At 35.2% G+C, this 57,671-nt stretch carries 63 protein-coding genes, 3 other RNA genes and 3 riboswitches (1 of these 69 running past the window's edge); of the genes, 15 read left to right on the top strand and 51 right to left on the bottom strand.

The annotated features are described in order from the left end of the window. Positions 1 to 443 carry the 3' portion of a flagellar motor switch protein FliG gene (locus PLX19_RS14210; RefSeq protein ID WP_272189304.1) on the top strand. It extends 55 nt beyond the left edge of the window, so the window shows 443 of its 498 coding nt (coding positions 56–498); the start codon falls outside the window, past its left edge; it ends in the stop codon at positions 441 to 443. Positions 444 to 616: 173 nt separating this feature from the next. Then, a complete protein-coding gene (locus tag PLX19_RS14205) occupies positions 617 to 1,402 on the top strand; it encodes a CheR family methyltransferase (protein ID WP_272189464.1) in 786 nt (261 codons plus the stop codon). Positions 1,403 to 1,490: 88 nt separating this feature from the next. On the opposite strand, the gene PLX19_RS14200 is transcribed toward PLX19_RS14205, so the two are convergent. The 5 genes from PLX19_RS14200 to PLX19_RS14180 form a co-directional block, all read right to left on the bottom strand. After that, positions 1,491 to 2,198 carry a hypothetical protein gene (locus PLX19_RS14200; RefSeq protein ID WP_272189303.1) on the bottom strand — a complete coding sequence of 236 codons (708 nt, stop codon included), beginning with the start codon at positions 2,196 to 2,198 and terminating at the stop codon, positions 1,491 to 1,493. A 98-nt stretch (positions 2,199 to 2,296) separates the two neighbouring features. Beyond that, a complete protein-coding gene (locus PLX19_RS14195; RefSeq protein ID WP_272189302.1) occupies positions 2,297 to 3,427 on the bottom strand; it encodes a hypothetical protein in 1,131 nt (376 codons plus the stop codon). Between the two features lie 84 nt (positions 3,428 to 3,511). Further along, positions 3,512 to 5,134, bottom strand: a complete 1,623-nt coding sequence (locus tag PLX19_RS14190) for a flagellar motor switch protein (RefSeq protein ID WP_272189301.1) — start codon at positions 5,132 to 5,134, stop codon at positions 3,512 to 3,514. 343 nt (positions 5,135 to 5,477) lie between these two features. Further along, on the bottom strand, positions 5,478 to 7,412 hold the full coding sequence (locus PLX19_RS14185) for a chemotaxis protein CheA (protein WP_272189300.1): 1,935 nt from the start codon (positions 7,410 to 7,412) through the stop codon (positions 5,478 to 5,480). A 156-nt stretch (positions 7,413 to 7,568) separates the two neighbouring features. Further along, entirely contained in the window at positions 7,569 to 7,937 is a 369-nt protein-coding gene (locus PLX19_RS14180; protein WP_272189299.1) for a response regulator, read from the bottom strand. A 436-nt stretch (positions 7,938 to 8,373) separates the two neighbouring features. Between PLX19_RS14180 and PLX19_RS14175 the strand changes: the two genes are divergently transcribed. Continuing rightward, positions 8,374 to 8,976, top strand: a complete 603-nt coding sequence (locus PLX19_RS14175) for an HD domain-containing protein (RefSeq protein WP_272189298.1) — start codon at positions 8,374 to 8,376, stop codon at positions 8,974 to 8,976. Between the two features lie 430 nt (positions 8,977 to 9,406). On the opposite strand, the gene plsY is transcribed toward PLX19_RS14175, so the two are convergent. From plsY to PLX19_RS14095, 16 genes are all read right to left on the bottom strand, one after another. Next, the gene (gene plsY, locus PLX19_RS14170) at positions 9,407 to 10,039 is read right to left on the bottom strand and encodes a glycerol-3-phosphate 1-O-acyltransferase PlsY (RefSeq protein ID WP_272189297.1); all 633 of its coding nucleotides are present in this window, start codon (positions 10,037 to 10,039) and stop codon (positions 9,407 to 9,409) included. Between the two features lie 432 nt (positions 10,040 to 10,471). Continuing rightward, the gene (locus tag PLX19_RS14165; RefSeq protein ID WP_272189296.1) at positions 10,472 to 10,912 is read right to left on the bottom strand and encodes an NUDIX hydrolase; all 441 of its coding nucleotides are present in this window, start codon (positions 10,910 to 10,912) and stop codon (positions 10,472 to 10,474) included. Positions 10,913 to 10,927: 15 nt separating this feature from the next. Beyond that, positions 10,928 to 11,731, bottom strand: coding sequence for an ABC transporter permease (locus tag PLX19_RS14160; protein WP_272189295.1), 804 nt, complete (start codon positions 11,729 to 11,731; stop codon positions 10,928 to 10,930). Then, positions 11,728 to 12,711 (bottom strand): ABC transporter ATP-binding protein, encoded by a 984-nt coding sequence (locus PLX19_RS14155; protein WP_272189294.1) that lies wholly within the window; start codon positions 12,709 to 12,711, stop codon positions 11,728 to 11,730. The genes PLX19_RS14160 and PLX19_RS14155 overlap by 4 nt, the downstream gene beginning before the upstream one ends. A gap of 11 nt (positions 12,712 to 12,722) precedes the next feature. After that, positions 12,723 to 13,532, bottom strand: coding sequence for an ABC transporter permease (locus PLX19_RS14150; RefSeq protein ID WP_272189293.1), 810 nt, complete (start codon positions 13,530 to 13,532; stop codon positions 12,723 to 12,725). Continuing rightward, the gene (locus PLX19_RS14145; protein ID WP_272189292.1) at positions 13,523 to 14,494 is read right to left on the bottom strand and encodes an ArsR/SmtB family transcription factor; all 972 of its coding nucleotides are present in this window, start codon (positions 14,492 to 14,494) and stop codon (positions 13,523 to 13,525) included. The genes PLX19_RS14150 and PLX19_RS14145 overlap by 10 nt, the downstream gene beginning before the upstream one ends. Positions 14,495 to 14,660: 166 nt before the next feature. Continuing rightward, on the bottom strand, positions 14,661 to 15,395 hold the full coding sequence (gene nfsA / locus PLX19_RS14140; protein ID WP_272189291.1) for an oxygen-insensitive NADPH nitroreductase: 735 nt from the start codon (positions 15,393 to 15,395) through the stop codon (positions 14,661 to 14,663). A 130-nt stretch (positions 15,396 to 15,525) separates the two neighbouring features. Next, positions 15,526 to 15,843: a DUF4870 domain-containing protein gene (locus PLX19_RS14135; protein WP_272189290.1), complete on the bottom strand. Its 318-nt coding sequence runs from the start codon at positions 15,841 to 15,843 to the stop codon at positions 15,526 to 15,528. A gap of 103 nt (positions 15,844 to 15,946) precedes the next feature. Next, positions 15,947 to 16,528: a YdcF family protein gene (locus PLX19_RS14130; RefSeq protein ID WP_272189289.1), complete on the bottom strand. Its 582-nt coding sequence runs from the start codon at positions 16,526 to 16,528 to the stop codon at positions 15,947 to 15,949. 162 nt (positions 16,529 to 16,690) lie between these two features. After that, complete coding sequence (locus PLX19_RS14125) at positions 16,691 to 18,043, bottom strand: MATE family efflux transporter (RefSeq protein WP_272189288.1); 1,353 nt, start codon at positions 18,041 to 18,043, stop codon at positions 16,691 to 16,693. Between the two features lie 102 nt (positions 18,044 to 18,145). After that, a complete protein-coding gene (locus PLX19_RS14120; protein WP_272189287.1) occupies positions 18,146 to 18,979 on the bottom strand; it encodes a MerR family transcriptional regulator in 834 nt (277 codons plus the stop codon). A gap of 332 nt (positions 18,980 to 19,311) precedes the next feature. Then, positions 19,312 to 19,788: a hypothetical protein gene (locus tag PLX19_RS14115; protein WP_272189286.1), complete on the bottom strand. Its 477-nt coding sequence runs from the start codon at positions 19,786 to 19,788 to the stop codon at positions 19,312 to 19,314. 185 nt (positions 19,789 to 19,973) lie between these two features. Further along, a complete protein-coding gene (locus tag PLX19_RS14110; RefSeq protein WP_272189285.1) occupies positions 19,974 to 21,524 on the bottom strand; it encodes a solute symporter family protein in 1,551 nt (516 codons plus the stop codon). Between the two features lie 3 nt (positions 21,525 to 21,527). Beyond that, positions 21,528 to 21,866 (bottom strand): DUF485 domain-containing protein, encoded by a 339-nt coding sequence (locus PLX19_RS14105; RefSeq protein ID WP_272189284.1) that lies wholly within the window; start codon positions 21,864 to 21,866, stop codon positions 21,528 to 21,530. A 196-nt stretch (positions 21,867 to 22,062) separates the two neighbouring features. Beyond that, positions 22,063 to 22,683: a sterol desaturase family protein gene (locus PLX19_RS14100; protein WP_272189283.1), complete on the bottom strand. Its 621-nt coding sequence runs from the start codon at positions 22,681 to 22,683 to the stop codon at positions 22,063 to 22,065. Between the two features lie 63 nt (positions 22,684 to 22,746). Beyond that, positions 22,747 to 23,055 (bottom strand): cytoplasmic protein, encoded by a 309-nt coding sequence (locus PLX19_RS14095; protein WP_272189282.1) that lies wholly within the window; start codon positions 23,053 to 23,055, stop codon positions 22,747 to 22,749. Positions 23,056 to 23,502: 447 nt separating this feature from the next. Here PLX19_RS14095 and cspD point away from each other — a divergent pair, with 447 nt between their 5' ends. Continuing rightward, complete coding sequence (gene cspD / locus PLX19_RS14090; RefSeq protein WP_272189281.1) at positions 23,503 to 23,700, top strand: cold-shock protein CspD; 198 nt, start codon at positions 23,503 to 23,505, stop codon at positions 23,698 to 23,700. A 113-nt stretch (positions 23,701 to 23,813) separates the two neighbouring features. Beyond that, positions 23,814 to 24,062 (top strand): DUF2564 family protein, encoded by a 249-nt coding sequence (locus tag PLX19_RS14085; protein ID WP_272189280.1) that lies wholly within the window; start codon positions 23,814 to 23,816, stop codon positions 24,060 to 24,062. Positions 24,063 to 24,161: 99 nt separating this feature from the next. Here PLX19_RS14085 and PLX19_RS14080 read toward each other — a convergent pair whose 3' ends face one another. The 3 genes from PLX19_RS14080 to PLX19_RS14070 all read right to left on the bottom strand — a co-directional run bounded on the left by PLX19_RS14080 (position 24,162) and on the right by PLX19_RS14070 (position 25,755). Beyond that, on the bottom strand, positions 24,162 to 24,338 hold the full coding sequence (locus tag PLX19_RS14080) for a zinc-finger domain-containing protein (protein ID WP_272189279.1): 177 nt from the start codon (positions 24,336 to 24,338) through the stop codon (positions 24,162 to 24,164). Between the two features lie 13 nt (positions 24,339 to 24,351). After that, the gene (locus PLX19_RS14075) at positions 24,352 to 25,011 is read right to left on the bottom strand and encodes a ribonuclease H family protein (RefSeq protein WP_272189278.1); all 660 of its coding nucleotides are present in this window, start codon (positions 25,009 to 25,011) and stop codon (positions 24,352 to 24,354) included. A 258-nt stretch (positions 25,012 to 25,269) separates the two neighbouring features. Further along, on the bottom strand, positions 25,270 to 25,755 hold the full coding sequence (locus tag PLX19_RS14070; RefSeq protein WP_272189276.1) for a QueT transporter family protein: 486 nt from the start codon (positions 25,753 to 25,755) through the stop codon (positions 25,270 to 25,272). A gap of 6 nt (positions 25,756 to 25,761) precedes the next feature. Then, a riboswitch (PreQ1 riboswitch) is annotated at positions 25,762 to 25,806 on the bottom strand. A 151-nt stretch (positions 25,807 to 25,957) separates the two neighbouring features. On the opposite strand from PLX19_RS14070, the gene PLX19_RS14065 reads away from it, so the two are divergent. From PLX19_RS14065 to PLX19_RS14055, 3 genes are read left to right on the top strand one after another with little or no spacing between them, the layout of a single operon-like run. Then, the gene (locus PLX19_RS14065) at positions 25,958 to 26,830 is read left to right on the top strand and encodes an aldose 1-epimerase family protein (protein WP_272189275.1); all 873 of its coding nucleotides are present in this window, start codon (positions 25,958 to 25,960) and stop codon (positions 26,828 to 26,830) included. Positions 26,831 to 26,845: 15 nt separating this feature from the next. Then, on the top strand, positions 26,846 to 27,241 hold the full coding sequence (locus PLX19_RS14060) for a reverse transcriptase-like protein (protein ID WP_272189274.1): 396 nt from the start codon (positions 26,846 to 26,848) through the stop codon (positions 27,239 to 27,241). A gap of 4 nt (positions 27,242 to 27,245) precedes the next feature. Then, complete coding sequence (locus PLX19_RS14055) at positions 27,246 to 28,151, top strand: DMT family transporter (protein WP_272189273.1); 906 nt, start codon at positions 27,246 to 27,248, stop codon at positions 28,149 to 28,151. A gap of 2 nt (positions 28,152 to 28,153) precedes the next feature. On the opposite strand, the gene PLX19_RS14050 is transcribed toward PLX19_RS14055, so the two are convergent. The 7 genes from PLX19_RS14050 to PLX19_RS14020 all read right to left on the bottom strand — a co-directional run bounded on the left by PLX19_RS14050 (position 28,154) and on the right by PLX19_RS14020 (position 33,513). After that, positions 28,154 to 28,414, bottom strand: a complete 261-nt coding sequence (locus tag PLX19_RS14050; RefSeq protein WP_272189272.1) for a DUF6123 family protein — start codon at positions 28,412 to 28,414, stop codon at positions 28,154 to 28,156. A 161-nt stretch (positions 28,415 to 28,575) separates the two neighbouring features. Then, the gene (locus tag PLX19_RS14045) at positions 28,576 to 28,704 is read right to left on the bottom strand and encodes an FbpB family small basic protein (RefSeq protein ID WP_272189462.1); all 129 of its coding nucleotides are present in this window, start codon (positions 28,702 to 28,704) and stop codon (positions 28,576 to 28,578) included. Between the two features lie 552 nt (positions 28,705 to 29,256). Next, positions 29,257 to 30,123: a 5'-3' exonuclease gene (locus tag PLX19_RS14040; RefSeq protein ID WP_272189270.1), complete on the bottom strand. Its 867-nt coding sequence runs from the start codon at positions 30,121 to 30,123 to the stop codon at positions 29,257 to 29,259. Between the two features lie 117 nt (positions 30,124 to 30,240). After that, the gene (locus PLX19_RS14035) at positions 30,241 to 30,963 is read right to left on the bottom strand and encodes a P-type ATPase (RefSeq protein WP_272189268.1); all 723 of its coding nucleotides are present in this window, start codon (positions 30,961 to 30,963) and stop codon (positions 30,241 to 30,243) included. A 310-nt stretch (positions 30,964 to 31,273) separates the two neighbouring features. Continuing rightward, positions 31,274 to 31,439: riboswitch (M-box (ykoK) riboswitch) on the bottom strand. A gap of 142 nt (positions 31,440 to 31,581) precedes the next feature. Beyond that, positions 31,582 to 31,968: a DUF350 domain-containing protein gene (locus tag PLX19_RS14030; protein ID WP_272189266.1), complete on the bottom strand. Its 387-nt coding sequence runs from the start codon at positions 31,966 to 31,968 to the stop codon at positions 31,582 to 31,584. After that, positions 31,969 to 33,198, bottom strand: coding sequence for a glutathionylspermidine synthase family protein (locus PLX19_RS14025; RefSeq protein ID WP_272189264.1), 1,230 nt, complete (start codon positions 33,196 to 33,198; stop codon positions 31,969 to 31,971). It lies immediately after the preceding gene. A 3-nt stretch (positions 33,199 to 33,201) separates the two neighbouring features. Beyond that, positions 33,202 to 33,513 carry a hypothetical protein gene (locus PLX19_RS14020; protein WP_272189263.1) on the bottom strand — a complete coding sequence of 104 codons (312 nt, stop codon included), beginning with the start codon at positions 33,511 to 33,513 and terminating at the stop codon, positions 33,202 to 33,204. Positions 33,514 to 33,595: 82 nt separating this feature from the next. On the opposite strand from PLX19_RS14020, the gene PLX19_RS14015 reads away from it, so the two are divergent. Continuing rightward, a complete protein-coding gene (locus tag PLX19_RS14015; RefSeq protein WP_272189262.1) occupies positions 33,596 to 34,045 on the top strand; it encodes a hypothetical protein in 450 nt (149 codons plus the stop codon). Between the two features lie 66 nt (positions 34,046 to 34,111). On the opposite strand, the gene ssrS (PLX19_RS14010) is transcribed toward PLX19_RS14015, so the two are convergent. From ssrS (PLX19_RS14010) to PLX19_RS13990, 5 genes are all read right to left on the bottom strand, one after another. Further along, positions 34,112 to 34,296, bottom strand: a non-coding RNA gene (gene ssrS / locus PLX19_RS14010) — 6S RNA. A 21-nt stretch (positions 34,297 to 34,317) separates the two neighbouring features. Then, positions 34,318 to 34,502, bottom strand: a non-coding RNA gene (gene ssrS, locus PLX19_RS14005) — 6S RNA. Positions 34,503 to 34,617: 115 nt separating this feature from the next. Further along, positions 34,618 to 35,451, bottom strand: a complete 834-nt coding sequence (locus PLX19_RS14000; protein WP_272189261.1) for a sulfurtransferase — start codon at positions 35,449 to 35,451, stop codon at positions 34,618 to 34,620. 2 nt (positions 35,452 to 35,453) lie between these two features. After that, a complete protein-coding gene (locus tag PLX19_RS13995; protein WP_272189259.1) occupies positions 35,454 to 35,726 on the bottom strand; it encodes a YpbS family protein in 273 nt (90 codons plus the stop codon). A 12-nt stretch (positions 35,727 to 35,738) separates the two neighbouring features. Beyond that, positions 35,739 to 36,200, bottom strand: a complete 462-nt coding sequence (locus PLX19_RS13990) for a GNAT family N-acetyltransferase (protein WP_272189258.1) — start codon at positions 36,198 to 36,200, stop codon at positions 35,739 to 35,741. A gap of 70 nt (positions 36,201 to 36,270) precedes the next feature. On the opposite strand from PLX19_RS13990, the gene PLX19_RS13985 reads away from it, so the two are divergent. Next, on the top strand, positions 36,271 to 36,525 hold the full coding sequence (locus PLX19_RS13985; RefSeq protein WP_272189257.1) for a DUF3931 domain-containing protein: 255 nt from the start codon (positions 36,271 to 36,273) through the stop codon (positions 36,523 to 36,525). Here the strand turns inward: PLX19_RS13985 and PLX19_RS13980 are convergent. Next, positions 36,522 to 40,184, bottom strand: coding sequence for a dynamin family protein (locus tag PLX19_RS13980; protein ID WP_272189256.1), 3,663 nt, complete (start codon positions 40,182 to 40,184; stop codon positions 36,522 to 36,524). The genes PLX19_RS13985 and PLX19_RS13980 overlap by 4 nt on opposite strands. A 488-nt stretch (positions 40,185 to 40,672) precedes the next feature. Here PLX19_RS13980 and PLX19_RS13975 point away from each other — a divergent pair, with 488 nt between their 5' ends. Continuing rightward, a complete protein-coding gene (locus PLX19_RS13975; protein ID WP_272189255.1) occupies positions 40,673 to 41,839 on the top strand; it encodes a DUF418 domain-containing protein in 1,167 nt (388 codons plus the stop codon). Positions 41,840 to 41,853: 14 nt separating this feature from the next. Here PLX19_RS13975 and pbuX read toward each other — a convergent pair whose 3' ends face one another. Both pbuX and PLX19_RS13965 read right to left on the bottom strand, forming a co-directional pair. Beyond that, the gene (pbuX, locus tag PLX19_RS13970) at positions 41,854 to 43,176 is read right to left on the bottom strand and encodes a xanthine permease PbuX (protein ID WP_272189254.1); all 1,323 of its coding nucleotides are present in this window, start codon (positions 43,174 to 43,176) and stop codon (positions 41,854 to 41,856) included. Further along, positions 43,176 to 43,769 carry a xanthine phosphoribosyltransferase gene (locus tag PLX19_RS13965; RefSeq protein ID WP_272189252.1) on the bottom strand — a complete coding sequence of 198 codons (594 nt, stop codon included), beginning with the start codon at positions 43,767 to 43,769 and terminating at the stop codon, positions 43,176 to 43,178. Before PLX19_RS13965 ends, pbuX begins: the two co-directional genes overlap by 1 nt. Positions 43,770 to 43,875: 106 nt before the next feature. Further along, a riboswitch (purine riboswitch) is annotated at positions 43,876 to 43,977 on the bottom strand. A gap of 367 nt (positions 43,978 to 44,344) precedes the next feature. Here PLX19_RS13965 and PLX19_RS13960 point away from each other — a divergent pair. Genes PLX19_RS13960 through PLX19_RS13950 form a run of 3 tightly spaced genes read left to right on the top strand, consistent with a single transcriptional unit; the run spans position 44,345 to position 46,641 of the window. After that, complete coding sequence (locus PLX19_RS13960) at positions 44,345 to 44,491, top strand: cytochrome c oxidase subunit 2A (RefSeq protein ID WP_272189250.1); 147 nt, start codon at positions 44,345 to 44,347, stop codon at positions 44,489 to 44,491. Between the two features lie 30 nt (positions 44,492 to 44,521). Then, complete coding sequence (locus PLX19_RS13955; protein ID WP_272189247.1) at positions 44,522 to 44,995, top strand: cytochrome c oxidase subunit II; 474 nt, start codon at positions 44,522 to 44,524, stop codon at positions 44,993 to 44,995. Further along, positions 44,992 to 46,641 carry a b(o/a)3-type cytochrome-c oxidase subunit 1 gene (locus PLX19_RS13950; RefSeq protein ID WP_272189246.1) on the top strand — a complete coding sequence of 550 codons (1,650 nt, stop codon included), beginning with the start codon at positions 44,992 to 44,994 and terminating at the stop codon, positions 46,639 to 46,641. Before PLX19_RS13955 ends, PLX19_RS13950 begins: the two co-directional genes overlap by 4 nt. Before the next feature lie 200 nt (positions 46,642 to 46,841). Here PLX19_RS13950 and PLX19_RS13945 read toward each other — a convergent pair whose 3' ends face one another. The 11 genes from PLX19_RS13945 to PLX19_RS13895 form a co-directional block, all read right to left on the bottom strand. Then, entirely contained in the window at positions 46,842 to 47,675 is an 834-nt protein-coding gene (locus tag PLX19_RS13945) for a DUF2262 domain-containing protein (RefSeq protein ID WP_272189461.1), read from the bottom strand. A gap of 146 nt (positions 47,676 to 47,821) precedes the next feature. Next, a complete protein-coding gene (locus PLX19_RS13940) occupies positions 47,822 to 48,301 on the bottom strand; it encodes a GNAT family N-acetyltransferase (protein ID WP_272189244.1) in 480 nt (159 codons plus the stop codon). A gap of 326 nt (positions 48,302 to 48,627) precedes the next feature. Beyond that, the gene (locus PLX19_RS13935; protein ID WP_272189242.1) at positions 48,628 to 50,145 is read right to left on the bottom strand and encodes a carboxypeptidase M32; all 1,518 of its coding nucleotides are present in this window, start codon (positions 50,143 to 50,145) and stop codon (positions 48,628 to 48,630) included. Positions 50,146 to 50,270: 125 nt separating this feature from the next. Then, positions 50,271 to 52,208, bottom strand: coding sequence for an ATP-dependent DNA helicase (locus PLX19_RS13930; RefSeq protein ID WP_272189241.1), 1,938 nt, complete (start codon positions 52,206 to 52,208; stop codon positions 50,271 to 50,273). A 132-nt stretch (positions 52,209 to 52,340) separates the two neighbouring features. After that, positions 52,341 to 52,526, bottom strand: a complete 186-nt coding sequence (locus tag PLX19_RS13925; RefSeq protein WP_272189240.1) for a DUF3921 family protein — start codon at positions 52,524 to 52,526, stop codon at positions 52,341 to 52,343. 63 nt (positions 52,527 to 52,589) lie between these two features. Continuing rightward, positions 52,590 to 53,726, bottom strand: coding sequence for a THUMP domain-containing class I SAM-dependent RNA methyltransferase (locus PLX19_RS13920; protein ID WP_272189238.1), 1,137 nt, complete (start codon positions 53,724 to 53,726; stop codon positions 52,590 to 52,592). 213 nt (positions 53,727 to 53,939) lie between these two features. Further along, an RNA gene (gene rnpB / locus PLX19_RS13915) (RNase P RNA component class B) lies at positions 53,940 to 54,329 on the bottom strand. Positions 54,330 to 54,416: 87 nt separating this feature from the next. After that, the gene (gpsB, locus tag PLX19_RS13910) at positions 54,417 to 54,758 is read right to left on the bottom strand and encodes a cell division regulator GpsB (protein WP_272189237.1); all 342 of its coding nucleotides are present in this window, start codon (positions 54,756 to 54,758) and stop codon (positions 54,417 to 54,419) included. 70 nt (positions 54,759 to 54,828) lie between these two features. Then, on the bottom strand, positions 54,829 to 55,383 hold the full coding sequence (locus tag PLX19_RS13905; RefSeq protein WP_272189236.1) for a DUF1273 domain-containing protein: 555 nt from the start codon (positions 55,381 to 55,383) through the stop codon (positions 54,829 to 54,831). A gap of 63 nt (positions 55,384 to 55,446) precedes the next feature. Then, positions 55,447 to 55,947 (bottom strand): CotD family spore coat protein, encoded by a 501-nt coding sequence (locus PLX19_RS13900; RefSeq protein WP_272189235.1) that lies wholly within the window; start codon positions 55,945 to 55,947, stop codon positions 55,447 to 55,449. A gap of 441 nt (positions 55,948 to 56,388) precedes the next feature. Further along, on the bottom strand, positions 56,389 to 56,823 hold the full coding sequence (locus PLX19_RS13895) for a YppG family protein (protein WP_272189234.1): 435 nt from the start codon (positions 56,821 to 56,823) through the stop codon (positions 56,389 to 56,391). A 328-nt stretch (positions 56,824 to 57,151) separates the two neighbouring features. On the opposite strand from PLX19_RS13895, the gene PLX19_RS13890 reads away from it, so the two are divergent. Next, a complete protein-coding gene (locus PLX19_RS13890; protein ID WP_098915248.1) occupies positions 57,152 to 57,361 on the top strand; it encodes a YppF family protein in 210 nt (69 codons plus the stop codon). Between the two features lie 23 nt (positions 57,362 to 57,384). On the opposite strand, the gene PLX19_RS13885 is transcribed toward PLX19_RS13890, so the two are convergent. Further along, positions 57,385 to 57,671: transposase (locus tag PLX19_RS13885; RefSeq protein WP_272186985.1), on the bottom strand; the 287-nt coding region annotated here is incomplete at its 5' end.

Below are 57,671 nucleotides of genomic sequence, written 5' to 3'. Positions count from 1 at the left end.
TAAAAAACTTCTTATCTGAATATGCTTATAAACATCAGATCTATGTACTATGCTATAAATCTATTGAAAATGAAGTACTTCGATTTTTTGTTGAAAACGAGCGTCTTGCTCCTAATTTATCGCTATACACATTACAACCATTACATTTGTTATCAGATGAATTCCAAGACATTGTGGCGTATTTGAAAGTACAAGGAGCGCGATTTTCTTCTTTTAATCATCCAAGGGAATCAATTTATCGTTCGGAGTATAAGTTTTTCGTAAAGCAAATCATTGAAGAAACAGATTTAGTACTTTGTTTCTATAATGGCGATAAACATACGTCAGTCATTCCAGTGGATGTTGCAAAAGAAGCCGGAACAAATGCTGTTATTTTTGATTTACCCGGTCTCGAAAATGAGCAATCCAGAAAAAATTTCGAACAAAAAATGCGCATGATGTAATTCTAGTGCTCAAAAATGAAATACTGGAGCTAACCATCTTTAACGTTTATAAATTCTTTTTAAATAAACCTTCTATCAGAAGAATTGATAGAAGGTTTTACTAAACACACTTTATGTTACCTTTGAATATCAAAAAAAGGAGGGTGCACAATAGAAAAGATTGTGCTTATACCATGACTCTACTAGAACAGGACTATACCTATTTTATTACACAATTTAAACAACATTTCAATATCGATATTTCATTATATAAACAAGATAGGATGAAAAGAAGAATCGATTCTTTCATTTTGCGAAGAGGTCACGAAAACTACTCTCAATTCATTCGTGAACTACAAAATAATCCCCACCTATTCGCTGTGTTTATTGATCATTTAACAATTAACGTTTCTGAATTTTACCGAAATCGTGAAAGATGGGATGCTCTTGCGACAAAAGTATTGCCAAAACTCATTCAGCAAAATAACGGGAAATTAAAAATGTGGAGTGCCGCCTGTGCAGCCGGTGAAGAACCCTATACGTTATCTATTATTCTTTCACAAATTTTATCAAAATATCGCTTTGAAATTCTGGCTACCGATCTCGATCCAAACATTTTAGAAAAAGCAAAATGCGGCACATATTATGATCGTTCTTTAAAAGAAGTACCTAGCGATATAAAACAAGCATACTTTACAAAAAAAGACGAAGTATATCACATTCAACCAGATATTAAACAACCAATTTCATTTAAGCAGCATGACTTATTGTTACAATCATTCGAGACAAACTTCGACTTAATTATTTGCCGAAACGTTATGATTTATTTTACAGAGGAAGCACGCACACAAATTTATGAGAAATTCAGTCGTTCCTTAAAGAAAGGCGGCGTATTATTTGTTGGTAGTACAGAACAAATTTTAACTCCTGAACGCTATCACTTACAGCGCTTTGATACCTTTTTCTATGAAAAAATATAAAGTGAAACTGCCCACAATTAGCATAAGAAAAACCAATAGAAAAGGTCGCTATTCATGATGAAAGCGACCTTTTCTATTGGTTCCAATTTTACCTCTGTACTACATATATACAAATCACACAAATGAGTAGAAAAAAGATCGCAATCGGCCATTTATGTTCCTTCACTAATTGTTTCATCTGTTGCGATAACTGCGTCATACTCATTTCAGCTAATGCCCGCAACGTACCAACATCACGTTCCTGCGTAACTGCATGTGATACACTATCATTCGAGACTTTTGCCATATAAGTTGTTATCGTGTGAATAACCATCTCTATTTTAGAAAAATCTTGCCTTAGCATATGGGTAAGCGCAACCACATCTAGTAAAGGTATCATCATTTGTTTTCCGTGCTGCAGAAAAGAGACTGGCAGTTCAATAAAATCGTAGGTTCCATCTAATAAAGGAATTTGCCGAACATGTATATTTTTCACAAGCTCCTGCACGTTTTTTAATATTTCTTGATACATTTGCTCATTTTGTCCATTTTTCTCCTCTAATAAGTTTGGGAGTTGCTGCAACAATTGTAAGACTGACTTTAATTCATTTAAAATCGTATGCACAACAACTTCTCCATCATGAACATTTGATAATATAATTCCAATCTGTTCTCCTTTTGTAACAATATGATGATCAATAGCAAAAGAAATTGCATTTTTTTGTTTTTCTATAGTTATTTCCTTTTTATCGAAATTGGAAGGCTGTTGTAATGGTTCAAGCGTTTTTTTTCCTATTGTAACTCGATTGATTTCCATACACACGCCTCCTTTTTATAGCATTCCAGCTTTTTTTTACATTTCATGAAAACGAACATCAGTAAAAACTAAAAAATCTTACTGATGTTCGTTTCATGTTATGAACCCCACTCTTTATTACCTTTTAATATAAAAAACAATAAAAATCCTCCAGATATAATAGCAAATAAATCCGACGGATGTACTCCATTCGTTGAATTCTTTTCTTCTTTTTTTCCCTTAACATGTTCTTTCTTTTTCTCGGCTGCTTCTTTATTATGCGCCACTTTTGATTTCTCTTTCGCCTCTACCACTTGATCAAAATTAATATCCTGCGGCTTTTGCTTTGAAGGTTCTGTTATTGTAATAGCTGCCTCTCGCGAAAAGGTTTCTTCTTGCTGCTTTTGCTCTTTCGGTTCTTCTTCTTGTTTCATAGTTTCTTCTTGTTTCGCAGTTTCTTCTTGTTTCGCAGTTTCTGCTACCGCTGAAACTACATACTTACTTTCTGTCACGCTTTTATTTCCAGCTGCATCAACTAGTTCAATCATAATTTTGTACGTACCAGTCGGTATCGTCTCAGTAAATTCATACTTTCCTATCCAACTGTCTTCTTTTTTCTCATATTGAAGTGGAAAAGTAAAATTAGCATCTTCTCCCTCTATTCGAACTACAGTTTGTTTAACTGAGGATTCCACATCTTTTGCCTTAACACGAATGATTAGCGGTTCACCATTCTTCATTTCAATTGTGCCCTCTGCATGATCCAAAACGATAATGTCCTCCACCTTTGATCCTTCTTTATCAGGGAGAGGTTCTTTATTTTCAATCTGCATAAGATCTATTTTTTGTTCTATAGGTTCACCATCACTACTCATTAGGACATCAAGTTGCCAAGTTCCTTCTAAATCATACGGAGTAACTGTATAATCCGCATCCCACTTTTTCATCTCTGCATCATATGAAAAAGATAACTGTCGTTCTTGTTCGTATTGTTGTTCTGTTTTGGACAACCGAAGCCACCCTAATAATTTTGAGTTACTTAATTCTTTATTTTGATCATTTACTTCCTTCTTTTGGTCACTTAATTCTTTCTGATTGATAGTGATATGCACAGTTTGTCCAACAACAACTTTTGTTGTATTTACAGTAACACGTCCTACCTCTGTGTTCACGCTATATTCTTCTACTTTTTCATCTTTTTCTTGTTTCGCAGCAGAAGAACTCTCAGTTGTTTCTGCTCTGTTATGCACAGGAAAGAATATAAGTAGCTGTAAAACGATCCAGACGCTGAGAAAACACCTTATATTTTTCATTTCAAACTCCTACATGATGAATTACAGCTCTTTGATTACCTTCACTCCAAAGAAACCGTCCACATTTACAAGTTCTCCGTAAGCTATTAACACATCATTTACATAAATTTGGATTGGCTCCTCAATATTTTCATCTAGTAGCACCGTTTCATTTTCTTGTAGATTTAAAATCTCTTCAATCGTTTTCATCGTATTACCAAATATAAACTTCATATTCACTTCTACATTTTGTAATATATTCGATTCTATATGTGTGTTAGCTTGAACATTTGTATTAGTAGAAACTTCTTGCAGCTGTACAGACTGTACCTTAGGCTCTTCTTTTATTAAAGACACCTCTTCTTGCTTCACTTCGATTACTTCCTCTTCTACTGGCGGAAGTAATCGTTTTACCATTTCCTTTGCTTCAGGTATTGACAAAATTTGATACAATTTCGAATGTACTAAATTGCCAATTTCAAGTTGAAACGTAATTTGGACGATTTCATCCATTTTACTTGCTGTACCCCTATTCTCCATTTCTTCGTGAAGAGTAACAAATTTAACTGTTGGCGGTGAAATATCCATTTTCTCTGTGAACATTTCGGACATCGCTGTCGCTGCATGCCCCATCATTTGGTTCATAATTTCTTTCACACCGCTTAATTCCAATTCAGTTAATTCTTGCTCTGAATCAATTTCACCAGTTCCCATCATCATTAAATCTACCATCGTTAAAGCAACCTCTTTTGAAAATACAAATATATTTTCATGTTGTAATCCTTCAACGAAGTCTACATTTAAAATAACAAACGGAACTGGTACATCTTCATACTGGCGAATATTAATCATTTCCACATTTGGTGTACTAATATTTACAGGTTGATTCAGCAAGGTCGATAAAACAGTAGAAGCTGAACCTATTGATATATTAGCAATTTCCCCAAGCACATCTTTCTCTTCTTGTGTTAATACTTCTGCTGCCGGAGCCTCTTTTTCTTCTTCATTTCCCGATAATTGCATAAGCTTGTCTATCATTTTCTTTGCACTGTCTATCGAGACAATCTGTACAAGCTTCGAATTTACTAAATCAGCAATTTTTAAATCAAATGATACTTTGATAATCGCACCGCTATTATTATCATCTATAGAATTCATTTTCTCCATTTCTTCTATAAGTGTAACAAGTTGAATTGTCGGTGGAGACATATCTACAACATCTTGGAAAAATTCCGACATCGAAGTTGCTGCAAACCCCATCATTTGATTCATCGCTTCTTTAACAGCACTTAATTCTAATTCAGACAGTTCTTTTCCATCTTCAACTTCGCCCGTACCCATCATCATTAAATCAGCAATTGCTAACGCAACGTCTTGCTTAATAACAAGTAAATTTTCCATTTCAAGCCCTTTTGTAAAATGGATATTTAATACGACATGCGGAACTTCAACCTCGCTTGTATCATACAAATCTACTACTTCTATGCGTGGAGTCGTAATACTAACTTGGCGATTTAATAACGTCGACAATATTGTAGAAGCTGAGCCAAATGATATGTTTGCAATTTCTCCGAGAATATCACATTCTTGTTGTGTTAATAATTGCGAATTATTTTTCTCGTGTACAAGTGTATCACCGTCTCCTTGTCTATGTTGTTCAGACATTGGTTATCCCCCTTATATCAATCTTTCTCTATATCATCATTTCATTTTTTTATTTCAATATTTTAATGTTTATATAAAAATTAAATACAAAATTACAAAAGAAAACAACTATACTTCATACATTTTAACAGATTTATTATAAAAATAACTATTAATTATCACGTAACATTTTCATTAACGGGAGGGGGCATCATCCCCGCTAATATTTAATCCAATCTATTTGAACTTTATCGTCTATAGTTCACCATCTATATTCTCTACTAATATTACTGTAAAGAACTCTCTGTCCTCTATCTGATAATCTAAAACTCCTCAACCATATATATTGAGGAGTTTGTTCGTGTTATAAACCTTCTGGATTTAAAATGAGGACTACTCGTCCATCACCGAGAATCGTTGCACCAGAAAAATATGTTACACTATCAGCGAAAAAGTCCCCGAGTGATTTTAATACAATTTCCCTTTGACCAATAATCGTATTTACAATTAACCCGTAACTACGATGCGAATTACGAACAATTAAAACTGGCACCATTTGTCCCTCTGTAGCCAATGCATCTTCCAACGTCTTCTCACCGAAAATAACACTTAAATGCTTTACTTCTATAATTTGATTACGATAATTTAAAACATCTTTTTCTTTCAATGTTTGAATATCTTCTTTTCTAATCCGGATTGCTTCAACAATGTTACCAAGTGGTAGAGCATAGCGCGTTTCATTTGTCTGAACAAGCATGGATTGAATAATAGAAAGCGTTAACGGAAGCTCGATGCGGAACTTACTTCCTTTCCCTTCTTCTGATTCAATAATTACATGTCCACCTAAACTATTAATTGTATGTTTCACAACATCTAATCCTACCCCGCGGCCAGATAGATCAGAAATTACTTCTGCTGTACTAAATCCAGGTGCAAGAATAAGTTCATATATTTCACGATCTGTTAACTTATTTGCTTCCGCTTCTGTAATAACACCATTTTGAATCGCTTTTTTCAGTACTCTTCCTTTATTAATACCATTACCATCATCAGTGATTTGAATGACAACATGATTGCCGCTATGAAACGCCTCTAATTTAATTGTGCCTGTTTCGCTTTTCCCGGCATTACGTCTTACATCAACAGTTTCAATGCCATGATCGATTGCATTACGGATGATATGTACAAGCGGATCTCCAATTTCATCAATAACAATTTTATCTACTTCTGTATCTTCCCCCGTAATCTGTAAATCAATTTTCTTCCCAAGCTCTTTTGCAACCATACGTACCATACGTGGAAAACGATTAAAGACCGTTTCAATTGGAACCATTCGCATATTTAACAAAACATTTTGAATATCTTTTGAAATATCCCCTAATCGGTTTAAATGCTCGATTAACTCTTTATTTTGAATCGCTTCCGCTAATTCATCGATTCTTCCTCGTTCAATAACACTTTCTTCGAACATATTCATTAACCGTTCAATTTTTTCAAGTTGTACACGAATTGAACGATTTTCAACCTTCGTACTCTTATTTTTGGCTTGTGGCTTAGAAGGTTCCTTTACTGATACTTGTTGTGAAACTTCCACCTTATGCTCAACTGCTTGATTGTTCTTTATTTTCTTTACTTCTACTTTTTCAACTTCAGATACATGAAGTACAGCTTGCTTAATTTCTTCTTCACTGCAATCTGTTTCTATATGGACATGAAATTCAAAATCAAATGAGTCTGCTTCAATGTCTTCTACCGCTGGAACTGTTTTTGTAACTTCTCCAATGTTATTTAATGCTTCAATACACATGATTGCGCGTACGGCCTTTAGCATTGCCTGTTCCTGAATAGAAATATGTACAACGTAAAGTACCTCATTATCAAATTGTTGCTCTAGGTCGTTATCCGTTAATTCTGCAGATTGTTCAGCATGAAGCAGCGCTTCTAATTTTTGTTTTGTACTCGCAACATCTATATTCCCCATGCCACCTTGTTGCACATCTGCGACCATTTTCTCTAAATTGTCAATACATTCAAAAATCACATCGATAATATCTGCATTTACAGCGATATTACCATGGCGAATTTCATCTAATACATTTTCCATTTTATGTGTTAAATCCGCCATCTCTGTAAATCCCATACTAGCAGACATCCCTTTAAATGTATGCGCAGATCGAAAAATCTCTCCAACAACTTCCGTGTCTTCTGGGCTTTGTTCTAATGTGAGTACATTTTCATTTAATGCTTGCAAATGTTCTTCTGACTCTTCGAAAAAAATACTTAATAAGTCTGTTTGCATATCAATCCCCTACCTGTCCGTCCTGAAAACCTATAATTCAAGTATGTTAATTTGATGTTTCATAAACTAATAGAAAGGATACAAAAAGGAGACACCCTTTTTTATTACATATACAATCCCTTATGTTCTAGTTGGTGCCTCCAGTTATTATTTATGTTAATTTGTTGCTACTTTTGTTAATGCTTCTATTACACGATCTGCTTGGAAAGGTTTTACAATAAAATCTTTTGCTCCATTTTTAATCGCGTCTAACACCATACCTTGCTGTCCCATTGCGGAACAGATGACAACTTTTGCACTCGCATCAATTTTTATAATTTCCTGTAATGCTTCCAATCCATCCATTTCTGGCATTGTAATATCGAGTGTTACAATGTCTGGTTGCAACTCTTTAAACTTTTGAATTGCTTCAATTCCATTTTCAGCTTCGCCAATCACTTCAAAATCCGCGCTGCTTTTTAATAAATTCTTAATCATTGTTCTCATAAACATTGCATCATCTACAACTAAAATCTTATGTGCCATCGTTCTAATTCTCTCCTTCTATGTATAAGAATATCTTAATATTTAATGTTAACATTTTTTATTATACAATAAGATAGCAATAAAATTTAAATATTTTTTTAAGAATACATGCATTTTTTATTATTTTTTTTAAAAATCGAACAAAAAAATGCAATAAAATTACATTTATTTCCAAATAATTACAAAAATATCTTTTTTATATTTTAATAAGATAATTTTTTCAAATTGTCTAAAGAATCATTTCTAACAACTAATTGCAGCTAAACACGATGATAGAATGTCATAGACCGCTTCTAGCAATTGAATCAAATTTTCTAAACGTACAAATACTTATTCTGCCTAATTGTATTCCTTTTATCTATTTATCCCAATATAATTATAAATTTGACACATTCTACTTTCGTATTAAGATTAAAATATATGGAGGGGAATTTATATGGAATATAATATCTTAAAAGTGATTGCACTAGCAGAAAAGCTAAAATATGAAATGCGGCACAGCTGGCTTTCTAACGGTCGTCAAGAGAGTGTAGCAGAGCATACATGGCGTATGTCACTCATGGCTATCCTCGTTCATCCTTATTTAGATAAAAAGGTAGACATAGAAAAATTACTTAAAATGGTAATTATCCACGATCTAGTCGAAGCTGAAGCTGGTGATATCCCTGCATTCGATACGATGAATAGTGAAGAATTACGACGAAAAAAACAAGAAAAAGAACTAGAAGCAATCCTAAATATTAAACATACACTATCAGGCCCGCTTGGGGAAGAATTATATGGACTATGGATGGAGTTTGAAGAAAAAGAAACTTATGAAGCAAAAGTTGCAAATGCTTTAGATAAGCTAGAAGTAAAAATTCAGCACAATGAAGCAGACATCGATACGTGGCTTCCTATTGAACATAAAATGACATTCCAAGTTTCCCAGCATACAGATTTTGATTCCTTCTTATCAAAGTTGCAAAAGATTATTGAAAAAGATGGAGAACAAAAATTAATTGCTGCTGGGATCGATGTTGAGGCTTGTAAGCAGTAACAGTTTATACTTTAAAGATACCACACATATATTTTATAGAAGAAATCGCATGAACATTTTTCATGCGATTTCTTCTATATTACTATTCTCTTCTTTCATTATGGGGTCCCGCCAAATTTTGTACGCTAAGATATTTTCGCGAAATTAAAACCCTGATTTCTCTATACTAGGCAAAAGAATCAGGTTTTCTATATAGCCTTATTGTTTAACAGTTCCACCATCTCCAAATAATGTCATATTAAACTAACGCCCCCTACAGCTTATGCCGTTTTTTTGCAAACCCAATCAATTTTCAAAAGCATTTCCAGAAGAACCATCTAAAGGTTGCGAAGTTCTTTGTCAGAGAGCACATGGGCTTTGTTTGTTTTCATATGACCTTCTGTTTTAAACGGTTAACTAACTCCAAATTTATTCTATTTTGACGACATGCTCAACACCGTGAAAAAATAAGTTTATTTTCTGTTCCTGAAAGCAGCCTTTGTATATTTTCCATATGCCTGAAAATAACTATAAACGCCATTAGGCACGCAAATATATAAAAATATAAGGTATTCTCAAAAACAGGAATAAATGAAATAGCCGCAATAAGCATTGTAGCACATATTGTACCTAAAGAAACATAACGGGTTAAAGCTACTATTATCACAAAAAAGCCAAGACATAAAAGAGCCATAACCCAGTCAACCATAAACAGCACAGCCACTGCTGTAAGTGCTCCCTTGCCCCCTTTAAACCCAAAATATACCGGCCAGTTATGCCCTATAACCGCTCCTGCGCCTGCCGCTAAAAGGCTTACGCAATCTTTAGCCTCTCCCGAATAAAAGTAAACGCTAAGGAACAATCCTATAAAACAGGAAATTATCCCTTTTAATATATCTCCCGCAAGAACAAACACCGCAGCAGATTTCCCAAGTATCCTCAGAGTATTCGTAAGCCCGGCGTTTTTGCTTCCATGGCTTCTTATGTCCTTGCCGTATATTTTCCCTACAATCACCGCTGTATTCAGGCTGCCTAAAAGGTAGCCCAAAGCTAAGGCCGCAAAAATCTTTAAAATATCAATCATCACTCTTCTCCCTTCAATTTATTCTAATTTTCTTTTATTTCTCTATCAATACAGAGTTTTAGCATTGTCTTCCTCCAGAAAGATTTCCAATAAACTTTTACCTTTTTTATTCATGTTAAAAGGGCATCTACCATATTTATTCTATTGCATCGAACAATATCCTTTTCCACAAAACTGACCTTTAGTTTAAGTACAATTCTTTACAATCTCACTTCTTTATTAACATAAATATCCAATTTATCTCTATGAAGAAAGAACCGAAAACGAACGTTTAAGGAACTTCACTGGATTCTAATAAAACTAACTGAAATACGGTCAAAAATCAGTACCAAAGCTCAGTACTAAAAACAAAGTCCCCTATCAAATGCAAAATATCGTTTATGGAACCTTCTTAACGTACGGTGAAACCAAGTTTTTTTCCTTAAAAATTCCTTAGCGTACGAAATTCTCGTTTTGTTGACGGTACCCTAAAACAAATTGATGAAACAACCCTTTATCCTCTGGAAAAGATAAATGGATTCCTTCTATTTCACTCAAACTTTTCCAACTAATTTCATGAATTAAACCGTCCGGATCACATATTTCTGCTTTTCCGCCAATCACTTCTACTTCATAGTACACAATATGAACGTTATACCCATTGCTGTCACCAATTTTTTCATGTACCTTTTGAATGATTTGTACATCATATCCCGTTTCTTCTTTTACTTCACGAATACAGCACTGTTCAAATGTTTCATTTTCAAATTTCCCACCAGATGGAACAGACCATTTTAATTCCTCTTCTTTTACATCTGGTCGTCCTTGTAGTACCATTAATAAATTTCCATCTTCGTTTTTACATAATGCTGCTGCACCTTGAAAAATCTCCATTTTTTCTCCCTCCTCTTAAAACAAAACCATATTCCCTGTTCGTTTTGCATGCTTTTCTGCCTTCCGAACGAGCAAATATGATATGACCACCAACAAGGCTAACATACTAAATAACAAGCATAAGTTTGGGAATAAATCTATAACACTCTCTCCCTCCATCAATAGCGCGCGAAATATTTGCAGCACATATGTTAATGGAAACAATGCTGCCATTATTTTTCCCCATAGAGGTAACACCACAACAGGAATACGGACACCAGCAAAAAACTGCATTGGTTCTTCTAAAATTGTAAAGAGAATGCTCGCATCCCTTGAAAATAAAAAGATAGTGTTCAATATCCCTCCCCATACAACTGCTGAAATACATAACACAATAAAAGCAAGTGCAATATTTTCAACTGGTGGTACCTTCACATCATCAAAAAATAAGACAATGAGTATAGAGAAAACGGTAAACATCCATACACCTTCTATTAAATTTGCTCCCGCCCGGCAATACATCATCCATACGCGTGATACAGGTGTTAAAAAAATGAGCTCTAGTGTCCCATTTTGACGTTCCCATGACATTTGCCATGCTGATTGAACAAGACTCCAAAAGAAAACATAGCCGATATAACCTGTAATGAGAAAAAAGCTAATTTGCTTTGGATCCATCCATTTTGCCAGTGGACTACTATTTGATGTATCAAATGGTTTCACCGAAAAATAAGCAGTCGCAAATAATAATACAGGCCAAATGAATAAAGAGAAATAGACCATTTTGCTATGAAAATGATTACGATGACTCTTCTTCCACTCTGCAAAAAATATATTCACGCGCTCACCCCATTTGCAATTTGCAAGATTGCATCTTCTAATCTCGCTTTATGTGTTTCTAATTGTAGTATGCTAATTTGATGTTTTGCTAATAACGATAAAACTACCGTAGTCATATCGAAAGGTGCTGTGAGTTCATAGCGCAGTCCATCTCCCATATGTTCCTTTACAAACTTTATTTCTCTTTTTCCGAAAGAACGCTCCAATTGTTCCGTTAATTCATTTGATAATACAGAAATCACAATTTCTAAATGATGCTCACGTACGATAGATTGTATAATTTCTTGAGGCGTTCCTTCATAAAGAAGACTTCCTTTTTCAATAATATAAAGACGATCGCAAAGCTCTTCTACTTCTTCAAGATAGTGACTTGTTAATAAGATTCCTTTATTCTGTTCTTTCGCTAATTTATAAACCATTTCTCTTAGTTTTTTCGCTACTGGTGCATCTAATCCTAATGTCGGCTCATCAAGAAATAAATAATCTGGATCATTAATGAGGCCTCTTGCAATTTGTAAGCGCTGTTTCATTCCCTTTGAATAGCGTTCAACAGGTGTATTAGCAACTTCTTCTAGCTCCACTTGCTTCAAAAGAAAATGAATGCGCTCTTCTAATTCTGCTCCTTTTAAGCCATACAGACTTCCAAAATACTGTAAATTTTCTGCCCCTGTTAAGCGCCAATATAGCATACGCTCCCCACCAGCAATCATATTAATTTTTTTCTTCACAAGAATATCCTGCTTTGTACTATCTGTTCCATCAATTTCAATAACACCTGAAGTCGGTTCAAGAAGCGTAGCTAACATTTTAATGGTTGTTGTTTTTCCAGCACCATTCACACCTAACAAACCGACAATTTCTCCTTTCTCAATCGTTAAATCTAACCCGCTCACTGCCTCAATTATTTTTCTTTTTTTGCGAAAAAAACCTATTTTTTCTTTTAATTCATAGCGTTTCACAAGCTGTTTCGCCCGTATCATCCAAATCTCTCCTATGCAAAATATTTTTCAATAACATACTTTTCCATTCGTTTTATGGCCATCACACCAATTACAAAGTAAACAACCCCTAATCCCAATAACCACATAAGATCAGATTGTATAGCAGTTACATTCCCGCCCTCGATCATACATAATCGAAATGCTGATAGGCCATGTGATAATGGCATGAACAAACTTATAGTCTGTAAAAACGCCGGAAGATAGCCTACCGGAAAAAATACTCCGCTAACAAGACTCATAAAAATAAACAACGTGTTTTGCGTTAAATATGTATCTCGAAAATAAAGCATGAAAGCTCCAAGCACCAATGCTTGCGCAAAAATTGAAAAAAAGAAAATAAGTAATAACAGTGATACGGCAGCGATATTCATTTCACGAAATTGCAATCCAAACAACAAGCCAAACATAAAAATCGCAATAAATTCAAGTCCAACTCGAAGCATTCCTTGCACAGCTGCTCCTAAAAAATATCCTTGCCGCGATGATGGAGTTAACAACAGTACATCTAACGTTCCCTCACGTAATTCTGTAATTAACGTTCGACTCACAATCATTAATAAAGAAACGGCAAACGAATAAAAAACAGCACCTAGTATAACGTAGGAAAGATAATCATCTGTTTTTCCTAGTTTCATAAAGCTATCATTTAATTTTCCTTGGAACATAAAGTGGTATGTTAAATAAGAAAACAATACAATATAAATACCACTTAAAATATGCCCAAGAAAAAATGCCCATGGATATGCTCTCTGCATCGTATAAAAATCACGGCGAAATGTAGCCCAAAACGTTAGCCACACGGTTTTTCCTCCTCTGTTTTATGAAAGGCTGGAAAATCCATAAATTGATCTAAATCCACTCGAATTTGTTCCAACTTTTCACGATTTGTTTGATAAAATACGTAATAGCCTTTTCTTTCTCTTTGTACTAATTCAGTTGCTTCAAGTATTTTTAAATGGTTCGAAACAGTTGATTTCGTAAGGTTATACCTCTCTGTTAATTGCTGCGTACAAAACGATTGAAATGATAAATCTCGCAACATTTTTAAACGTGTTTCATCTGATATCGCTTGTAAAATTCGCAATAAATCCTTTGGTACTTCATCTGGATAGGATGAAGCAATTTCGATTTCATAATACACTTTTATATGAGTAGAAATGAAGTTATCCATTAGCAAGTGCGGTGCGATAAAAGTTGATGGATAAAATGTGAGCGCAGATAAATCTTCAAAACGATACTGCCATGTACGTGCCTTAAAAAATGTGATTTGCTTCCCTTCAATTAAAAACCTCGGATGTAACTTCTTAGAAAGCAATAATGGATTTTGTTTTATCATTTCTTTCAAATCATGTACGGATTGCTGGAGCCAAGGTTCAATTCGAAAAAGCTCCCTTGCGAAATAACATTGATGGTATTCGTATAAAAAATTACAAATCATTTCTTTCTCTAAATCCGGAAAAAAACTTTGAAATGCTTTTTCATCTGTAGCTCGTAATCTTTCAATCCCTTCTTCTACATACACTTCAACTGGAAACTCTGAACACCAGTCGATAAATCGAAGCCAATCATCACTTTTCCTATTAATTTCATGCAGTAATTCCTTTTCATTTTCATTCATCATACTCAATAAATTTTCTGCCCACGGTAGTCGCTTCACATGATGTGCTGGATTAGATAAAACGTGCAGACTTAATAACATTTCGCGAAATGGTGAATAAACAACTTTGACATGTCGTTCAAACCAAGATGTAATGTGTACCATATGGTCTCCTTCCTTTGATTCGGTATTTATCGAATCAGTTTTATAATTTTGCAAAATTATTCAGTATATTAGCAGTATAGGAATCAATCGTCAATCGAAAATTGGAAATATTTTTATTTTCCAAACAAAAAAGCAAACCTGTCTAAACAGATTTGCTTTTTCTACATTATTTTTTATCAAATCCCTTTTTAACCAAATACTCTTTCATATGCAATCGCTTCTCCTGTGACATAAACTTGCTCATTGATCCTGTCCATGTCACATCCTTTTGATTTGTTAATCTTTCCTTATAATATTCATTGGTCGTATGATCATATTCATCTAATAATTCGTTATATTTGTTCTCATCATATGTGTTTTCATGTAGGATAGCTCCCACTGGTAGTCGAGGTTTCACGCCATGCTTTTCATCTGGTACACCAACTGTCATTCCAAAAACTGGGTACACGTTATCTGGCAAATGTAGTAATTCACTTACTTGTTCTGGATTATTACGGATTCCTCCAATGTAACAAATACCATATCCGAGAGATTCCGCTGCAAGCGCTAAATTTTGAGCAAAGAGGGAAACATCTACCGTTGCCACAATGAAATTTTCTGTAGTATGAGATTTAATTTCTGTTCCATGCTTCTCACATGCAACTTCTAACCGCTTTAAATCTGCACAACAAACAAAGAATGCTCCACAATTTTTCACGTGGCGATTTCCAGAAAGCTCTGCTAATTGCTCTTTCAATGCTTCATCTGTTACATATACAACTGAATAGGCTTGCACAAAATGTGATGATGCCGCATGTTGTGCTGCTCCAATCATTCTTTCGATTATATTCTTTGGAATTGGCTCTTTCTTATACTTTCGTACTGATACGTGTTGTTCCATTGTATGTATCATTTCATTCATCATTTCCTACCCCCTATAGTCCGAATACTCAATAATTACCATATTTTTTGTACACAGACAAACGATATGCTTAAAACAAAATGATACATGAAAAAGAACCAATCGCAATTGATTGGTCCTTTCCTAAACATTATGCTGCTTTCAATATCTTTACACCTTTAACAATATTCCAAACGAAATAATAAATTCCTACCACTGCAAAGATTGCATACGTTGCAATAATAGCGATTCCTACCACTGTTGATTCTCCCATACTTAGACCAAACACACCAGAAAGACTAAGACCTCCAAATAGAACTACATATGGAATTACATGTGTCCACAATGCTTTTTTCGCATGGTATTTTACGTCATCCTCTGCTATAAAGTAGACGATAATTGGAAGTAACAATGGTGCAAAGAAAATACTAAAGTAACATAATGCAGATAAAATATGATTGCCTTTCATACGATTCACCTCTAAAGTTTTGTTACTCTCATTATTGCACTTTAAAACTTTAGAAACTATCGCTTTACCTTTCATCTGAATTACACTTTTGTAAGATTTCACATTATATTTGGTTCATAAGCCAATACTTCGTAATTGCTACATACTCTCTAAAATTAGATTGAATGATGATAGGCTTTGGTGTTCTTGCAGACAATCCCTCTAGCTGCAATCCTTGTTTTTCGGCAATTTTTTTCGCGCGGTACATATGAAAATCATTCGTTACAATGATTCCTTTTTTCTTATTTGCTGGAATAAGAAGTTTTGAAAATTTTATGTTCTCATCTGTATTCGAAGAACGATCTTCCATTATAATTCGTTCTTCTTGTATTCCCTGTTCTACCAATCCGCGTTTCATGACCAAAGCTTCGGAAATGTCCTCTCCTTTTCCTTTACCACCAGATACAATAGCAGTTGTTTGTGGATGTGTTATTAAATATTCTGCTGCTTTATCAATACGATATTGCAAAGCATAAGAAGGCTCTGTCCCTTTCACACGAGCACCAAGTACAATCATATAATCTGCATCATTCGGTGCTTCCATGTGACCATGCTTATAAATAACATATTGTAAAATACTCATATAAACTGCTGCAATTATAATGAAAATAAAGCAATACTTTTTGAATCTCTTTCTTTTTAGCATTCCTATGAACTCTCCTGTTTCCCCATTTTTCCCATCATAATATTCTTCCAATTACTTGTATAGTTTTATTTTCCAATTCGCAATAGTTTATCATTAAAAGGTAATATTTGTATTAATTCGTATAGAAAAAAATCCCCTTAACATATTAAGGGGACTTCATCATTATATATGTTTTTCTTCCAACACCCGCATAGAAACTGGATGTGAGAAATGATTCATCATAAATACAGCACACGCTGTTAATAGTTCCGCAACAGGCATTACAAGCCATATTCCATGTACCCCAAATAATTTTGGCATCATCCACAGAAGAGGGATAATAAGTAACAACCCGCGACTTAAAATAATAAAAACAGATTTTTTTGTTTGTCTTACAGATTGAAAATATTCTCCATATACGATGTTATAACCTAAAAATACGTATTGCGTGAAGAATAAACTAATTCCAATTACCGTCATATTTAATAATTCTTTAGATTGAACGTTAAATAAACCGATAAGATTTTTCCCAAAAAATAAACCAATAAGTGTTGCGATAATACCAAGTACAACCGCTGTTTTTACCGCAAGTTGCAGCCCTTGTTTCAATCTTTCCGTTAAGTTTGCACCATAGTGGAAGCTCGCAATAGGTTGCAGTGCTGCCCCAACACCAAAGAATAAAAGTAACGTCATAGCATGAATACTGTTTACTATAGCATATGATGCAACGCCTTGTTCACCAGCATATTGAATAAAAGTGACATTAAATCCAATCGTTACAATCGCTACTGTAGCCTCTGTTGTGAAACTCGGAAAACCAATAATCATAATTTGCTTTACAGTTTCCCATTCTAGATGGAGTTTCGTCCATTTTAAAATACTGTTTTTTCTAAAGAAATGACTTAGTAGCACAAGAAAACCAATTGCTGCAGATAAAATAGTTGCAGATGCTGATCCTGTTACCCCCCAGCCTAGAATAAAGATAAAAATATAATTAAATACAATGTTTAACAATGCTGTGACAATAAGACCTGTCATAGCTAAATTTGGATTTCCATCATTTCGTATAAATGTACTCAAAATATTTTCTAATACATAAATAACTCCAAAGGTGAATAATACATGTAAATAATCTAATGAATACGGTAAAATCACATCATTTGCACCAAACAAGTATGCTATGTCTTCTATTTTCCATAAACAAACAATCATTAACATAGCAACAATCGCAACAGCTACCGTCATAGATTGTGTGAAAATAGAACGCGCTCGCTCTATTTTATTTTCTCCTAAAGCGATAGAATACAATGTAGCTCCGCCCATCCCAATCCATAACGAGATGGAGAAAAAGATAGAAAATGCGGGAACAGCAACGTTTACGCCTGCCAATCCATTCGCTCCCACACCACGGCTCACCATAACTGCATCAATCATAATATTCACCGACATCAGTACCATTCCAAGTACAGCCGGAATCAAATAAGAAATAAATAAACTTTTAACCGGTTTTTCTCTTAAATGCTCAGTTGTTTCCATTACAAAATTCTCCTTTACGACTCTCTGTTCACATTGTAAACCTTCAAGTAACTTTAAGGTCAAGAGAGAAGTAAAAAATATATTTTGTTATGAATGGTGTTTTTATTTTTTTCTCACCACAGGGATTTGAATTTCTGTCACTTGCTCCTCTTGGTTACTCGTTACAGACCAATCAATTAAAGCTAGTTCAATTGCATCACCGCATATTTCATATCCATCCTTCTCAATAGCTAGTAGGAGCCTCTTATAAGTCTTACCAGTTTCTTCGTACGGTCCATGATGATACGCACACGCATACGTCCCTTCTTCAATTACATTAAAAGCAGCAGCTTGAAATGGCATGTAATCAAGGAGAATAAATACACTATTGTATGCTTGAAATTCATGGTGTAACAATGCATCTTTTGCTACGGTAACACCTATATCGCCCGAAAATATGCTTTCTTCCACTTGTTTTATATTTTTTTGAAGTGAATGAATATAATATTCAAACATATCTTCTGTTACATTTGAAGTAATAGGAAGAGCTGTAATTTTCCGCTTTGGTAATTTTGTAAAAAAGACCGTATGACCATCTGTTTGAACAGCTTCTGTCATTAAATGAATTTTATGCTTTATTTTTGCTAACTTATATTCAATTTCCCTTTTCTTTTTCAGTAACATCTCTTCTTGTTTCTCTAATAAATCCAGCGCAAAGGCTGGTGTTCTTTCATCTATATATCGTTTAATTTCTTTTAGTGGTATATTTAACTGACGTAAAAACTTAATCGTATCCAACATTGAAAATTGATCAATTGTATAGTAGCGATAATTTGTTTGTGAATCAACAACTGCTGGATGAAAGATTCCCTTTTCATCATAGTACCGCAATGTCGACTCAGGAATATTATGCATTTTTGCCATTTCTCCAATTGTAAAACGTTGATTTAATAGCATATTTACTACTCCGTTCTTTTTATTTGTCCATTGTTTACTTTATTATACAAGTGTATGAATTATATTATAAATAACTAAATTTCCAACATTGTTTATATACAAATTGAAAAAATGATCTAAAATCCTCTTTCTTTTTAGGGGAGCAAGCGCATAGAAGCGGTCAGGATCCTCTCCTACCGCCTGCAAGGTTTAAAACAAATATAAACAAGATTCTTTCCGTATAGGGTGTTGTTTTTATGCAATAAAAATAAGACCTCGGATCAACTCAAGGTCTTAAGTATTTATAAATACTTTTTCATTACAACTTCTATGTCTAAACAATCCTCAAAATTCTATTTTTTGTACACGTTCGCATTTACAATATTTTTGTACTTTCTAATTTTTTGTTTGATTTGCTGATTGTCAAAAAAGTAAATCTCTGTACCTGACCAAATAAAAACCCAGCACACAATGCTTAATATTCCCGCAAGATAAGCATGACTACTTGTAAGATTTAAGTATATTATCCCAACAATAATACCAATCACAAACAAAACAATGGCCTTCTTAACATTTCTAGCATATGTATATTCTTCTTCGTTCAAGAGGTTAGAAAAAGAGTTACATGTGGCAGTCTTCAATGACTTTTCGTCAAATTCATTCTGACCTAAAAAAAATATTTTCACTTCTTTTCTTTTGCCACTGTGCAGCTTTGAAAAAAGAAAATCTACAAGGTCAGAACTTAGATAAACATCATCTGAGCTATAATATTTTGAAAACGGAGTATCAGTTTCATCTAAATAAATATTTATACTTAATTCATCTTTCATGTAAACCATCCTTTAACTCCAATGTACGAGTTGAAACTCAACCTTTTATTAATATGGTCAAGAGAGCAAAAATTCTTACGAAAATAGCGATTCACAAAAAAATCCAAATTAAAATTGATACATTTAATTAAGAAAACAAATAAAAACTGAAGCGCCTTCCTTTAGACGGAAAGCACTTCTGTTTCTTAATGTGCTGAAATATCACTAATTCCATGCCCTGTATTCGACTTTACAAGTATTTCATCAAACTTCGCTGCATCTTCTTTCTTACTTGAGAAAATCGTTCCTAGATATGCTGCTAAAAATCCTAGTGGAATAGAAACGATTCCTGGTGTTGTATATGGAAATAATGGATCCCCAACAAAAATTGCTTTTCCAGCCACTGGATCCCATACATTCGGACTCATCGCAACGAGCACAATCGCAGAAGTTAAGCCAACAATCATACCACAAATTGCCCCCGTCGTATTAAAGCGTTTCCAATATATCGTAAATAAAATAACTGGTAAGTTCGCACTTGCCGCAACAGCAAATGCAAGCGATACAAGGAACGCTACATTTAACGTTTGTGCAAATAGCGCTAAAATAATAGAAAACACTGCAACTCCCACTGAAGCGTAGCGCGCCATTTTTACTTGTTCTTTTTCCGTTGCTTTTCCGCGGCGTAATATTTCATTATAGAAATCATGAGCAAACGCCGATGCCGCTGTTAAAACAAGTCCTGCTACTACAGCTAAGATTGTTGCAAATGCTACTGCCGAAACGAAAGCAAATAAAAGATTTCCACCTAACGCTTCTGCTAACATTGGCGCTGCCATATTACCAGCTGCATTCGCTTTCACAATAGCCTCATTCCCAACAAATGCTGCTGCACCAAATCCTAAGAAAATTGTCATAATATAAAAAGCTCCGATTAACCACGTGGCATATACAACAGATTGACGGGCTGTTTTCGCATCACGCACTGTAAAGAAACGAACGAGAATATGTGGCAATCCCGCTGTACCAAGAACAAGCCCTAAATTTAACGAAATTGTATCTAATCCAACTTTATACTTTACACCAGGATTTAAAAATGCTTCTTTCAATGGTGTCGCTGTCTTCATTTGTGCAAACATTTCTGTAATACTAAAGTTAAACTTCGCAAACACAATAACAGAAATAACAAAGGTACCAGCCATTAATAATACTGCTTTAACAATTTGCACCCAGCTCGTTGCTGTCATTCCTCCAAAAATAACATATACAGTCATCAATACCCCAACAATGAGTACAGCCGTCCGGTATTCGATTCCTAATAATAATTTAATAAGGGCTCCGGCTCCAACTAACTGTGCAATCATATAAAAAATTGAAATTGTCATCGTATTAAGCGCTGCTACTCCCCGTACTTTTTTTGCATCAAAACGTGCTGCAATCATATCTGCTAACGTAAACTTCCCAAGGTTTCGAAGCGGCTCTGCAACAAGATACAGTACAACTAAATAGGCAACAAGAAAACCAATGCTATAAAAAAATCCATCGAACCCTGTTAATGCTATTGCTCCGGCAATTCCAAGAAAAGAAGCAGCGGACATGTAATCACCCGCAATTGCCAAACCGTTTTGCCATCCTGTTAACCCACCGCCTGCTGTATAAAAATCACTTGCATTTTTTGTTTTTTTCGATGCATAGTACGTAATGACAAGCGTTCCAAGAACAATGACTAGAAATAAAGTAAAAGCTGTTGTATTCAATGTTTATCCCCTCTCTTTATCCAAGTTTTCGAGAATTTGATTCGATAACCGATCAAATGATTCTGCTTTTTTACTGTAAATCATGCACAATGCCCACGTCATAACGAACTGAGCAAATGCAAATACCCATGCCCATGTAATATCACCAATTGCTGATGTATTGAGCACTTTTGAATACGATGTGAAAATAGGCAGAGCAATAAAAAAACTGAAAAAGAACATGCTCATCGGTACAATAAATTTTTTCTTTGCTTGTAACAAGTTTTGAAATTCGGTAGACTGTACTACATTTGTATAATTGATTTCACCATTCAATTTACGCGCAGATGTTTCTTGTTTCATTTCATACCTACCCCCTTCTATTCAATCCAATTCGTCAAAAGATTTCTTTTATAACCTGAAACATAATTTTGTAAATATTCTGAAACTTAAGTTTATTGTAGACAATCTATTTTTGTAAGCAAAGATTTTTCGATAGACAAATTCTGTCATTTTTCTCCAAATCCTCATAGACTTTTATTAAAATAAAAAGCAGTGCTTATCGCACCGCTTTTTCACCTTCTAAATTACGAGCTGTTTCACTCGTTTCAACATCTTTTCCTTCTTTAAATGTCTTAAACAAAAAATCGTAAAATAAATTCGATACTCCGAACCAATAATTCTCATTTTTATAATGATGCAGTAAATGCTGCTTCTTTAGCCATCTTCCGTATGGCGTCAATGGACGCATTGGCCGATGAGCAATATAATGTTTCCATTCATATACCAATAGCATAAGAATCATCCCAATTCCAAATGATAATGTTAGCGTGATGTTAGAAGTAATACCATATACAATACATAAATAAATCGTAAATCCAGGCAGGCTATACCAAACTGGTAAAAATAGCAATTTCAAATCATTCGGATATACATGATGATCATAATGAAGACGTTTTAACATTTTTAATAAAAATGGATTCTTTGGCGGTTTTAAATGAAATAAAAAACGATGTGTTACATACTCGTTAATTGTATAAAAGATAATACCTGCAATAATAGCAATAGCTGCAATCCATGTAAACAATTGCATGTTCAAAAATACGATAAAAGCAATTAAAACTCCAATCATAATGACAATATCGTGCTGAAAGAAATACTCTTTTATTACCCGTTTCATCCCCATTCCCCTCTCTCTTTAGAAAGCGGCCGTAACATATTGTTATGGCCGCTTTTTTTATTTCTATTCTATTCCCATTACAAGTTTGCTTGTTCCCCCATTTGGATAGAAAATATTGCTCGAACCGAATATATTCTGTTTTGGAATGATATGTTCCACTGCAAAAACTGTCACTTCTCCTCTTTGTACTTCTCCAATAATCAATCCTAATATTTCATGATTTACAGCAAATGTCGGTTGGTTTGTTTGAAGCAATGGTTCAGCTATTTGAAGAACAGCCTCATATAATGGATTTCTGTCTATTATTTCTTTACGTATTTTTGCTGCTAATGTTATAATAATTTCCTTTTCATTTACTGTGGTTCGATACATAGAAATCTCCCCTTCAATCTTATATAAACAATTGTAAAGCTTTAAGCGCAAAATGAATAGAAAAAGTAATATTTACATCTCATAAAATAATTATACGTTCATATACTCCAAAATAAATTGTATGGGATTGAAACCTCCATTTTAAATTTGCCATGAAGTTTGCCTATCTCTTCCTATTCTTTATATTCGATATTTGAATGTAAAATTCCTTGTTTTACACTTTGAAATCTGCGATAAAAATATCCATGTCTAAAATATCCTTTTTTATCCACAAATATACAAGAAATAAAAACGCTTACTTGACTAAAATCTCCCATTACATATATATTTAAATTATCATTCAGCAGAATATTCGAGAATATAATAATTTCAATTTTATGAAGTTGTTATTATTTTAGGTAATATTCACTAAATGAGAAAGTAATTATATTTAGGGGGCATTGCAATATGCAAGGTAAAGTAAAATGGTTTAATAGCGAAAAAGGTTTCGGATTTATCGAAGTTGAAGGTGCTGACGATGTATTCGTACACTTCAGTGCAATTCAAGGTGAAGGTTACAAATCTTTAGAAGAAGGTCAAGAAGTTTCTTTCGAGATCATTGAAGGAAATCGCGGACCTCAAGCTGCTAACGTAGTAAAACTTTAATTTGATACATGACAGGAGGTTATCTACCGATAACCTCCTTTGTTATTCTTCTGCATATTTCTTTTCCGCAGAGCAAAAACTATGTGAAATGAGAAAATAAGGAGGAGAAAACAATGGGTTCACCTATAAACGATTTTGAAGAAGTAAGATTCCGCGTAGAAACTGCGCAAAAGATGGTTGGTTCTGCGACGATTACAATGGACCCTGAATCATTGCAACACGCTACAAATGCCGTTGAATCAGCTCGTCAGCAGCTCGAAACAATGAAAGAAGTATCAACCGATTTAGATGCACCGTTTTTATTGGATCAAGAAGAAAAATTAGAAAAATGCGCGCATCAGTTACAAGAAGCAAAAAATTAAAAAACATCCAGAGAAGCTTCTCTGGGTGTTTTTCTGTGTAAGTCCCTCTCATTTTCTATACACATTCATGGGATAAAAATCTTCACAAGAGATAATTGTTCAAGACAATTGTTTTCCATACTCTTGTAGCTTTTCTCCTATCGTACATTGCCGAATGCAAAAGGAGTGAGCATAATATTTACTATGTTCCTTGCGAAAGTGCTTCTGCAAAAAGCAGTCATCGCAATATGTCTCTAATAATTCGTTCACCTCAGTAATCAGTTGCTTACGATTCACTCCTTCTACACTCCTATTCCGTTATTTCTTTATGACTATCAATGCTCGTTCTTTCCAGTGCTTGCGTTGCTAATTGATGAGCTTCTTTATTTTGTTTTCTAGAAATAGGTTCACATACTAATTTTATTTTCATCTGTTTTGCTTTTTGTTCAATTTGATCTAAGTAATGAATTAAATTATCCTCGTAGCATGGCCATTCACCCGCTAGTTGTTGGAGAACAACTTGAGAATCACCACGAAGTATAACTGATTCATATTTAACCCCTAGCTCTTCCAATATGTTCATTCCGTATAATAACGCTGCATATTCCGCTTCATTATTATCATCAATTCCTTCTATGTACGCATTGCGGCGAATTCGATACAATTTTCCCTGTTTCTTATAATAAACACTTATCCCTGCGCCCGCTTCTTTTGTCTCAATGTTATATCCTCCGTCAAAATACAGCGTAAGATCTTGTGGCTCTTCCTCAACTTGTTTACTTAGTTTTTTAACTTCTTTTAATGTCCATTCTACCCCCATTTCATCCTGAAATAACAATTCCTTTGCTCTCCCTGTTTTTTCAAAATCTGCCGCGAACAGTATTACCTCTTCTAATCGAAGGAAATTTGTTTCCAAGCTAGTCTCTAGGCCATGTTTTGTTCGATATAACCAAGTAATTTTATATTTCATTATGCTCCCCCTTCCGTGCACGTTCCTACTAAATATTACGCTCTTATTTTATCCTATTTTGTCTATGCGGACAGTATTCTATTCGAAATTCATTTATCTCTATAAATACAAGTAAAAAAACTTTTTAGGCGGATGAGTGTGTATCTAACCGTGACTTATCTGTTGCAAAATTAAAATGGATTTATATCCAGCAGCAAGATAACACAAGAAAAATAAATAAGAGTTGCCACATTACAGTGAACAACCCTTTGTTGAATCTTACACGAATTTCTCAAACTGAACTCGTTTGTTAATAAAATACATAATAGGTCCTCCGATTGCCATTACAACAAACTCACCAATCGCACATGTTAACCATGTAAACAAAAATGGTAAATCAAAAGCAAGATGGAGTTCAATTGCAATGATAAACATTGTAAAGGTAAAGACCACTGTATTAAAGATCATACGCGCCCATACCCCTTTTATAAAACGCATCGAAACAATTGTACAAAGCAAGGCGATAATAGATTGCCCTACTCCAAATACAAGATCATATGCGATCATGGGTGAGAAAAAGAGGTTTGCTAAAAATACGCCTAACACAATTCCGTAAATATATTTTTTATTGAACACAATAAGATGATTAAACATTTCTGAAATACGGAATTGAATATTCGTAAAACCAAAAGGTTGAATAAGCATAGTAACAGCAATATATAGTGCCGCTAAAATACCATTACCAACAAGTGTCTTAACTTTCATTATACGATCTCCTTAGTTTTTTTACGTGGGATGGTTACGAACCACGCGAGTATTTTAATAAACAAAATTAAATTATAATTATTATTCAAATCCAAGTCAATATAGCAAAATCCTTACTTTGTTACAAAAGGATGGTCATATGCTGTCCTTTTCTTTTTAGAGGACGTATAATAAAAACATGAAAGATTTAGGAGGTTTGTTCATGGTAGCAACGATTCAAAACGAAAAAATGATTGTGTTGATTTCTGAAAAAGGTGCAGAACTGCAAAGTGTTCGCTTACAAGAAGATCGCACTGAATATATATGGCAAGGAAACGCAAAGCATTGGGGGCGACGTGCTCCTATTTTATTCCCAATCGTCGGAAGATTAGTAGACAATACATATTTAGTTGATAGTAAACCATATTCATTAACACAACATGGCTTTGCTCGTGATTTAACATTTACGATCAAAGAGCAAAGTAAATCAAAAATTACATACACAGTATCAAGTAATGAAGAAACTTTACAAAACTATCCGTTTGCATTTGAATTGCTTGTTTCTTATGAATTAAATAAAACATCTATATACGTAACATACGAAGTATTCAATCCCAACTCGGAAGAAATGTATTTTTCAATCGGAGGACATCCTGGTTTTAATTGTCCATTATTACCGAATGAATCTTTCACAGACTATTATTTATCTTTCGGTATTCCAGAGCGATTAGAAGCAAGTGTACTAGAAGGACCGTTTCTTTCCAAACAAAAACTCGTAGTAGCAGAAGAAGCAACAGAGCTTCCGCTTACATATGATTTATTTCAAAACGATGCGCTTATATTTGAAAATATGTGCAAAAAGGAAATTACCATCCGTTCTCACAATCATAATAAATTTGTCAAAGTTTCATTTGAAGGATTCCCATTTGTCGGTGTATGGACACCAGGAAACGATGCACCGTTCTTATGTATTGAACCTTGGTATGGCATCGCCGATGAATTAGAACCTGCAAAAGACTTTAAAGAGAAAAAAGGAATTCAAATGTTAAAAGCGAATGAAACATTTACATGTTGCTATAGTATTACAATCGGTTAATTGGAGGGTTTCAGTTTGATTGAAGTGTACATTGATGGTGCATCAAAAGGAAACCCTGGCCCTTCCGGCGCTGGGGTTTTTATTAAAGGGGTTCAGCCGCCTGTACAGCTCGCTGTTCCACTTGGAACTATGAGCAACCACGAAGCAGAGTATCACGCATTACTTACTGCATTAAAATATTGCACCGAACATAATTATAAAATTGTATCATTTCGAACAGATTCACAGCTTGTAGAACGAGCGATTGAAAAACAATATGTAAAAAATCCATTATATGCCCCTCTTTTAAATGAAGCACTAAAAATAATCCAGCAATTTGATCTCTTTTTTATAAAGTGGATTCCAAGCAGCCAAAATAAAGCAGCCGATGAATTAGCACGAAAAGCTATACAAAAAAATGAACGGAGGTAGTGTATTGAAAAAAGAGTGGATTGCTCCCCTCGCTTTATTGTTTGTTGCTTTCATTTGGGGAGCTACATTTGTTGTCGTTCAAAATGCCATGTCATTTGTCGGGCCATTTACTTTTAATGGTGTACGTTTTTTATTAGCCGGACTGATTTTATCCATCATTCAGCTCATTTCTATGAAAAAAACACCCATTAAAAACGTAGGCTTTAGTAGCGGTGCTGGTATGATAATAGGATTCTTTTTATTTGTTGGGTATTTACTACAAACGTTTGGTTTATTATATACAACTTCTTCTAAAGCTGGATTTTTAACAGGGCTCAGCATTGTCATGGTACCCATTTTATCGCTTATCTTTTTAAAACAAAAAGTAAATCTATTTATCGTACTCGGCATTACAGCATCTACAATTGGATTATTTTTATTAACATCTGGAGAGGCTTTTCAATTCAATATGGGAGATTTTCTTATATTAGGTTGTGCTGTAGCATTCGCTGCTCACATCCTTGTAAATGGATTCTTTTCAAAAAAGATATCTCCGTTATTATTAAGTACAACACAAATATTAGCGGTTGGACTCTTCTCTTCTATTTGTGCATTTCTGTTTGAAGATTGGGAGAAATTACTTTCGATGTCACTATGGACAAATCGCTCATTTTTATTTGCACTATTGCTAACATCACTATTTGCCACTTCCCTTGCATTTTTCATTCAAACAACAGCACAAAAATATACATCTCCTACCCGGGTTGCAATTATTTTTGCAATGGAACCCGTTTTTGCAGCAATAACAGGTGTTCTTGTTGCAAATGAGCAATTATCGCTTTCAGCTATCATTGGGTGTATTTGTATTTTCTTAGGCATGATCTTTGTAGAACTACCAAACAAACAAAAAAAAGAAGCGCGGGTTGCGTGAAGTTATGATTGTAACTTCCGCAAAAAAGCCATCGCGCTTTTTTTATCAGTAATTTCCTCTTCTTTCAATCGTTCTAGCAAAGCGATAAAATAACTACCATCAAACTGTAATTGATGCTTAATGGTCGCTTCAATTGCCGCATTCACAATTCCATCAGATGAACCTGTATAACCTTGTCCAAACATAATAAATCCTTGCGCTTCCTCTGATAATTTAAACCCTTTCGTATGTAAGAATGAAAGATAGTCTTGAACTGTTTGCATCATTTCCCCACCTAAATTCAAAAAGTCTACCTTTCCTATCATACATGTTTTCTGACACAATGAGAATGAATTTTCTTTGACGACTCCTTTAGAACCCTCTTTTTCCTCAAAAAATAAAGTGAAACTTTTTAGTTCCACTTTATTTTCCAGCTATTCTTTACTCAATTACTCGCTGCTCTATATGATATATGTCTTTTTTCAATTTTCTCTTCAATTTCTCTTATGTTTTCTTTATCATTCAATAATAATTGTTTATTTTCTATTAATAACTGTTTAAAGGATTTTCTTATTTTTTTCGCATATCAATCTTCCTCCTTAATTATTACAAGCGAAAGTTTTTCATTCCCGCTCCTCGTTTCTCTTTGAATCTTGGAGCAGGAATGCCCGTTCATACGAAATAAAAGATTTTATTTATATGAAAGATAAATAATTATCTGTATTGTGTAATCATAAAAGATTCATGTGAAATCCATTTGAAATTCAAATGAACACTACGTATATTTTCTCAATAGTTTTGTTTGTATTTCGTTCTACTAATCAAATAAAAACTTCTCAACAGCTTGTTTACTATCTTTCTAAAGAAGCTTCATAATTGTAGAAACCACCTCTTGATAAATCTTTTTAGTTTTTCAACATATAAACTGCTGTGCAGAACAAAGCATAACCTACACCCGTCTCCCTTTGTAAGCCTTGCGTGGCCTAACCGCTTCTATGCCAGACTCTCTCGTCCCTCCCTATAAAGAAAGGGGTTTATTTGTATTTATATAAATAATAACGCCCAATCAAATTCTTAATTTGATTGGGCGTTAACTATAATATAAGTTCTTTTCAAAAGTCACTTTCTATAACATATTTACAAACATTTCCGGTCTGCCCCAGTTCATTTTCTCACAAACGAAGTGTATTTTTTCCTTATCAATTGTGTGAAACGCTTCTTCTAATCGGCACGAAATTGGCACTTCGCAATGAATTTGTGCAAGTTGGAGTGATATGTGTAAATTGTCTAAGTCACTTTCAATCTTTGTACGCTGTGCTTTTGTTAGTGATGTAATGTTTTCTAAAACACCTGCAACTGTTCCATGCTCTTGGATAAGTTTGTACGCTGTCTTTTCACCAATACCTTTAACCCCCGGATAGTTGTCACTTGAATCACCCATAAATGCCTTTGCATGAACAATTTGCCACGGCTCTACACCTTTTTCTTCCAGGATTTTTTCAGGTGTGTAAAATTCATAATTTCCAATCCCTTTTCGAAGAAGCATAACTGTAGTTTTTGTATCAACTAACTGTAGTAAATCTGTATCACCTGTTAAAATGAACACTTCCGCTTCATGTTGATACATTTTTGCTAAAGTTCCTATACAGTCATCAGCTTCATATCCTTTCATACCAATAACCGGAATAGACAAATGTGTAGTCATTTCTTGCACTAGATCAAATTGTGGAATTAATTCTTCTGGCGGTGCTCCGCGATTCGCCTTATAGTTTGAAAATGCTTCTGTTCGAAACGTTGTACTCCCCATATCCCAGCACGTTACAATATGAGTCGGGTCAATTGAACTAGCCGCTGTTAATAAATGCTTCATATAACCATGAATCCCGTTTGTCGGAACGCCATCTTGTCTTTTCATAAATTGTCCGTACACACTTGTTGCATAAAAGGCACGAAATAACAATGCCATACCATCTACTAATAATACTTTTTTCATAATTCCTCTCCTAATGACAAAAATAAAAACCTCACGTCTTAACGCAAGGTTGTATAATCAAATAATGATTGTAATTATTATTATACAATGATTTGCTTTATTTAGCATCCATAAAGATTACTTACAACATTGATGTAATAGTTCCACATACGTATTATTTCCAGTGGAAACCACAACAGCTTTAGCTGTTCCGTTAACGATATGAGTACCTTGATAGCATAAATTTTCAAGACAAAGTGGATTATAATCTTTTACACGCTTTAACGGCATAAATCGTTTTTTTTCAATGTGATAACAGCTTTCATACTTTTCTACAAGCATCTCTTTTCCCGTTAAAGGAGATTCATCAACTAGTACATCTTTTGCGTAAATAATGCGAGCGTCAGCTGGTACTGTTTCACCTGCTGAAAGACAAATCACATCTCCTGGGACCAATTCTTCTATTGGAATATTCATCATTTCAGAACCTTTGTCTATCCCATTCACTTTATCATTTGCTACTCTTAAAACAGTAACTGTTTTTGGTGTTATTGCATTCGTTTGACTCGCTTTCTTTTCGAACAGATTTACTTTTTCCATCAACTTTATCATCATATGAGTCAATATCACTTTTTTATTCACATATCGTTCATTTTTCCCATATTGTACAATACGTCTTTTTGCCTCTTTAACAGAAAGGCCGTTTCTTGTTGTTTTAAAATAAGCATAAACAGATTTTACATCTCGAATCGCAACTTCCATCAGCATTTCATTATTCTTCTGTAAGATCTCCTGTACTTTTATCGTTTTTTTATGAGTTATATTATTTATAATTCCCTCTCGTTTGTTTACATATAACATCGTCCGTCTCCTCCTTCGCACATGCAGGAAGAAACTCATTGTTTCTCAATTTATCTATTTACAGATATAGAGGGAGGAACAAGTCGTTTCCTACCTACATTACACATTCTATTTTCGAAATACCTGGGTAACGGAACCGAGTCCGAAGCTGACATTGCTCCTCACCTCCTCATATGATTATTTTTAGCTATGTATAATTGATACACCCTAATAAAAAAGACCTTTACCCGATAGCGAGTAAAGGTCTGAACATACATAAATAAGCAACGTTTAATACAACTACATATCATGTAGCCTATATTAAAAACAATTGCACCTCTCCCTCGCCGAGCTTTAGCACTGTATAGCATAGGTTCTTAACCAGCTACATTAAAAAAGACCTTAATTCGATCATTCTTGTTGACCCATTGGCGTCTCTCGACATTTTTGGGCAGTAGCATCTCTCTATACAGGAGCCTCACCTAACAGAGACATATTTTATTATATAGAAAATGTTACTCCTATTTAAAATAGATGTCAACACTTTGCATTCAAACTTTTTCTTATTACAACAAGTATTTTCCAGAAAATAATTTAGGACTGGAACACTCTTATTCTAATACGAATTGTTTGAGGTTTTTAATATGTTAAACACCCAGCAATCATAATTCCGATAGAAATTGATAAAAACATAAGGAAAAGTCCGACGGCTTGGTTGTCCTCTTCGATGCTTTGATTAATGTTAAAACGCGGTGTGCACAATTCAGCTAAATAAAACACAACGATTTGTGCCAAAACTCCAATCGCTCCCCATAAAGCCATATCCATTAGTGAAACAGAATGAGCGGCAGCCGAATACAAGACGACAGCAAGACCAAGAAGTCTTCCTCCGAGTGAGTAGCTTGCTGCTCGATTCCCTTTAGCCATTAACGAAAATTCCTTCACTTTTGTTGTCACTTCCATAAGAAACAGGCCAATACATAAAAGACCTAGCGAAACCGCTAAATAAAGTAAAAAGTTCACCATTTATAATCCTCCCTTTTTAATCCCTACAGGTAAATAGTATGATTCATTCCCCGTAATTTTTTCACCGGCACGTATACCGATACTACTTGGTTTTCCAGCTATTAAAAACGATCCAAACACATACGACAGCTCCTCGTTCCCTTTTTCAGTCTCAAGAGAAATAACTGGAAGCTTTATATACTTTTGAAATACAGGAAGTTCTTTTTTATACGTTTGATATGAATTTTGAATCACAATATTCGTGTTTTTGTCACGAATTGTAACCGTGTCACCTTCTCTACCGAACGAAGGTTTTTGCACAAAAGAGCTTTTCCCTAAAAATAGATCTGGTTCTAAGTATGTAGGAAGCATATATTCCTTAATCCATTGTCGTTCCTCATTTGTATAAAAAGCACCTATCTCAGCTAATCCCCAAATTAAGGATTGAATCGATTTCGGCTGAAGTAGAAAGGATGAGACCGGATTAATAATAAAAAGCTTTTCTTTATGTACAAGTTGCAATAACTCAAGCCCTACAAAATCTCCAGTTTTAGGATCCCGGTCCTCAACTAAATCTTCAATAGGATATGTTTGACGATACAAAACATCAATTGGCACACCGTCTCTATCGACCAAAGCATCTTGAGTAATTCTGAGTTCTGACATTGACATCATTTTGTTTTTCACCTGGCATAGCTGACTCAAATACCTAGTCGTATTCCAATCTTCTATATGTTCACGATGAGCTGTGAAGACAACGTTTGGCATCTCTATTCCTTTAGCAGCTTCCATTACAGCTTTTGTGATACCAGAAGAAAGAAGACGTTCCTGATTCTCGTTTGGGTCATGATAATTTAATTCTTTGCATACTTTTCCATTCATTTGAAAACATTCCACAATAAAAGTTGGGGTATCGCTATTAAACTCAAGCATTTTGATACCACCATCTGTCACGGCAAAATCAAACCGTGAAATAACAGATTCAGGAAACAGAGATTTCATTCTAATAAAAGGTAGACTCGAAGATGGAAAACCAAGTTCAAGAAGCTGTTCATCCGGTAAAGTCCGAAGAAGACTAGCAGTCTTAAAAAATACTTTTCCCATTCGTTCTGTTGCTAATTGCAAATGCCTAATCATTTGTTCTGTTACTTCAAAAACATGAAAAAGGCTATACTCACTCCCATATAAGTTAGACCAAAAGTGAGGGAACCTTGAATAAAATTGACTTCGTTCCTTTATGTAAAACGACATGATTTAACCTCCAGATCCGCCATTTGAACCGCTTCCAATTCCCCCTTTAAAATCAGACGAAGCTTGATAGGACTTAAATTCAGGTGAATTTTTGAAAGTTGATTTATCTTGATAATAGTTACTACTGTAATAATAATGCCCATGATAACTTGAATGCTTATCATCACACCGCCACACCCCAAGTTCATCATCCCAATCCCAATCAGAACAGCTCTTATCACTTGGTTTTGGAGGGAGATCTTTTGTACAGCCAGATAAAGTACTGGCCATCAAAGAAGTAAGAACACCTGTTACTAACCATTTCGTTTTTGTCACCTTCCCACACTCCTTTATAGATTATTTTTTTATTATAATAGAATACATGATAAAATAGAAGAAAAAGGAAGGGGGATTACTATTGCGGTTAGAATATCGACTCAATGATGAAGCTAAACAATATCCTGCCTTATGGAACTATGCGGATATTTCTATCACTGAAACCGTCGCAAGGATGACTTGTGAGTATTTCGTTAAAGAAGGGGATACGTATGTCGTAACAGCGACGGCGATGGACTCTGACGGAACAGCAGTATTATATGTCGAAAAAGAAAAGTTCTTCGATGATTCCTCAGAAAAAACATATTCCCATATAGGTTTTGAGATTAGAGAACTACAAGGAATAAATTCAATTTTGATAGAAAGTAAAGATGTATGGAATCATGAAGAGATCTTAACATACCTCCATTCAGATATTTTGTACGTTCAAAAGGACGGACTATTGATGGAATTCACCTTAGACTCTAGGGAGATTGATGAAGATCGAAAGTGCTATATTTATTATGGAGAATTTACTGGCGAATACAGATAACACGAAAAGCGCTATACAACCTTTCTAAACAAAATAAAAACCTTACGTATAAAACGTAAGGTTTCTTATATCCCCACATATGCCGTTCTCTTCTAGATGTCCATAAACCCGCTCTCGCAGGTGGATGTTCTCAAAAATGCTTTCATCTTCCTTCTTAAAAAGATGGCTTGATGGCCACATTTTAATATTAAACTTCCGTATTACTATCATTGGTTTAAGACATACACAAGCTACGTACATTGTAGGCAGTTATTATTAATTATAAGTATAAATAGAACCCCGCACGTGCCGTCTCTCGTAAATGTCCAAAAACCCGCTACTCGCAGGTGGATGTTCTCACAGTTGCCTTTCATCTTCCTTCTCAAAGAAAGGCATGATGTTGGCATCTAAATATCGAACTTCCGTATTACTATCATCGGTTTTAGACATAAATAAGTTACGCACACCGCAGGATGTTTTATTTATTTGTCGTTATCTTATCACATTGTTCGCAACGTGTAAAATAATTTATTTTTTTAGTATTTCTTGTTTGTGCTCCTATTGTAATACAATTTTTTTTGACTTGCAATAGGCTACTGTTCTTCTTTTACAATTGTATTTTCAGGATAAGAAATCCAATCACTCCAGCTGCCTACATATAATTTTATATTTGTAAAACCAGCCATTTTTAATGTTAATACATTTGGACATGCCGTTACACCAGATCCGCAATAGACAATCGTTTCTTTCTCTTTATCAAGATGCATAAAACGATCTTCTTGTTCCTTTTGTGTCTTAAAAGCACCAGACTCTGTTACACCATTTTTCCAAAAATAATTTTGCGCAGTTGGAATGTGGCCAGCTGCTTTATCAACTGACTCTTCTAATCCTGCATAACGCTTTGGTTCTCGCGAGTCAATCAGTGTAATATCTGCATGTTTGCTAATTTTAGCTTGCAGCTCCTCCATTGTAACGACAGTATCATGTTGTATAGATGGAACGAAAGTCTTTGGTGCAAAGACTGCTATCTCATTCGTTACTTCAAACTTTTGTTCCTTCCACGCTGGGAAACCGCCATTTAACACATATGCTTTATTATGACCAAGATATGTTAAGAGCCACCATAAACGAGAAGCCATCGCTCCTCCTTGGCTATCATACGCTACAACTGTCGTATGTTCATCAATCCCAGCTTGTGAAAGTTTTTGTGCAAACTCTTCTATACTCGGAAGCGGATGACGTCCTCCATGCTTTGTAACTGGACTAGATAAATCTTTATTTAAATCAAAATAGAGCGCAAACGGAATATGTGCTTCATTATATTGTTCTCTTCCCCAGTTGGGATTTGCTAAGTCAAAACGACAATCGATAATTCTAACATGTTCATCTTGTAAATGTTCATGTAACCATTCGACTGTAACGATCATACTTAACGACCTTCTTTCTTCTTTAAACGACCTACGTATTCCATTACCATCTCTTCTGTTACAATTTTACGTTGCTGTGCGATACCATTTTTTGCAAGTTCATTAATTTGTTTTGTTACCATATTAATTACATCAACAGAGAAAGATTTTCCATTTGATGCGAGTGATACAGCCGCTTCAATCGCCGCTTCACGCTGTGCATCTAACTGTAGAAATGCTTTCACCACTTCATTTTGTTTACGAGAATGTGCTGTAATTGCTTCATGTACTTCCATGTCCTCTTCCTCCTAATGCAAGTCCATTGTAAGTCGAATCATATCACGACATACAATGCCATTTTCCATAATCTCTTCTTCATAATGCTTTGAAAAGTAATCAAAATCAATAGAAAAGATGCGAAATCCACATTTTTGATACAAAGTAAGCTGTGAAACACTAGAATTGCCTGTGCCAATTTCAAGCGTGTGCATATTTTGTTCTTTTGCAGTTCGAATCGCATGCTGTAACAACTGCTTTCCGTTGCCTTTTCCCTGCTCTTTTTCAGAAATAGCAATATTCATAATTTCCATTGTACTTGGGCGCGTTTCTAACAATACATACACTCCAATCACATCTTCAAGGCGCTTTGCGACATAAATGATGCCCCGATGGAGATACGATTTCAATTGTCGTTCGCTTGGATCAGCGAGTAATAGTAGCTGGAGCGGCGCTTCATTTGGTGAAACAAGTTCAATTACTAATTCTTCCATGAAAATTCTCTCTCCTCTTTGTTCTAAACCATACTTGTCTTCCATAAGTAATACAAAGGAGGTCATCATTATGGACAACAATGAAAAGAAGTGCAATATAATCTCCATTGATGAGAAGAAAAAGAAAAACGGTACGTACTCCTATCCAAAATTAATGATAGAAGGAAAACCATATGAATTCACTTCCTTCGTCTTATGCGGCGAAACGCCAGATGGAAGGCGTCTCGTCCTAACTCATATGGTTTCCTCAGATGAATTTGCCGGATTTGTAAAATCATTAGATACCGTTCTACAAAAACGTATTGAACGTATTTTTTTCTCTTAATACGTATCTTCTAGTTCACCTTCTAGCTTTATTAACTGTTTTCCTAATTCTTCTTTTCGCTGTTCGTATGCAGAAACATCAATTGTTTCCAATAACGCAAATAATAAACTTTCATAGTATTGTGTTATATCTTGCATCATAGCTGTTTTCACAAGTTGCCAATTATGAAGCCATTCTTGTTTATAATGACTAATAAATAAGCGTTGTTCTTCTGTAACGTAATCTGCTACAAACGGTTCTAACGTTTGCTTCATTTCTTCTTGCATTAATGCTTTATCATTTTTCTCAAAGAAATTTTTCTCGCTTTTGAAATGAGCTAACGCTCTTTTAAATTGCATTTCTTCTATATTTGGAAATGGGTTTTCATGAGTAAGAACGCGATAGTCATATGTTACATCTGTCTGAACTACGATTTGTTCATTTCTTGTAACACATTGCTCTCTTACTTCTTCTTGTACATGTCTCATCGTTTCATTTATCCATTTTTCAAGACGAAGTGAAGTTGCACGCATTTCTTGTAATAAGTCATGTTGCAAGAAAGCAATTAATTCCATCATACACTCTTGTAATTTATTTTTCACATTCCCTTGCGTTCGTAAAGAAGCCGGATTAATAAATTCTGTAAACACATCATTGTAACGTAAAAATAACCGTTGCTTTACATAATACAGAAGTTCTTTTACTTCATTCTCCAAAGACTTTTCCTCTGTTATAACGCTATGAGAAGAGATTATGTGAAGCAGTTCTTCGCGTTCTGCTTCATATTTTTTTCGTTGTTGTTCTTTCACTTCATTGCCTTGCATTGCGCTTTCGATCATATTTTCAAGGAGCTTATAACCATTTTGAAGTGCGCCGTATAAAGAATGAACCGACACGAGCATTAAATCTCTCATAATAAACGAAGTGAAGGCTTGTTCAAATTGTACAAGGCCAGATTGTTGTAAAATGCCATACGCTTCTTTCGAAATATCTTTTCCTTGTTTTTCTTCTAATGCAAACAAGCTAGATATTGCGAATAAACGTGGATTACGAATTCCATACTGTAATAATTGATCGCTAATATATCCTTTTACTGTTTGTAGCTCCTCTTCGGACTGTGCTAAATCAGCCGCATTAATTAAGAAAAACATTTTATCAAGTGCAAACGTATCTTTCACACGACCAAGTTGAATTAAAAATTCTCGATCTGCTCGTGAAAACACGTGATTATAATATGTTACAAATAAAATTGCATCTGCATTCTTTATATATTGGAATGCTACGTCTGTATGGCGAGCGTTAATAGAATCTGCCCCCGGCGTATCCACAAGTGCAATGCCCTGCCTTGTTAACTCACAATCGAAATAAAGCTCCATATACTCTACAAAACATGATTTTTCTTCGTTAGCTACATAATTAGCAAATTCAGCTAACGTTACATGAGATTGCTCTCCTAATCGATGCTTTACATCATCATATCCACGCTGCACAGCACGTAAAAAACTAAACGTTGTTTTTTGTCTACCACTTGGTGCTGGATATTGCAAAATATCATCAATTTGCTCAAGCGCTTCTTCCAAGGAAGTAATATCACGATAAAATAATTTATAAACAGCCTTTAAATCCTCAAAAAGTGCCTTTTCTGATTTAAACTGTACAATTACCGTGCCATGTGGCAACTCATCTGTTACTGGCAAAATTTGATTAATTGTTGCTGTTGTAGGATTAGGTGATACTGGTAATACCTTTTCTCCTAATAATGCGTTCGCAAAGGAAGATTTCCCAGCACTAAACGCTCCAAATAACGCCACTGTAAACTTTTTCGCTTCCACACGTTTCCTTTTCTCTATAATTTCTTGTTGTACATGTTTAAGAGCTGGAATTTGCTGCAAAACATCTTCTGCATCCTTAACATGTTCTATAATCCGAGCAATGTTAAGCTTTGTTTCCTTGTTTGGTTTAGACTCATTGACAGTAAGTTCATCCTCTACTTCAACTTGTGTTTGTAACTGGAATTTTTCGTTTGTTACTTTCTTTGTTTGCTGTAAAGCTTTTTCTATATCTATACTTTGTGGAACAGAAAAACGATTGTGCCATATATCTTGTAAATAGTTTTCATACTGATCATATTCTTGCATGCACTGTAATTTTATTTCCTTCGCCTTTTTTATCGCTTCATATTGCGCTATTTCTTCTTGCATATGTTGACTATCAGCTTGTACTTTGCTGTGCAGGAGCGGCAAACTTTTTTCAAATATATTTTGTGCTTCGCGGCGATAACGCTTCTTCAATTCATTTGCAACATCTTCTGTATAATGAAGCAAATAGTCTCCAGTAAATCCAGCTCCTTGTTTAATAGTCGCTTCCAGTAATGCAGGAGTAAAATCTGCATTTAAGTCATGTATTACGTTTCCAAATTCTTCTGTGAATAGCTCTTTTTTCTTAAAAAAGGAGACAACGTACTCTTTCAAATGAAAGTCAAGCTGCGTCTCTACTGCTTTCTGTAGTGCCTCATAAAACACTTCTAAACGACGCTTCTTTTCTTGCTCTGTTTTTCCTTTTGAGAACAGTAAACCAACTTTAAACTTTGTAAGCTTCGTTTCCAAATATTGATTTGCTAAATCGCGCATCTCAAACGGCATTAAATATGCATTGTCTAAAATATTTTGCAAGCCGTTAAAAAACTGTTCTTTCACTTGTGATACTGTATTTGTAATCTGCTTTTCTTTTTCCTCAAGCTGTTCTAAAATCGCGGTTACATCTTGAAGCGATAACATCGATGCTAACTCTTTTTGAAACGGCTCCAATTGTTTTTCATATTGTGAATGTAAGAATGACAAATGCTCTTGTAACAAATAAGATACTTCTCTCTCCATTCCTCTTTTCACATATACGTCTTTTTCCTTTATTATCGAAGAAAGACGTTCCTCTAGCTGCCCTAATTCGTTATGTGAATGATTCTGCATACGTAAGGATGTATAAAAGATACCATCAACTTCTATATTCCAATTAAAAAATGATTGCACTACGCTTTTTTGATATACATCAAAAGGCAGCTCATTTTCTTTATGTTTATCAATTTGATTCACAACAAGATAAACGGTTTTGTTACGCTGTTTTAACTCTTTAACAAACTGTAAATTTACTTCTGATTGCACATGATTATAATCCATCATATAGAAAATTACATCAGCAAGATGCAATGTAGATTCAGTTGCAAGTTGATGGGCATCATCAGTTGAATCAATACCTGGCGTGTCAACAAGAACAACGTCTTCTGGAAGCGGTGCATCAACGCGATAAATATGAATACCAATCACTTCATCACCATTTTTGCAAAGCTCTTTTAATTCTTCTGCTGTATACATACCGTCATACTCGTATTTCTGTCCTGATTTTAAAATAACAACAACGCGATTCTGTCCTTTTTCTATCTTTACAACATTCGCGCTTGTTGGAATCGGACTAGTTGGCAACAATTGATTTTTAAATAAATAGTTCATCATTGTAGATTTTCCAGCAGAGAAATGCCCGCAAAACGCAATCATCAGTTGGTCTTCTTTATACTTTCGTACAACTTCAAGCAACTTTTCGCTCTGTTCAATATCTCCTTTTTTCTGCCATTCTTCATAAAAACAAACGAGTTTTTCTAAACTGTTTGTTTGCATTGTTTTTGTCATCCCCTCGTGCCCCTTTATTCCATGATGTATCCATCTCTTATATTACTAAATTTTCAGCATCTTCACAGTAAAAAAATAAAAAAATCCTTTTCATTCTCCGTGGAAACGAAAAGGATTTCTATGTAGTATAGTTCATTATTTAGTTGCTCCTACTCGATGTAACACATGCTTTGTGACAACTGCATATAAAACAATTGTTCCTCCTAAAAATGCATATACCATATTTATCACACCTTACTTTTTGATAATGATTATCAATTTTAAAGATATTGTATCATTAAAGAGAATGATTATCAATATATATTTAAAAAAGAAAAGCTCCCTTTTAGAGAGCTTTCATACTGCCTGTTTTAAAGGAATTGTAGATTGTTGTGCATTTTTATTATAACTCACAGGTGAATTGTTAACAGTTGAAAATTTTGGAAATATATATCCTTTACAATTCATCCTGTATTATACTGAAAGAAATATCGGTAAGGAGATGAAATATGAACAGCATTTCACAAAATGAAAGAATTCATTCTATTGATATGATACGAGGGATTGCTATTTTGGGTATTTTCCTTGTAAATTGGCCTACGTTAGCTGGAATCGAGTCTCGAGATTTAACGACTGTTTACGAAGGATTTGATCGTTACATCCGATTATTTTATGATCTATTTGTCCAAACAAAATTTTACACTATCTTTTCTTTTTTATTTGGTCTTGGCTTTTATATTTTTATGAAGCGCGCAGAAGGAAAAACAAATCATCCAAAATTATTATTTATACGAAGACTTCTTATTTTATTTTTATTCGGATTTTTACATTATGTACTACTTTGGGACGGCGACATATTACATAATTACGCAATAAGTGGATTGGTACTGCTATTATTTTATAAAAGACAGCCAAAAACTTTATTAATTTGGTCGCTTGTTTTGTTAAGTATTTGGGAACTTTTTGTGTTGATGTTAAATTTAGTAGCACTAAATATGACACCTGGAGCACTTGACGCTTTATCTGCACCTGTCGTTCCATTGTTAGATTGGAACTTACAAGTTCAAGATCGCTTTACTACTTTTTACTCAGAAGAAATTAGCGGTTCTCTAATCATGCTACCAGAAACAGTTGGTCTCTTTTTACTCGGTCTATATGCCGGAAAGAAAGAAATGTTTCGCCGCGTAAACGAGATTGATACAAAACTTAAGAAATGGCAAATCATTACCTTCCTTGCTACTTTACCAACATGGGGGATTATTATTACCTACTTTACTATGAACGAACTATACGTACCATTTTCAATGATTTCCTTTATTACACTAAGTGGAAAGACACTATTCATTTTTTATATTTTTACACTTATGCGTCTCTTGCAGCATGCGAAATGGCAAAAGGTATTCCGTCCTTTCCAATATGTTGGCCGCATGGCATTAACGAACTATATCTCGCAAACGATCGTCACGTTATTCGTATTTGGATTACTATTTAAAATGAATATCACGTTCCCACTATGGGGCGGTATACTTTTTTGCATTAGCTTCTATATCATTCAAATCTTTATTAGCCGCTGGTGGCTCTCTCGTTATCAATATGGACCGCTTGAATATATTTGGCGTCTTGGTACATATGGAAAAAGCATGCCACTAAAAAAACAAAGCAGTGTCTCATCTTGAGACATTGCTTTCTCTTACGCTTCAGAAACAGTACTTTGTATTGAAATCTGTTCTTCTTTTACTTTCGGTTGTCTTTGCGGAATCATATGAAACACAATATTTAAAAGCACGGCTGATGCACTTCCTAATACAATTCCGTTATCTGTTAAAATACGGACGCTTTCTGGAAGCTGTGAGAATAATGTCGGCACAACTGTTACACCAAGCCCCATTCCAACAGAACACGCCACAATTAATAAGTTTTCCTGCTTCGCAAAATTAACACTGCTTAACATTTTAATGCCATATGCCATAACCATTCCGAACATTGCGAGCATCGCACCGCCAAGTACTGGTTTTGGAATAATTGTTGTTACTGCTGCAATCTTTGGAATAAATCCAAGGACAATTAGCATACCGCCGCATGTGTAAATCACAACGCGATTTCGCACACCTGTTAGTTGGACAAGACCGACATTTTGTGAATATGTCGTATACGGAAAAGCGTTAAAAATACCACCTAACACCATTGCGATTCCTTCTGCGCGGTATCCCTTTGCTAATTCTTTTTCACCAATTTCTTTGTTACAAATATCAGAAAGGGCAAAATATACACCTGTAGCTTCAACAATTCCTACGCAAGCAACTAGAATCATTGTAATGACCGGCGTTAATTCGAATGTCGGTGTGCCGAAGTAAAATGGCTGCACACCATGAAACCAATCTGCTTGTGCTACAGCGTGTAAGCTTACTTTCCCCATTAACGCTGCAATTGTTGTACCAAATAATAATCCTAATAAGATCGAAATAGAACGAATGAAACCGTCAAAAAAACGGTACATGATGATAATAAATAATAATACTCCGAATGCTAATGCTAGATTGGATACACTACCGAAGTCTTTACTTCCTACACCGCCAGCCATATCGTTAATCGCAACTGGAACTAATGTAACTCCAATAACTGTTACAACTGAACCTGTAACAACTGGCGGAAACAGTTTGACAAGTTTTCCAAACACACGAGCAAATATCACAACGAAAAGTCCTGCTGCAATAATAGAGCCGTACACTGCAGATACCCCGTACTGCTTTCCAATTGCAATCATTGGTCCAACTGCCGTGAAAGTGCAGCCTAACACAACTGGGAGTCCAATGCCGAAGAAACGATTCGTTAACGCTTGTAAAATCGTCGCAATGCCGCACATTAATAAATCAATTGATACTAAATACGTAAGCTCACGCTGATTTAATCCAAGTCCGCCGCCAACAATAAGCGGAACGATTACTGCCCCGGCATACATCGCCAGCATATGTTGAATACCAAGAGACGCAATTTTAAAAGGATGTTGTTTCATCATTCTACCTCCGCTACTGCGCGCTCCACAAAACGAACTGTCCCGTTATCAAGCGATGCGATTTCCGCAAGCGATTCTACACGAACACCGCTCTCACGCAATTTACTTCCTCCATCTTGAAATGCTTTTTCAATTACAATTCCGATACCTGCTACTGTTGCTCCAGCTTGCTCTACTAAATTCATTAAACCAAGTGCTGCCTGACCATTGGCTAAAAAGTCATCAATAATAAGAACACAATCGTCTTCGTGTATATATTGTTTCGATATAGAGATTTCGTTCGTTTCTTGCTTTGTATAGGAATATACTTTTGCAGTATACATATTATCTTGCAATGTTAACGATTTACGCTTTCTTGCAAAAACAACTGTTACACCAAATTGCAATGCAGCCATCACAGCTGGAGCAATTCCTGAAGACTCAATCGTCACTATTTTTGTAATCTTATCGTCTTTAAAACGCTTTGCAAACTCTTTTCCCATTTCTTGCATAAGCACTGGATCGATTTGATGATTTAAAAATGCATCTACTTTTAACACATCACCTGATAATACTTTTCCTTCACTCATAATTTTTTCTTGTAATAATTTCATAGTTTGTTCCTCCTCTTATGCAATAAAAAACTCCAAAAGCGGCCTTCACCCAATACAAGTGAGGGACGTGCTTTTGGAGCTTGCAAAAAAAGAATGCAACTATAGCAATATATTCGTCCTCACTCATAGTCGAAGCATTTACGGTACCTCGGTAGAAACTTGCAGGCCATATCCCTGCGATTATATGAGTGTTGCTAACTTATTTATTTTATAGAAGGATTATAACGTACTTTTTTCACTTTGAAAAGTATCCTCTTAAAAAAACACGTACAAAAAATCATTTCCCAACCAATTTCGTTCGACTTTTATAGTCTTTTTCATTCTATAATCATAATCCACAAATTTCAAAATCAATGTCCTTAGTCATATCGCAAATTCAATATGAACTTCACATTTTTTTCACATTTCTTCATTACAAAATCAGTAATAAATCACGATTTATCAACTTTTCATCATGAACATAGTTTTAATTATATCAATGAACATTTTTTGAAAGCAGCGCTAACAATATAGAAATTATCAGAATTTTTTGTATCATAAAAATGTAAGATTCACTTTCTCAGGGAGGGAGAAACATGGGAGAACGTAAATTACAACAATTGATGAAGAGAAAACAAAAAGAGAGCTCACTCAAAGGTACATTAATTTTTGTTTTTTTCCTCGGCTTCTTTTTAATCTTCACATGGTTTAGTGTATATCAAATTTTTTTAAATCGATTGTAGCGTTACTCAGAAACAAGGGGGAAATGAGATATGCACTTGCATAAATACGAAAAAATTTGGCTCATTTTCGGTATCGGTTCATTATTTGTATTTTTAGCTGTAATTGGAGTCAGTGCGTTTTATATGGGAAACCAGCCGCCTAGCTGCTTAACGACAATCGATCCAGAAAAAGTAAATGCGACTGCTCCTTTTGATCATCCTGGTGTAAAACAAGTCGGTAAAGATCATTATCAAGTAACAATTGTTTCACAAGCTTTTTCCTTTACACCGAATGTCATTAAAGTGCCAAAAGGCGCCAAAGTTGACTTTGTTGTCGCAACGAAAGATGTTGTACACGGCTTTGAAATTGCAGGAACAAATGTGAATATGATGATTGAACCTGGCTATGTGAGCACAGCTTCTCAAGTGTTTCAAAAAGCTGGTGAGTATTTAATTGTGTGTAATGAATATTGCGGAACAGGCCATCATATGATGAGCGCGAAAGTAGAGGTGACTGACAAATGATCGCACTGCAAGATAAAATAAGTAAACGAGATGCAAAATTAGCAATGGCTCATATTCATGTTGCATTTATCGCTCTATTTTTAGGTGGATTATGTGGACTATTACAAGTACTTGTCCGTTCTGGAAAGTTTAACCTTCCAGCTGGAATCGGTTATTATCAAGTGTTAACAACACACGGCGTATTACTAGGACTCGTATTAACAACATTTTTTATTATCGGCTTTTTATTTGCTTGTATGAGCAAAACAACAGGCACTCTTTCAAAAGGAGTGCGCAGGACCGGTTGGATTGGTTTTTGGCTTATGACAATTGGAACCGCCATTACTGCTATTTTCATACTATTAAATAAGGCTACCGTGCTCTATACATTTTATGCTCCGTTAAAGGCTCATCCTGCTTTTTACATCGGTCTTACCCTCGTTATTGTCGGCAGTTGGTTTAGCGGTTTTGCAATGTTTGCTCACTATCACACATGGAAAAAACACAATAAAGGAAAAGTTGGTCCCTTACTGAGCTTCATGGCTGTTATTACAATGCTACTTTGGCTCGTTGCAACTCTTGGCGTTGCTGCCACAGCACTCGTACAATTCATTCCTTGGAGCTTAGGCATCGTTGATAAAATTGATGTTCTTGTTAGTAGAACATTATTTTGGTACTTCGGCCATCCACTCGTCTATTTTTGGCTTCTTCCTGCTTACATGGCATGGTATGTCATGATCCCAAAAATTATTGGTGGAAAAATCTTTAGTGATTCTCTCGCTCGTTTATCATTTATTTTATTCTTATTATTTTCCGTTCCAGTTGGATTTCATCACCAGTTAACAGAACCTGGAATTGACCCAGGATGGAAATACTTACAAGTTGTTTTAACATTTATGGTTATTATCCCTTCATTAATGACTGCATTCTCTCTATTTGCATCATTTGAACAATATGGACGTTCAAGAGGAGCAACTAGCCTATTCGGCTGGCTTCGTATGCTTCCATGGTCTGACGCTAGATTTTTTGCACCGTTCGTTGGAATGCTTATGTTTATTCCAGCAGGAGCAGGCGGGCTAGTGAATGCAAGTCATCAATTAAACCAAGTGGTTCACAATACAATTTGGATAACAGGACATTTTCATTTAACGTTGGCTACATCTGTCGTACTAACATTCTTCGGCATTGGCTATTGGCTGATTCCCCATTTAACAGGACGTGTTATGACAAAAGAAATGAATCGCCTTGCGATGATTCAAACTTGCGTATGGACACTTGGAATGCTATTTATGTCCGCTGGGATGCACTTTGCTGGATTATTAGGAGCTCCGCGTCGCTCTTCTTTTTCCACATACGGCAATGCACCGCAAGCAGTTGAATGGATACCATATCAAATTGCCCAAGCAGTTGGCGGCACGATTTTATTTGTCGGTATTATTTTAGCTATCATTATTTTCTTAGACCTTGCTTTCTTCGCTCCAAAAGGCCATACTGAATTTCCGGTTGCAGAAGTATCTGATGCATCTGATCAACCACCAATTGTCTTCGAGAATTGGAAACTATGGCTCGGCATTACAGCACTGCTTATTTTATTCGCATACACAATTCCGTTTATAGATATGATTCAAAATGCCCCGCCTGGTTCGAAAGGGTTTAAATTGTGGTAAGTAAAAAGCAGAGGGGTACCCCTCTGCTTCATTTCAAGCGTAACAATTTCATCCATGTACCTGCAGACTTAAATCGAATTCATCTTATGTTAAAAAATTTGCTTTTACCTAGAAAAAATGTACCTGATTATGAATTAACTCCACTACAAATGATAAGTCATTCGTTTTTTTATTTCTCACCAATCATTCACTTCACACATTTAACCTGCAATATCAGCCGAATTGAGAATCCCATTAATATTTCCATCTACAATGATACAATGCCCTAAAAACATATCCCCATCAAAGAAGAACATCTCAAAATCACCTTCCGGATAAACACTTATGCTGTCTAGTTTCATTAAATCCATAAACATTTCTTTTGTAATCTCATTGATCTCTTTCTCATCATAATCCTGTAGCCAATCATTTGCTAATTCCACTAGTTCTTCTGAAGCATACATTTTAATTTTCTTGTTCCATTCATCCTGCCCCTTAAAAAGTACATATGCTGTTTCTAGCGCTGACTTCATATTATTCTGGTCTTCATTCCAATCAAAATCCAAATTACACTCTTCACCAACCCAAGAAATTCTCTTTTCAAAAACTTTAACTCTTTTATTTAGTAAAAATCCGCCGAACATCTCATCATTATAGTAAACCGGCTTCATCGAATCTTGTAATATTATCTCCAACTCATCATCTCTATATAATGTTTCTAGAACCTTGACAAGCATCATCGAATTTTCTGCTCTACGCACCTGTAATCTCACAACTGCATTCTCTTTTAAAACTTCTCTTGATTGTTTCAATTCTTCATCATCAACTAACCATTCAAGTCGTAGCTCTTCTTTTATAACAGTTTCATTGTTATATAAATCTTTCCATGCGATCAAATTAATTGACGCAGTCCATAAAATGTCGCTACCTGCTTTTCCCGCACCAATTCCCGATGCCCCTGTGACAGCTGCCACCTCAATAACATTTTCTGTGAATTTTTTCTCAAATCTACTTTTTTCACTGGATTTACTCAATTTATCACACAATCCCTTCATCACACTCAAGCACAAATCGTATTGAAAGTACTTTACGAGTTTTCCTGTTTTACTTTAATTGTACATTTAGAAGCATATTCGATATATGTAAACTGGTTCCCTGTACGTTAAAGGATCCGTTATTTATTTTACTATCTTTTTATTTTTTAACTTGATGAACATGAGGTCGAATAAATCATTCTCAGAAACTCAAAGCAACTACCATTTGTCTCTTGAACAAATGTACCAACCGCTTCAAATCCCGCCTTTTTATATACTTTAATCGCTCTTTCATTAAATGTCGCAACTGATAGCGTTATATATTTAGGTTGATATTTCTCTTTACTAAAGGCTAACCCAGCCTTTACAAATTTTAATCCAAGACCAGTCCCTGTTCTATCAGGTCTCATTCCTAACCCAATTTCAACTGTTTGATTATCTATTTTATGAAAACTAAAAAAACCAACCAGCATATCATTTTCCTGAACTATAAATGTAGTGTCTTCTCTCATTTCATAGTTTAAAAACTCTTCTAAATCTTCCATGTCTGCTTCCATATCGTAAAAAGAATATTCCTCTTCATAATGCCAATTATATGCGATTTCCCTTGCCTCCTCTTGTGTCATTACTCTAAAGGTATAATCCACCGCTTATCCCCCCTAGTTCACAAAAAGGAGCTGCTTCGTTGCAGCTCCTTTTCCTTTTTATCCGGTTATTCGTGGGTAGTAATACTCCCACCTCAAAATTTGGTAAAGCATTATCCAACTCTAGCGGCTAGAATCTCCGGTCGTTTCGCCCGCTCGGACGAGGCAAAAAGCACCTCTCTATCGGGTGCGTGGGCGCCCTGCGATTCTGAGCAAGCCGCTTCCGTTTTTCTTAAGAATTTAGCTGGGAAATAAACTGCCGTAAAAGCCCGACTGGTGAGGGCTGATAATCAGTGGGAGATGAAGCCCCCACTGATTAAAGTTTCACTTTATAATTCATAAATCTCTTTATACTTCGCCTCTAAATAATCCGCTAAATAGTTCGCATTCAATCCTTCACCCGTTACATCTTGTAAAATTTCTAAAGGCTTCTTCATCTTTCCATATTGGTGAATGTTTTTAGTTAACCATTCACGAATTGGCGTCACGTTTCCTTCCTCTAGTAATACATCAAAGTTCGGAATCTCTTCTAACATCTTATGTTTAAATTGCGCTGCATACATATAGCCAAGTGCATAAGATGGGAAGTAACCAAACGATCCATCTGACCAATGCACATCTTGCAGTACACCCTGTGCATCCGTTTCTGGACGTATACCTAAATAACTTTCCATTTTATCATTCCATGCTGCTGGTAAGTCTTTCACCTGTAATGTGCCATCAAACAATTCTTTCTCCAGTTCATAACGAACCATAACATGAAGGGGATATGTAAGTTCATCTGCCTCAATACGTATAAAGGAAGGCTTTGATTCATTAATCGCATCATAGAATTCATTTACAGATACGTTTTCAAATTGTCCATCACTAAATTGTTTCAATACATCATAATTCTTCTTCCAAAATGATTTATTACGTCCAATAAAGTTTTCAAAGAATAGTGATTGTGATTCGTGAATTCCCATTGATGTACCACTGCAAAGCGGTGTACCTTCTAATTCTTCTGAAATATTTTGTTCATATACAGCATGTCCACACTCATGAATCGTTCCGAAAACTGCCATGCGGAAGTCATTCTCATCATAACGAGTCGTAATGCGAACATCTCCTCTATTTAATGTAATTTCAAAAGGATGTATCGTTTCATCTAGGCGACCGGCCTCGAAATTATAATTTAACTGTTTTAGTAACCCTAAAGTGAAATTCTTTTGTTGTTCTTTTGAAAAATATTCAAATAAAGCATTTGTTTTTAATTCTTTATCGGACTTGGAAATTTCTTTTACAAGCGGAACAATACGCTCACGTAGTTGTCCAAATACATGATCTAACACTTCTACCGTAATACCTGGCTCATACATATCTAAAAGCGTATTATATTTATAAGTTTCATAACCCCAATATGTAATAAATTTCTTCTTATATTCAACAATTTTTTCTAAGTATGGTCGAAACATTTCAAAATCAGATTTTTCACGAGCTTCTACCCAAATGCTTTCCGATTTTGCTTGTAATTTGACAAATTCTTCATACTCGGCCTGTGGAATTTCTTTATTCCGATCATACTCTTTGCGGCACTCTTCTACAATTTTCTTCGTTGTTTTAGAAATTTTATTATCTGCAATTAGCTGTTCTAATTCTTTTAAATATCTTTCCATCTCATCAGAAGTCGATAATGAAAACACCTCTGATGAAAGCATTCCTATTACTTCCGAACGTTGATCGACACCTTTCTTTGGTGCCCCCGTTCGTAAATCCCAAAATATTAGGCTTAATGCTTCCCCATAATTTTCTATCTTTTTCACATATGCTAAAAATTCTTTCTCTACTTCATATGTAGCAATCGTCATACTATAAAAACCTCCTTTTTCTACCTCACCCTTATTTCGACATAAACAAATAAATTCCTTTTCTAATAGAAAAAAAGCTTAGCAACCGCCAAGCTTTTTCTGATTAAAAAGAGAAAGATGTCATTCTATAGTACTGTACCTTCTACTGGAAGCACTTGTTTCACAGCTTTTACTACTTTTTCATTTTCATCTTCTGATAGGAATAACGAAATATATCCTTCATCTTCACTCGTACGAATTAAACGACCGATTCCTTGACGAAGACGTAAAATCATATACGGTACATCAACATCCCAGAATGGATCATTTACGTGCTTACGCTTCGCTTCAAATACAGGATCATTTGGAGGGAATGGAAGCGACCAAATAATGACATGAGATAAGGATGATCCTGGAATATCTAAACCTTCCCATAAATGAACCGCACAAAGTACAGTCTCTTCTTCATTTTGGAAACGAGAAACAAGCTGACTAATTTCTTGGTCTCCTTCATATAAGAAGGGAACAGACATTTGCTCTTTATTCACATATTCTTTGAATGCCGCAAGCTCTTGCGTTGTACGGAATAATACAAGCGTACGTCCATTTGTTTTTTGAATGTTCTCAAGTGTATACTGACATTTTCGTTCCCATTCATTTTCCTTCGTATATGATGGTAAGTACACTTTCATTTGTTCTTCATAATCAAACGGTGAAGCAACAGAGAATGATAAATAATCTTTTACCCCTAAGCTATTTGCAGTAAAAGCAAATGAATTATTTTCTGATAATGTTGCAGATGAGAAGATGTACGGGATTTTTTTAGAGAATACTTTTTCTTGCAGCACTTCTTCTACAGCACGCGGCATAATTACAAGCGTAAAAGAACCATCGTTTTCTTCTCCCCACGTAATTACATTTTTCTCATGCATAAACAAACGTAATGAATGCTCTAATACATCTAAATGCTCATCAACAATATTTAAATCATATGTGTTCACTGTGTACATTTCACTTTCAAAAACTAGCGCATCGCCGACTTCAGAGATTTTTGCATATAGGCGTTTTGCTTCTTTCGTTACTTTTTCTGTTAATTGAATTTCTAAACGATCAGAACCAGCAATTTCCTTCTTACTTTCTTTAAGCGCCTCAAAAAACTGCTCTGTTTGCCAAATTGTTTCTTCCACTAAATAAGCAAACTCTTCACGAATATCATTTTGCAGTAGTCTTGTTAAAAGTTGTTCCATCATTGCTTGTTTTAAACGATACGTAAGTGCTTTTTGTGCTGCATACTCTACAAGATGACCTTCATCAAAGACAACGCAGCTACTTTCTGGTAACAACGGCATTTGTCCTTCACGTTTACGCGCATCATATGTCCAAATATGGTCCATATAGAAATCTTGCGAACAGATAATTAAATCTGCAGCTTTACGATAATGTTCACGAGATAATGTTTGTCCGCAGCGATGGCGAGACTCACATGTAAAACAATCTTGGAAATAATCCCACGATACTTTAGACCATTCTTCATCATTTAATAACGGAAACTCTTTGCGATCACCGTAATGAGTAAAGTTTTGCATCGTTCCATGATCAAATACGAATTGCGGCAATTCATAATATAAATCTTCAATTACTTCTGGAGCTCGTCCACTCATTACATCTTCAAGTTTACGTAAGCATAGATAATTTTCCATTGATTTAGCTAGACGCACATCAACTGATAGTCCTAATGCTTCTGATAATTTCGCAATGTCGCCTTCTTCTTTTACTAGCTGTTCAATTAATGTTTCGTCTGCACAAGCAATAACAGCTGGCTTTCCTGTATAGCGCGCATAACAAATTGCATACAAAAGGTATACAATCGTTTTTCCTGTTCCAACACCTGCTTCCGCAAACATTACTTGTTTCTCTTGAAATGCTCGTTCTAATTGAAACGCCATAAAAATTTGCTCATCGCGCTCTTCAAATCCCTTTTCTGGTAAAACGTCGTAAAAAACGTCTCCAATCCATTCATTTAACTTGTCGAAAAAATTATCTTGTTTCCCCACTTCAAATGGCAACTTTTGCTTCGTAAACATGCTATTCCTCCAACTACTCAATTTCTATATAAAAAGACAGAGCAACTCCTCATAAAAAGAGCAGTTGCTGTTTTCTTGTTGTTTGCATAACAATTGAGCGAAAAAAGTTTTCCTGAATGCAGGAAAACTTTTCTACTCTATCAATGATTTTAAATATCGCTTATCAATTAAAGTTTCATGTGATAAAGCTGCTAAATACTCTTCACGTGCTCTTGCTAACTCATAATTGGCTACGCCGTGAAGGTTTACTTCTTTTTCTAATTCATCATAAGTTCGATGAATAGCCTTTTGAATAATGGAAAATTGCAAACCATCCATTAGCGCCTCCTCCTTTAGATTATCGCATAATAGCAAGTATATGCGTTCTAAAGAAGTTTTATACTAATCGCGCGGCGGGCGTTTACCGAAATACTGATAGTAATCAGTGCGAATAAATCCATTAAATAACTTTCGTTTCTTCGATGCATCTTTGCCATACCATTTCTCAAATTCAGGATGGCTTGTTAATACGTATAAAGACCAAGTATCTAACGGACGGAAGGCCTGTCCCATCTCCGCATACATTTTTTCAACAAGAGGCTTTTCACTTAAACGTTCTCCGTATGGTGGATTCGTCACAACATAACCATATTCCTCTTTTGTTGTAAAATCTTTTACTTGCATTTGCTTAAATGTAATAAGATCACCAAGTCCTACTTCATCAGCATTATCTTGTGCAACCTGTACCATACGATGATCAATATCTGATCCGATAATTTGAAGCGGTTGATCGTAGTTTGCTAAGTCCTCTACTTCTTCACGAGCGATGCTCCAATTGTCTTTACCAACCCAGCCCCAACCATCAGAAGCAAAGTCACGGTTAAATCCTGGAGCAATATTTTGACCAATTAACGCCGCTTCAAGTGGAATTGTTCCAGAACCGCAAAATGGATCTACAAACGGACGATCTGGTTTCCAGTTTGTGAGCATAATTAACGAAGCTGCTAATGTTTCTTTTAACGGAGCATCCCCTTGTCCAACACGATATCCACGCTTATGAAGCCCAACACCACTAGCATCAATTGTCAGCGTTGCTACATCTTTTAATAACGCTATTTCAATACGAAATAACGGGCCACTCTCTTCAAACCATGTTGTACGTCTATATGTACTTTTCAATTTTTCCACGACTGCTTTTTTTACGATACTTTGACAGTCTGGTACACTAAACAATGTAGATTTAATCGATTTACCGATAACAGGGAATTCACCGTTTTCAGGAATATAATCCCCCCAATTTAGTGCCTTTGTTTTTTCAAATAATTCATCAAATGTTGTAGCCTTAAATTCACCAACTTTAATTTTCACACGATCCGCTGTGCGGAGCCATAAATTACTGCGACAAATAGCTTTTTCGTCCGCTTCAAACGTTACTTTCCCATTATCTACATGGCATTCATAACCGAGATTGCGAACTTCTCTTGCAACAAGCGCTTCAATTCCCATTGCAGCAGTTGCAATTAAAGTAACTTTTCCCATCTTCATTCTCCTCATTATGTATAATCTAACACGGATCAGCAATACATTCTTCCTTGCTGATTCGTTAAACTCTTGACATATTCATTTCATTCGATTTTATTAAGTTTACAAAACTTTCTTTACCATTTTAACTCACATTCCAAAAATTCATACAAATAAAAAGCCCTCCTCTTACAAAGGAGAGCTGAACAAATTCATGATTGGTTCATAACGTTCTGTAAGCCATGTTCTGTACCTTTGTACTGCAAACGGCCCACGCCTCGTACTCCGGTGGCAATCATCTATCTACAGAGCAATTGCATCTGTCCTTTCCCATCGTTCATTTCCTTAGGAAAAGTTCCCCTACCAATATTTGGGTTTCTCGCTCGTGGGGTTTACCTCGTTCCACTCCCATCATTTCTTCCGGGACTTCGTCACTGTGGCACTTTAAAGGTAGTCAAACCATATCCAGATGGACTTAGGTTTTTTCCCTGCCGTTAATCCAGCTTTACGCCGAATTACCCTAGCTTATGACTTCGCTAGGCACGAACACTACGACCATCTCAGGTCGTGCGAGCATGGACTTTCCTCTACAACTAAGCGTTGCAGCGATTACCCAAACGTTATGACATGAATTAGTATAGTGGAAACATAAATATTTTGCAACGTTTTTTATCCGGAAAATACTACAAACTTATTTATTCTCCTCCATTACTCGTATAGTCTACTTCCAAATACAGCTTTCTCCAAATTCGAAAGACGTTTTAAAATGTCTGTATTCGTATTGTTATATACTGGTTGTGGAGTAGAAATTGGCGATGGTGTTGGTTGTACTTGTACACTCACCACTTTTTGTTTTTGTTCTTCCAATTCTTGTTTTAAACGTGCATTCTGCTGCTTTAATTGCTCAACTTCCTTATGAAATGCCTCATAGTCCTTAATAATTAAGTCTAAAAACTTATCAACTTCTTCTTGTTGATATCCTCGCATTCCCGTTTTAAACTCTTTTTCTAAAATATCTTTTGCTGTTAACTTAATTTTATCAGAAATCATTCATTCCACCTCAAGTCTTTACCAAAACTTTCATTACTTAAATTTTTTCAGAAACAGCCCATTTTGTCAATCATATATCTTTATTCCACTGCTCTTCTTCTATTATATCTTGTAAATCAGAAAAAAGTATGAAATAACATGGATAATTTTGAGTTTCTGCTTTTTTCCTCCCTATTTCCACCATATATTTAGGACTTCCTGGCTTTTCTTCATCATACATAGCAAGTAGGGCATCACTTTTTTCAATAAAAAATTGATTCTTTAAACGAAATTGCTCTGGGCTTTCATATTTTCGCTTTGTTATACTATCTACATGATCCGCTTGCGAAAAAATGAATTCATAATACTCCCTATTGTTTTCTTTCCAATTTTCTTCCTGCTCTAAAAAGGGGGTAAATATAGCTAATTTTAAGTCTGGATATTCCAATTGTAAATCAAATACTACTTCAGCTGTCCATAATTCCACGCCTAATTGACCACTAATCATTACCCATTCTAACCCTTCTTCTAACAAAGAAAGTAAACTTTTGCGCACCGCTTTTTTTATGTACTCTACACCAGGATGTTCATTTGAAAAAAGCCCCAGTTCAAATGGTTTATATCCTGTAACAGCTACAACTTTCAATATAAAACGCCCCTTTTCTTCTCAAAAAAAAGAACTAGCAATTTGCTAGTTCTAGCATAGCACTTACTTTTTAAACATGCCACCTACATTTGGTCCCATAGCTGCTGGTGATACAGCTTGCGGACTCACATTCGGTCCAAATGGCGATACTTGACCGCATGGGGCACATCCGCCAAATCCACCAACTCCAGGGCCGAATCCGCCAACTCCTCCAACTCCAGGGCCAGGTCCGCCAAACCCTCCAACTCCAGGGCCAGGTCCGCCAAATCCACCAACTCCAGGGCCAGGTCCGCCAAACCCTCCAACTCCAGGGCCGAATCCGCCAACTCCTCCAACTACAGTTGGAGGTGCAGGTTGTATAACATTCACGCTAGAGTTTGTTTGTGGGAAATAATGCTGCGCCTGTACTACTTGGTGGTGAACGTGTTTCATGTGCGTTGGATGAATATGAGGTACAACCGTTTTTGAAAATGTGTGTGTTTCACAACATTTTGTCGGATGCACAATTGGAGGTGTTGTTGTAACTGGGCTCAGTCCTCCAAAACAAGGATTACAATGATACATAGTCTTTCTCTCCTCTCACAGTTTGAAATAACCTTACATTTTACAATATGTGAAAAGAGTAAAAGCCGTTTGTTACAAATACCTATTTCTATATTGGAAATTAGTCTATAAAAATTGTTTAAAGTTTGTGAAAATAAAAACAGTCAATGTAATCATGATAAAAAACAAAAGTAAAATAACTTTCTTCACATTCGCCCTCTCCATATACTTTATTTTTAATGCTACTGTCATTGTAAAATGGATAGGAGGTCCGAACAACTATTTTTCATGCCATTTTATATGCAAAATTTGGGTATTCATAAGTCTTCATACAAATATTTCAAGACATTCGCCTTTAACCTTTTACACTTATCTTCCTATATAAAGACTCCAAAAACTCCCCGTAAGAACCCGATTAGTTCAACTAACCTTTCATGGGAAATCCGTCCATGGAAGGAAGTTTCACTTTATAAAAAAGCCCCCTACTTGTTTAACGATACCGGTAATTTGGTTCATTGCATTCATCATTTGACCTGCAGTACCCATCATTTTATTAATATCATAATTTCCGTCAGTTGTTTTAAACTGCGACATAAAACTAGAAAATTGACTTGGCTGTTGTTTTGTGTAGTTTTGTTTATTCATCATTGGATATGGTGTATGTGGATAAAAAGAAGATTGAATAGGTTGTTTCGGTGGATAAAACATGGGTTGATTTATATTGGGTTGATTCATATGCGGAAGTTGAAAAGGCTGAAAATAATTATTGTAATTCATATTGTAAGGCATAAAAGGGTACATATTATAGCGTAAGTATGGGTCTTGTTCATTCTGATATATGTTAGAACGTAAGTATGGGTCTTGCGCATTCTGATACATATTAGAGCGTTGAAACATGCATTCTCCCTCCTCTCACGATTTTCTATATAGTTAGAATATGAAAGCAAAAAGAAAATGTGTAATTGTCCTATAAATTGCAAATTTTGATGGAAAATGATTTATCTACTGATGAGGAAATTTCACTATTCAGACACATGCCAGCAGTTATCTTCTACATTCTATTTTCTTTCACTAAAAACTTGAAATAAAGTACACACTGCCAAAAATGGCGAGATAACGTAATACAAGCCTTAATTTTTAAGAAGTTTAAATTTTCGAAAAATAAAAAAGTAAGCGTTTATATGCTACCATTAAATAGAAAAGATTCTTATGGGGAGGAATCAACATGGTGTTAGGGGACTTAAAACAAGAATTTGTTGTAAAAAAGGGGTATGAACCTGAAGATTTAAATGAGTTACTTGATTTCGCAAGACATTATTACCTACAAGGTAAAATTTGTTTATCAGAGTATAGAAGTGTAATACGTGAATTAGAAACAATAGGGGCTACAAAACCAACTTACGAAACAGAAAAAGATATTATAACAGAAGCATAAAAATAAGAGGGGATTTCCCCTCTTCAGAGTGTTGGGAAACCCTTCAGGGTTTCCGACACTCTGGGAATTATTGATTTGTTAATGAACAAAAGAACTAGAAAATGATAAAAATAAGAAAAATAGCCCTTCACCTGACCGCTTTTGGTCAGGTGAAGGGCTATTTTTTTCATGTTTTGACAAGCTGCGGTAAGATATGCTTGCATTTGGACAGACTTCAGCCCTCGAAACCGAGTATATCGATAGCCATGTAGTTCCTTGGCATCCGCAAAACTCCGTTCAATAGTAGAACACCGTACTTTATATAGTTTTT

The sequence above is a fragment of the Bacillus sp. BP-3 genome, assembly GCF_028401955.1.
GTDB lineage: Bacteria > Bacillota > Bacilli > Bacillales > Bacillaceae_G > Bacillus_A.
Note: the sequence above shows the minus strand (reverse complement) of the source record. Positions and strands in the feature narration are given on the sequence as shown.

Bases quoted from the DNA above. Each gene is read 5' to 3' on its own strand.
- PLX19_RS14095 (WP_272189282.1), bottom strand. From the start codon at position 23,055: ATGTATCGAACCACAGTAAATGAAAAGGAAATTATTATAACATTAGCA.
- PLX19_RS13895 (WP_272189234.1), bottom strand. From the start codon at position 56,823: ATGTTTCAACGCTCTAATATGTATCAGAATGCGCAAGACCCATACTTA.
- PLX19_RS14155 (WP_272189294.1), bottom strand. From the start codon at position 12,711: ATGATACGGGCGAAACAGCTTGTGAAACGCTATGAATTAAAAGAAAAA.
- PLX19_RS13960 (WP_272189250.1), top strand. From the start codon at position 44,345: ATGGGAGAACGTAAATTACAACAATTGATGAAGAGAAAACAAAAAGAG.
- PLX19_RS14030 (WP_272189266.1), bottom strand. From the start codon at position 31,968: ATGGTGAACTTTTTACTTTATTTAGCGGTTTCGCTAGGTCTTTTATGT.
- PLX19_RS13920 (WP_272189238.1), bottom strand. From the start codon at position 53,726: ATGGGAAAAGTTACTTTAATTGCAACTGCTGCAATGGGAATTGAAGCG.
- PLX19_RS14105 (WP_272189284.1), bottom strand. From the start codon at position 21,866: ATGAAACAAGAAACATCTGCGCGTAAATTGAATGGTGAAATCAATTAT.
- PLX19_RS14035 (WP_272189268.1), bottom strand. From the start codon at position 30,963: ATGTTATATGTAAACAAACGAGAGGGAATTATAAATAATATAACTCAT.
- PLX19_RS13990 (WP_272189258.1), bottom strand. From the start codon at position 36,200: ATGGAAGAATTAGTAATTGAACTTGTTTCACCAAATGAAGCGCCGCTC.
- PLX19_RS14175 (WP_272189298.1), top strand. From the start codon at position 8,374: ATGGAATATAATATCTTAAAAGTGATTGCACTAGCAGAAAAGCTAAAA.
- pbuX (WP_272189254.1), bottom strand. From the start codon at position 43,176: ATGAAACAACATCCTTTTAAAATTGCGTCTCTTGGTATTCAACATATG.
- plsY (WP_272189297.1), bottom strand. From the start codon at position 10,039: ATGATTGATATTTTAAAGATTTTTGCGGCCTTAGCTTTGGGCTACCTT.
- PLX19_RS13890 (WP_098915248.1), top strand. From the start codon at position 57,152: ATGGTGTTAGGGGACTTAAAACAAGAATTTGTTGTAAAAAAGGGGTAT.
- PLX19_RS13900 (WP_272189235.1), bottom strand. From the start codon at position 55,947: ATGTATCATTGTAATCCTTGTTTTGGAGGACTGAGCCCAGTTACAACA.
- PLX19_RS13935 (WP_272189242.1), bottom strand. From the start codon at position 50,145: ATGACGATTGCTACATATGAAGTAGAGAAAGAATTTTTAGCATATGTG.
- PLX19_RS14165 (WP_272189296.1), bottom strand. From the start codon at position 10,912: ATGGAGATTTTTCAAGGTGCAGCAGCATTATGTAAAAACGAAGATGGA.
- PLX19_RS13980 (WP_272189256.1), bottom strand. From the start codon at position 40,184: ATGACAAAAACAATGCAAACAAACAGTTTAGAAAAACTCGTTTGTTTT.
- PLX19_RS14075 (WP_272189278.1), bottom strand. From the start codon at position 25,011: ATGAAATATAAAATTACTTGGTTATATCGAACAAAACATGGCCTAGAG.
- PLX19_RS14200 (WP_272189303.1), bottom strand. From the start codon at position 2,198: ATGGAAATCAATCGAGTTACAATAGGAAAAAAAACGCTTGAACCATTA.
- PLX19_RS14190 (WP_272189301.1), bottom strand. From the start codon at position 5,134: ATGTCTGAACAACATAGACAAGGAGACGGTGATACACTTGTACACGAG.
- PLX19_RS14040 (WP_272189270.1), bottom strand. From the start codon at position 30,123: ATGAAAAAAGTATTATTAGTAGATGGTATGGCATTGTTATTTCGTGCC.
- PLX19_RS13930 (WP_272189241.1), bottom strand. From the start codon at position 52,208: ATGTTTACGAAGCAAAAGTTGCCATTTGAAGTGGGGAAACAAGATAAT.
- PLX19_RS14180 (WP_272189299.1), bottom strand. From the start codon at position 7,937: ATGGCACATAAGATTTTAGTTGTAGATGATGCAATGTTTATGAGAACA.
- PLX19_RS13965 (WP_272189252.1), bottom strand. From the start codon at position 43,769: ATGAAATTATTACAAGAAAAAATTATGAGTGAAGGAAAAGTATTATCA.
- PLX19_RS14000 (WP_272189261.1), bottom strand. From the start codon at position 35,451: ATGATCGTTACAGTCGAATGGTTACATGAACATTTACAAGATGAACAT.
- PLX19_RS14135 (WP_272189290.1), bottom strand. From the start codon at position 15,843: ATGAAAGGCAATCATATTTTATCTGCATTATGTTACTTTAGTATTTTC.
- PLX19_RS14070 (WP_272189276.1), bottom strand. From the start codon at position 25,755: ATGAAAGTTAAGACACTTGTTGGTAATGGTATTTTAGCGGCACTATAT.
- PLX19_RS13995 (WP_272189259.1), bottom strand. From the start codon at position 35,726: ATGGAAGTACATGAAGCAATTACAGCACATTCTCGTAAACAAAATGAA.
- PLX19_RS13975 (WP_272189255.1), top strand. From the start codon at position 40,673: ATGAACAGCATTTCACAAAATGAAAGAATTCATTCTATTGATATGATA.
- PLX19_RS13950 (WP_272189246.1), top strand. From the start codon at position 44,992: ATGATCGCACTGCAAGATAAAATAAGTAAACGAGATGCAAAATTAGCA.
- PLX19_RS14100 (WP_272189283.1), bottom strand. From the start codon at position 22,683: ATGAAACGGGTAATAAAAGAGTATTTCTTTCAGCACGATATTGTCATT.
- PLX19_RS14085 (WP_272189280.1), top strand. From the start codon at position 23,814: ATGGGTTCACCTATAAACGATTTTGAAGAAGTAAGATTCCGCGTAGAA.
- PLX19_RS14205 (WP_272189464.1), top strand. From the start codon at position 617: ATGACTCTACTAGAACAGGACTATACCTATTTTATTACACAATTTAAA.
- cspD (WP_272189281.1), top strand. From the start codon at position 23,503: ATGCAAGGTAAAGTAAAATGGTTTAATAGCGAAAAAGGTTTCGGATTT.
- PLX19_RS14185 (WP_272189300.1), bottom strand. From the start codon at position 7,412: ATGCAAACAGACTTATTAAGTATTTTTTTCGAAGAGTCAGAAGAACAT.
- PLX19_RS14145 (WP_272189292.1), bottom strand. From the start codon at position 14,494: ATGGTACACATTACATCTTGGTTTGAACGACATGTCAAAGTTGTTTAT.
- PLX19_RS13985 (WP_272189257.1), top strand. From the start codon at position 36,271: ATGGACAACAATGAAAAGAAGTGCAATATAATCTCCATTGATGAGAAG.
- PLX19_RS14130 (WP_272189289.1), bottom strand. From the start codon at position 16,528: ATGCTAAAAAGAAAGAGATTCAAAAAGTATTGCTTTATTTTCATTATA.
- PLX19_RS13945 (WP_272189461.1), bottom strand. From the start codon at position 47,675: ATGAAGGGATTGTGTGATAAATTGAGTAAATCCAGTGAAAAAAGTAGA.
- PLX19_RS14050 (WP_272189272.1), bottom strand. From the start codon at position 28,414: ATGCAAACAGTTCAAGACTATCTTTCATTCTTACATACGAAAGGGTTT.
- PLX19_RS14125 (WP_272189288.1), bottom strand. From the start codon at position 18,043: ATGGAAACAACTGAGCATTTAAGAGAAAAACCGGTTAAAAGTTTATTT.
- PLX19_RS14115 (WP_272189286.1), bottom strand. From the start codon at position 19,788: ATGAAAGATGAATTAAGTATAAATATTTATTTAGATGAAACTGATACT.
- PLX19_RS14120 (WP_272189287.1), bottom strand. From the start codon at position 18,979: ATGCTATTAAATCAACGTTTTACAATTGGAGAAATGGCAAAAATGCAT.
- PLX19_RS13925 (WP_272189240.1), bottom strand. From the start codon at position 52,526: ATGGATGGTTTGCAATTTTCCATTATTCAAAAGGCTATTCATCGAACT.
- gpsB (WP_272189237.1), bottom strand. From the start codon at position 54,758: ATGATTTCTGATAAAATTAAGTTAACAGCAAAAGATATTTTAGAAAAA.
- nfsA (WP_272189291.1), bottom strand. From the start codon at position 15,395: ATGAATGAAATGATACATACAATGGAACAACACGTATCAGTACGAAAG.
- PLX19_RS14065 (WP_272189275.1), top strand. From the start codon at position 25,958: ATGGTAGCAACGATTCAAAACGAAAAAATGATTGTGTTGATTTCTGAA.
- PLX19_RS13955 (WP_272189247.1), top strand. From the start codon at position 44,522: ATGCACTTGCATAAATACGAAAAAATTTGGCTCATTTTCGGTATCGGT.
- PLX19_RS14025 (WP_272189264.1), bottom strand. From the start codon at position 33,198: ATGTCGTTTTACATAAAGGAACGAAGTCAATTTTATTCAAGGTTCCCT.